Annotated in this window: 47 protein-coding genes and 1 pseudogene (2 of these 48 running past the window's edge); 19 read left to right on the forward strand and 29 right to left on the reverse strand. The window is 70.4% G+C overall.

What is annotated here, in order from left to right; translation table 11 throughout:
- The 3 genes from ACIGXP_RS26840 to ACIGXP_RS26850 form a co-directional block, all read left to right on the forward strand.
- Positions 1-373 carry the 3' end of a sucrase ferredoxin gene (locus tag ACIGXP_RS26840; RefSeq protein ID WP_399772381.1) on the forward strand. The gene continues 569 nt to the left of window position 1, outside the view, so the window shows 373 of its 942 coding nt (coding positions 570-942); its start codon lies off the left edge, out of view; it ends in the stop codon at positions 371-373.
- 85 nt (positions 374-458) lie between these two features.
- Entirely contained in the window at positions 459-2,138 is a 1,680-nt protein-coding gene (locus ACIGXP_RS26845; RefSeq protein ID WP_399772383.1) for an ATP-binding protein, read from the forward strand.
- On the forward strand, positions 2,135-2,815 hold the full coding sequence (locus tag ACIGXP_RS26850; RefSeq protein ID WP_363215051.1) for a response regulator: 681 nt from the start codon (positions 2,135-2,137) through the stop codon (positions 2,813-2,815). Before ACIGXP_RS26845 ends, ACIGXP_RS26850 begins: the two co-directional genes overlap by 4 nt.
- 10 nt (positions 2,816-2,825) lie before the next feature.
- Here ACIGXP_RS26850 and ACIGXP_RS26855 read toward each other — a convergent pair whose 3' ends face one another.
- The 3 genes from ACIGXP_RS26855 to ACIGXP_RS26865 all read right to left on the reverse strand — a co-directional run bounded on the left by ACIGXP_RS26855 (position 2,826) and on the right by ACIGXP_RS26865 (position 5,612).
- Entirely contained in the window at positions 2,826-3,875 is a 1,050-nt protein-coding gene (locus tag ACIGXP_RS26855) for an ABC transporter substrate-binding protein (protein ID WP_399772387.1), read from the reverse strand.
- 68 nt (positions 3,876-3,943) lie between these two features.
- Positions 3,944-4,807 carry an ABC transporter permease gene (locus ACIGXP_RS26860; protein ID WP_399772389.1) on the reverse strand — a complete coding sequence of 288 codons (864 nt, stop codon included), beginning with the start codon at positions 4,805-4,807 and terminating at the stop codon, positions 3,944-3,946.
- Positions 4,797-5,612, reverse strand: coding sequence for an ABC transporter ATP-binding protein (locus ACIGXP_RS26865; protein WP_363215048.1), 816 nt, complete (start codon positions 5,610-5,612; stop codon positions 4,797-4,799). Before ACIGXP_RS26865 ends, ACIGXP_RS26860 begins: the two co-directional genes overlap by 11 nt.
- A 157-nt stretch (positions 5,613-5,769) precedes the next feature.
- Here ACIGXP_RS26865 and ACIGXP_RS26870 point away from each other — a divergent pair, with 157 nt between their 5' ends.
- The 3 genes and pseudogenes from ACIGXP_RS26870 to ACIGXP_RS26880 form a co-directional block, all read left to right on the forward strand.
- A complete protein-coding gene (locus ACIGXP_RS26870; protein WP_363215047.1) occupies positions 5,770-6,462 on the forward strand; it encodes a response regulator in 693 nt (230 codons plus the stop codon).
- A 165-nt stretch (positions 6,463-6,627) separates the two neighbouring features.
- Entirely contained in the window at positions 6,628-7,026 is a 399-nt protein-coding gene (locus ACIGXP_RS26875) for a hypothetical protein (protein ID WP_399772393.1), read from the forward strand.
- A gap of 95 nt (positions 7,027-7,121) precedes the next feature.
- Positions 7,122-7,397: pseudogene (locus ACIGXP_RS26880) on the forward strand (IS5/IS1182 family transposase); the annotation flags it as partial.
- A 25-nt stretch (positions 7,398-7,422) separates the two neighbouring features.
- On the opposite strand, the gene ACIGXP_RS26885 reads toward ACIGXP_RS26880, so the two are convergent.
- The 6 genes from ACIGXP_RS26885 to ACIGXP_RS26910 all read right to left on the reverse strand — a co-directional run bounded on the left by ACIGXP_RS26885 (position 7,423) and on the right by ACIGXP_RS26910 (position 14,822).
- Positions 7,423-9,015: a cation acetate symporter gene (locus ACIGXP_RS26885; RefSeq protein WP_399772395.1), complete on the reverse strand. Its 1,593-nt coding sequence runs from the start codon at positions 9,013-9,015 to the stop codon at positions 7,423-7,425.
- Positions 9,012-9,497 carry a DUF485 domain-containing protein gene (locus ACIGXP_RS26890; protein ID WP_399772398.1) on the reverse strand — a complete coding sequence of 162 codons (486 nt, stop codon included), beginning with the start codon at positions 9,495-9,497 and terminating at the stop codon, positions 9,012-9,014. The genes ACIGXP_RS26885 and ACIGXP_RS26890 overlap by 4 nt, the downstream gene beginning before the upstream one ends.
- 70 nt (positions 9,498-9,567) lie before the next feature.
- Positions 9,568-10,257, reverse strand: coding sequence for a response regulator (locus tag ACIGXP_RS26895; RefSeq protein ID WP_399772401.1), 690 nt, complete (start codon positions 10,255-10,257; stop codon positions 9,568-9,570).
- Positions 10,254-11,405, reverse strand: coding sequence for a histidine kinase (locus ACIGXP_RS26900; RefSeq protein ID WP_363215042.1), 1,152 nt, complete (start codon positions 11,403-11,405; stop codon positions 10,254-10,256). The genes ACIGXP_RS26895 and ACIGXP_RS26900 overlap by 4 nt, the downstream gene beginning before the upstream one ends.
- Positions 11,402-11,923 carry a DUF1453 domain-containing protein gene (locus ACIGXP_RS26905; RefSeq protein ID WP_399772404.1) on the reverse strand — a complete coding sequence of 174 codons (522 nt, stop codon included), beginning with the start codon at positions 11,921-11,923 and terminating at the stop codon, positions 11,402-11,404. The genes ACIGXP_RS26900 and ACIGXP_RS26905 overlap by 4 nt, the downstream gene beginning before the upstream one ends.
- A 775-nt stretch (positions 11,924-12,698) precedes the next feature.
- Positions 12,699-14,822, reverse strand: a complete 2,124-nt coding sequence (locus ACIGXP_RS26910) for a DNA topoisomerase IV subunit B (RefSeq protein ID WP_363215040.1) — start codon at positions 14,820-14,822, stop codon at positions 12,699-12,701.
- Positions 14,823-15,260: 438 nt separating this feature from the next.
- Between ACIGXP_RS26910 and ACIGXP_RS26915 the strand changes: the two genes are divergently transcribed.
- Entirely contained in the window at positions 15,261-15,491 is a 231-nt protein-coding gene (locus ACIGXP_RS26915; RefSeq protein WP_363215039.1) for a hypothetical protein, read from the forward strand.
- Between the two features lie 99 nt (positions 15,492-15,590).
- On the opposite strand, the gene ACIGXP_RS26920 is transcribed toward ACIGXP_RS26915, so the two are convergent.
- From ACIGXP_RS26920 to ACIGXP_RS26965, 10 genes are all read right to left on the reverse strand, one after another.
- Positions 15,591-16,451: a serine protease gene (locus ACIGXP_RS26920; RefSeq protein ID WP_399772409.1), complete on the reverse strand. Its 861-nt coding sequence runs from the start codon at positions 16,449-16,451 to the stop codon at positions 15,591-15,593.
- Positions 16,452-16,573: 122 nt separating this feature from the next.
- Positions 16,574-18,115, reverse strand: coding sequence for an RNA polymerase sigma factor (locus ACIGXP_RS26925; protein ID WP_363216989.1), 1,542 nt, complete (start codon positions 18,113-18,115; stop codon positions 16,574-16,576).
- 437 nt (positions 18,116-18,552) lie between these two features.
- The gene (locus ACIGXP_RS26930; protein ID WP_363216990.1) at positions 18,553-19,440 is read right to left on the reverse strand and encodes a FadR/GntR family transcriptional regulator; all 888 of its coding nucleotides are present in this window, start codon (positions 19,438-19,440) and stop codon (positions 18,553-18,555) included.
- A 162-nt stretch (positions 19,441-19,602) separates the two neighbouring features.
- The gene (locus tag ACIGXP_RS26935) at positions 19,603-22,584 is read right to left on the reverse strand and encodes an ATP-binding cassette domain-containing protein (protein ID WP_399772413.1); all 2,982 of its coding nucleotides are present in this window, start codon (positions 22,582-22,584) and stop codon (positions 19,603-19,605) included.
- A gap of 163 nt (positions 22,585-22,747) precedes the next feature.
- Positions 22,748-23,506 carry an NUDIX hydrolase gene (locus ACIGXP_RS26940; protein ID WP_363216993.1) on the reverse strand — a complete coding sequence of 253 codons (759 nt, stop codon included), beginning with the start codon at positions 23,504-23,506 and terminating at the stop codon, positions 22,748-22,750.
- Between the two features lie 128 nt (positions 23,507-23,634).
- A complete protein-coding gene (locus ACIGXP_RS26945; RefSeq protein ID WP_399772417.1) occupies positions 23,635-25,812 on the reverse strand; it encodes a glycogen debranching N-terminal domain-containing protein in 2,178 nt (725 codons plus the stop codon).
- Positions 25,813-26,279: 467 nt separating this feature from the next.
- The gene (locus ACIGXP_RS26950; RefSeq protein WP_399772420.1) at positions 26,280-27,842 is read right to left on the reverse strand and encodes a DUF4192 domain-containing protein; all 1,563 of its coding nucleotides are present in this window, start codon (positions 27,840-27,842) and stop codon (positions 26,280-26,282) included.
- Between the two features lie 255 nt (positions 27,843-28,097).
- Positions 28,098-29,639 carry a hypothetical protein gene (locus ACIGXP_RS26955; RefSeq protein WP_399772423.1) on the reverse strand — a complete coding sequence of 514 codons (1,542 nt, stop codon included), beginning with the start codon at positions 29,637-29,639 and terminating at the stop codon, positions 28,098-28,100.
- Positions 29,640-29,795: 156 nt separating this feature from the next.
- The gene (locus ACIGXP_RS26960; protein WP_399772426.1) at positions 29,796-31,190 is read right to left on the reverse strand and encodes a SufS family cysteine desulfurase; all 1,395 of its coding nucleotides are present in this window, start codon (positions 31,188-31,190) and stop codon (positions 29,796-29,798) included.
- Positions 31,177-32,556 carry a family 2B encapsulin nanocompartment shell protein gene (locus ACIGXP_RS26965; RefSeq protein WP_363216998.1) on the reverse strand — a complete coding sequence of 460 codons (1,380 nt, stop codon included), beginning with the start codon at positions 32,554-32,556 and terminating at the stop codon, positions 31,177-31,179. The genes ACIGXP_RS26960 and ACIGXP_RS26965 overlap by 14 nt, the downstream gene beginning before the upstream one ends.
- Before the next feature lie 317 nt (positions 32,557-32,873).
- On the opposite strand from ACIGXP_RS26965, the gene ACIGXP_RS26970 reads away from it, so the two are divergent.
- The gene (locus ACIGXP_RS26970; RefSeq protein WP_363216999.1) at positions 32,874-33,347 is read left to right on the forward strand and encodes a GNAT family N-acetyltransferase; all 474 of its coding nucleotides are present in this window, start codon (positions 32,874-32,876) and stop codon (positions 33,345-33,347) included.
- A gap of 51 nt (positions 33,348-33,398) precedes the next feature.
- Here the strand turns inward: ACIGXP_RS26970 and ACIGXP_RS26975 are convergent, their stop codons facing one another.
- On the reverse strand, positions 33,399-35,558 hold the full coding sequence (locus ACIGXP_RS26975) for a RecQ family ATP-dependent DNA helicase (RefSeq protein WP_399772430.1): 2,160 nt from the start codon (positions 35,556-35,558) through the stop codon (positions 33,399-33,401).
- A gap of 326 nt (positions 35,559-35,884) precedes the next feature.
- On the opposite strand from ACIGXP_RS26975, the gene ACIGXP_RS26980 reads away from it, so the two are divergent.
- Positions 35,885-36,505, forward strand: a complete 621-nt coding sequence (locus tag ACIGXP_RS26980; RefSeq protein WP_399772433.1) for a hypothetical protein — start codon at positions 35,885-35,887, stop codon at positions 36,503-36,505.
- Between the two features lie 464 nt (positions 36,506-36,969).
- Here the strand turns inward: ACIGXP_RS26980 and ACIGXP_RS26985 are convergent, their stop codons facing one another.
- The 6 genes from ACIGXP_RS26985 to ACIGXP_RS27010 all read right to left on the reverse strand — a co-directional run bounded on the left by ACIGXP_RS26985 (position 36,970) and on the right by ACIGXP_RS27010 (position 41,315).
- Positions 36,970-37,602 carry a hypothetical protein gene (locus ACIGXP_RS26985; protein WP_363217003.1) on the reverse strand — a complete coding sequence of 211 codons (633 nt, stop codon included), beginning with the start codon at positions 37,600-37,602 and terminating at the stop codon, positions 36,970-36,972.
- A gap of 68 nt (positions 37,603-37,670) precedes the next feature.
- The gene (locus ACIGXP_RS26990) at positions 37,671-38,372 is read right to left on the reverse strand and encodes a ribonuclease HII (protein WP_363217004.1); all 702 of its coding nucleotides are present in this window, start codon (positions 38,370-38,372) and stop codon (positions 37,671-37,673) included.
- Between the two features lie 81 nt (positions 38,373-38,453).
- Positions 38,454-38,672, reverse strand: a complete 219-nt coding sequence (locus tag ACIGXP_RS26995) for a hypothetical protein (protein ID WP_399772437.1) — start codon at positions 38,670-38,672, stop codon at positions 38,454-38,456.
- 361 nt (positions 38,673-39,033) lie between these two features.
- On the reverse strand, positions 39,034-39,939 hold the full coding sequence (locus tag ACIGXP_RS27000) for an ADP-ribosylglycohydrolase family protein (RefSeq protein WP_363217006.1): 906 nt from the start codon (positions 39,937-39,939) through the stop codon (positions 39,034-39,036).
- Positions 39,940-39,951: 12 nt separating this feature from the next.
- A complete protein-coding gene (locus ACIGXP_RS27005) occupies positions 39,952-40,611 on the reverse strand; it encodes a histidine phosphatase family protein (RefSeq protein WP_363217007.1) in 660 nt (219 codons plus the stop codon).
- A gap of 98 nt (positions 40,612-40,709) precedes the next feature.
- Positions 40,710-41,315 (reverse strand): YdbC family protein, encoded by a 606-nt coding sequence (locus ACIGXP_RS27010; RefSeq protein ID WP_363217009.1) that lies wholly within the window; start codon positions 41,313-41,315, stop codon positions 40,710-40,712.
- A 154-nt stretch (positions 41,316-41,469) separates the two neighbouring features.
- Here ACIGXP_RS27010 and ACIGXP_RS27015 point away from each other — a divergent pair, with 154 nt between their 5' ends.
- Positions 41,470-42,000: a TerD family protein gene (locus tag ACIGXP_RS27015; protein WP_399772441.1), complete on the forward strand. Its 531-nt coding sequence runs from the start codon at positions 41,470-41,472 to the stop codon at positions 41,998-42,000.
- A gap of 59 nt (positions 42,001-42,059) precedes the next feature.
- On the opposite strand, the gene ACIGXP_RS27020 is transcribed toward ACIGXP_RS27015, so the two are convergent.
- Together ACIGXP_RS27020 and nrdR are read right to left on the reverse strand one after the other, a co-directional pair.
- On the reverse strand, positions 42,060-44,954 hold the full coding sequence (locus ACIGXP_RS27020; protein ID WP_399772444.1) for a vitamin B12-dependent ribonucleotide reductase: 2,895 nt from the start codon (positions 44,952-44,954) through the stop codon (positions 42,060-42,062).
- Between the two features lie 165 nt (positions 44,955-45,119).
- Entirely contained in the window at positions 45,120-45,671 is a 552-nt protein-coding gene (nrdR, locus tag ACIGXP_RS27025; RefSeq protein WP_363217013.1) for a transcriptional regulator NrdR, read from the reverse strand.
- A gap of 565 nt (positions 45,672-46,236) precedes the next feature.
- Between nrdR and lexA the strand changes: the two genes are divergently transcribed.
- On the forward strand, positions 46,237-47,016 hold the full coding sequence (gene lexA, locus ACIGXP_RS27030) for a transcriptional repressor LexA (protein WP_023546157.1): 780 nt from the start codon (positions 46,237-46,239) through the stop codon (positions 47,014-47,016).
- Between the two features lie 200 nt (positions 47,017-47,216).
- On the opposite strand, the gene ACIGXP_RS27035 is transcribed toward lexA, so the two are convergent.
- Entirely contained in the window at positions 47,217-49,208 is a 1,992-nt protein-coding gene (locus ACIGXP_RS27035; protein WP_399772448.1) for an ATP-dependent DNA helicase, read from the reverse strand.
- Positions 49,209-49,642: 434 nt separating this feature from the next.
- Here ACIGXP_RS27035 and ACIGXP_RS27040 point away from each other — a divergent pair, with 434 nt between their 5' ends.
- The 8 genes from ACIGXP_RS27040 to ACIGXP_RS27075 all read left to right on the forward strand — a co-directional run.
- The gene (locus ACIGXP_RS27040) at positions 49,643-50,542 is read left to right on the forward strand and encodes a LysR family transcriptional regulator (protein WP_363217016.1); all 900 of its coding nucleotides are present in this window, start codon (positions 49,643-49,645) and stop codon (positions 50,540-50,542) included.
- A 175-nt stretch (positions 50,543-50,717) separates the two neighbouring features.
- Positions 50,718-51,179: a cobalamin B12-binding domain-containing protein gene (locus ACIGXP_RS27045; protein WP_399772451.1), complete on the forward strand. Its 462-nt coding sequence runs from the start codon at positions 50,718-50,720 to the stop codon at positions 51,177-51,179.
- A gap of 113 nt (positions 51,180-51,292) precedes the next feature.
- Positions 51,293-52,519 (forward strand): methylaspartate mutase, encoded by a 1,227-nt coding sequence (locus ACIGXP_RS27050; RefSeq protein WP_399772453.1) that lies wholly within the window; start codon positions 51,293-51,295, stop codon positions 52,517-52,519.
- 40 nt (positions 52,520-52,559) lie between these two features.
- Positions 52,560-53,495 carry a transporter substrate-binding domain-containing protein gene (locus ACIGXP_RS27055; protein WP_399772455.1) on the forward strand — a complete coding sequence of 312 codons (936 nt, stop codon included), beginning with the start codon at positions 52,560-52,562 and terminating at the stop codon, positions 53,493-53,495.
- A 34-nt stretch (positions 53,496-53,529) separates the two neighbouring features.
- Positions 53,530-54,519: a DMT family transporter gene (locus tag ACIGXP_RS27060; protein ID WP_399772458.1), complete on the forward strand. Its 990-nt coding sequence runs from the start codon at positions 53,530-53,532 to the stop codon at positions 54,517-54,519.
- On the forward strand, positions 54,516-55,559 hold the full coding sequence (locus ACIGXP_RS27065; RefSeq protein WP_363217022.1) for an aspartate-semialdehyde dehydrogenase: 1,044 nt from the start codon (positions 54,516-54,518) through the stop codon (positions 55,557-55,559). The genes ACIGXP_RS27060 and ACIGXP_RS27065 overlap by 4 nt, the downstream gene beginning before the upstream one ends.
- Positions 55,556-56,689: an aspartate kinase gene (locus tag ACIGXP_RS27070; protein ID WP_363217023.1), complete on the forward strand. Its 1,134-nt coding sequence runs from the start codon at positions 55,556-55,558 to the stop codon at positions 56,687-56,689. Before ACIGXP_RS27065 ends, ACIGXP_RS27070 begins: the two co-directional genes overlap by 4 nt.
- 5 nt (positions 56,690-56,694) lie before the next feature.
- Positions 56,695-57,671: the 5' portion of a TauD/TfdA family dioxygenase gene (locus ACIGXP_RS27075; RefSeq protein WP_399772463.1), read on the forward strand. 64 nt of this gene lie beyond the right edge of the window; the window shows 977 of its 1,041 coding nt (coding positions 1-977); the start codon lies at positions 56,695-56,697; the stop codon falls past the right edge of the window.

Here is a 57,671-nt window from a genome sequence, read left to right on the forward strand (position 1 = left end):
CGCCTACGGCCGCGTCGAGGCGCACACCGTCAAGGAGGCGCTGCACGGCGTCCAGGAAGGGCGCGTCGTGGTCGAGGGCTGCCGGGGGTGCTCGGCCTGGGAACGGCCCGGTCAGGCGGCCGAGCTGGCCGTCCGGTCGGCCGCCGGCGAGTACCGGGCGGGGGTGCTGAGCATCGTACGGACCGACGGCAGGGCTCCGCGCTGGCAGGTCACCGTCGGACACGCCGACGGCCGACGCTGGCGGGTGACCGTGGCGCAGGGCGCGTCGCTGCCGCCCCGTCCGGAGAGCTGTGGCGCGGCGGTGCTGGGGACGCCCGCGCGGATGGACGTGGTCGACGTGCGCGAGCTGAGGCCGACGGCGCTGGCGAGCTGAGCGGCCACCTCGTTCAAGAACTGGTCAAGAGATCCCCACCACACCCCCTGGGGCGTGGTGAGTCCTTCCACGTACCGTCATGGGTATGAGCCCCACGCCCTCCGCACGCCGTCTGCGTCTCGGTATGCCACGGCGGGTCTTCTCGCAGGTGCTGCTGATGCAGGTGGCGATCGCCGCGGGGGTCGCGGTGCTCGCGACCGGACTGTTCCTGGCGCCGCTGAGCAGGCAGCTGGACCAGGAGGCGATGCGCAGGGCGCTGGCCATCGCCGAGACCACGGCCCAGGACCCGCAGATCGCCGAGGGCGTCCTGACGACCCCGCCGACCACCGACGGACCGGTGCAGAAGGAGGCCGAGCGGATCCGGCACGCCACCCACGCCGAATACATCGTCGTGATGGACCGACGGGGCGTCCGCTGGTCGCACACCACCCCCTCGGAGATCGGCGACCATGTCTCGACCTCCCCGGAAGAGGCGCTGGCCGGCCACAAGGTCATGCAGATCGACACCGGCACCCTGGGCCGCTCCGCGCGCGGCAAGGTGCCGCTGTACGACGTACACCACCGCATCATCGGCGCGGTCTCGGTCGGTATCGCCTACGACAGTGTGCGGGCACGGCTGATCAGCGCGATCCCGGGGCTGTTGGCCTACGCCGGCGGTGCCCTCGCCGTGGGTGCGCTGGCCGCCTGGCTGATCTCCCGCCGGGTCCAGCGGCAGACCCGGGACCTGGCCTTCTCCGACATCTCGGCGCTGCTCGCGGAGCGCGAGGCGATGCTGCACGGCATCCGTGAGGGCGTGGTCGCCCTCGACCGCGGCGGCCGTATCCGCCTGTTCAACGACGAGGCGCGGCGGCTGCTGGGCATCGGCGACGAGGCCGTCGGACAGACCCCCGACGCGGCGCTCGGTGCGGGCCGTACGACGGACGTGCTGGCCGGCCGGGTGACCGGCACCGACCTGCTGACCGTGCGCGGCCAGCGGGTGCTGGTCGCCAACCGCATGCCCACCGACGACGGCGGCGCCGTGGCCACCCTGCGCGACCGCACCGAGCTGGAGCGGCTGGGGCGCGAACTGGATTCCACGCGCGGACTGATCGACGCCCTGCGCGCCCAGGACCACGAGCACGCCAACCGCATGCACACCCTGCTCGGACTGCTGGAACTGGAGATGTACGATGACGCCGTGGAGTTCGTCGGCGAGGTGGTCGGCGACCACCGGGCCACGGCCGAGCAGGTCACCGAGAAGATCCAGGATCCCCTGCTGGCCGCGCTGCTGGTCGGCAAGGCGACCGTGGCGGCCGAGCGCGGTGTCGCGCTGTGGGTGTCCGAGCGCACCCGGCTGCCCGACCGGCTGATCGATCCGCGGGGCTTTGTCACAGTGGTCGGCAACCTGGTCGACAATGCCCTCGACGCGGTCGCCGGCACGCTCCACGCGCGCGTGGAGGTCGAGTTGCGCACCGAGGGCCGTACGGTGGTGCTCAGAGTGCGCGACACGGGCCCCGGGATCCCGGCCGAGCAGCGGGAGTTGGTCTTCGCTGACGGCTGGTCCACCAAGCAGCCGCCAGCGCACGGCAAGCGTGGCATCGGGCTCTCACTGGTGCGTCGGCTCGCCGAACGGCACGGCGGGAGCGCGACGGTGGACGCGGCGGACGGCGGCGGTGCGGAGTTCACCGTGGTCCTGCCGGAGACGCTGACCGATCCTGAGCTGGATCCCTCGGTACTCGACGAGTCCGCCGAGCCTGCCGCCCTCACCGAGGAGGGGGCGCGATGATCGAGGTCCTGGTCGTGGACGACGACACCCGCGTCGCCCGGGTCAATGCCGCGTACGTGGCGAAGGTGCCGGGATTCCACGTCGTCGGCGAGGCGCACAGCGCCGCCGAAGCGCTGCGCCAGGTGGAGACGCTGCCGCGGCTGGACCTGGTCCTCATGGACCACTACCTGCCCGACGACACCGGTCTGGCGGTCGTGCGGGAGATGCGCCGGCGCGGCCACGAGACCGACGTGATCATGGTGACGGCGGCGCGGGACGTGTCGACCGTCCAGGCCGCGATGCGGCAGGGGGCGCTGCAGTACCTGGTGAAGCCGTTCGCCTTCACCGGTCTGCGCACCAAACTGGAGGCGTACGCGCAGCTGCGGCGCACCCTGGACGGCGGCGGCGAGGCCGAACAGGCCCAGGTGGACCGCATCTTCGGCGCCCTGTCCGCGCCGTCGGAGCCCGCGCTGCCCAAGGGGCACTCCCCCACGACGGCCGAGCTGGTGCGCCAGGCGCTGATGAACGCCGAAGGGGCGCTGTCCGCCCAGGAGATCGCCGAGCGGACCGGGGTGAGCCGGCAGACGGCCCAGCGGTATCTGAAACTCCTGGAGCGCACCGGACGGGCGCGGCTGACCCTCAAATACGGCGACGCGGGCCGCCCGGAACACCGTTACGTGTGGGCGACCCGCGGCTGAGCGGACTCGTCTACTTGGCAGCGTTGACGAACTCGGTCGTGTAGGTCTTGCTCAAGTCGACCTTGGCGTTCTTGATGTTGGCGTTGAACGACTTGAGGACCTTCTCAACGGTCTCCGGGCCGCCCTGGGGCATCACGCCGTCGTCGGTGAACATCGGCAGGGTGCTCTTGATGGCCTGTGCATAGAGGGCCTTGTTGCCCTGGGAGTAGTCGGCGGGCATCTTCGCGGCGATCTCGTCGGCGCTGTGGGTGGACATCCACTTGAGCGTCTTGACGAATGCGTTGACCAACTTCTGGACGGTGTCCTTGTGCCCGTTCACCCAGTCCGTCTGCATGTACAGACTTGACGACGGGTACGGCCCGCCCAGTGCCTTCTGCGAGCCCTCGGGGGTGCGCATGTCGAGAAGGACCTTCCCGGCCTTCTTGTCCAGGATCGTGGCGACGGTCGGGTCGGTGGTCATACCGCCGTCGATCGCCCCGTTCTGCAGGGCCGCGATGAACGTGGGTCCTGCGCCCACGGCGACGGGCGAGAACTCGCTGACGTTCACGCCGTTCTTGACCGCCAGGTACTTGGTGAGGAAGTCGGTGGAGGAGCCGAGCCCGGTCACGCCCAGCTTGCGGCCCTTGAAGTCCTTGGGCGAGGTCAGGTCTCCGGCCGCCTTGTCCGAGACGACCTCGACCTCACCGGGCGCGTGCGAGAACTGGACGACCGACTCCACCGACTTGCCCTTGGTCTGCAGATCGAGGGTGTGGTCGTAGAAGCCGACCGCTCCCTGCACCTGGCCGGAGACGAGCGCGGTCTCGGCCTGGACACCGGCGGGCTCGCTGAGGAGTTGGACATTCAAACCTTCGGCCTGGAAGTAGCCGAGTCGCTGGGTGAGCATGGCGGGCAGGTAGATGACCTTGTCGAGGCCACCGACCATGATCTTGACCGTCTCACCCTTGCCGCCGCCTCCGGTGTCGGCGGTGGAGCTGGCCGCGTCGTTGGCGCAGGCGGTGAGCGAGGAGAGGGCGAGCAGGCCGGCGGCGGCCAGGGAGGCGTGTCTGGCGGTGTTGCGCATGCGGTTCACGTCCTTGTGAGAGGGCGGTGCGGGGAAGGCGTGGGGGGGCTGGTCCGGGGCGGGGCCGGTCAGTCGTCGGAACCGGCGGGCTTCCAGCGGAAGATGCGGCGCTCGGCGAAGGTGAGCAGTCCTTCGGCGGCGAGGGCGACGACCGCGAGGATGACCATCGCGGCGTACACACCGGCCGAGTTGAAGGTGTTCTGCGACTGGGAGACGAGCAGGCCGATGCCCTTCGTGGCGCCGATGTACTCGCCGACGATGGCGCCGATGAGCGCGAAGCCGAAGCTGACGTGGAGGCTCGTGAAGATCCAGGAGGTGGCCGACGGGATGACCACCTGGAGCGTGACCCGGCGGTCGCTGGCGCCCAGGATGCGGGCGTTGGCCACCAGGTTGCGGTCCACCTCCCGGGCGCCCTGGAAGGCGTTGAAGAACACCGGGAAGAAGACCAGCACGACGGCGGAGGCGACCTTGGAGGACGGTCCGAGCCCGAACCAGATCAGGAAGATCGGCGCCAGGACGATCCTGGGAATCGAGTTGAGAACCTTGATGTATGGACCAAGGACCTCGGCGAGCAATCTGATCCGCCCGAGCGCAATGCCGAGCAACACACCGGCAACCACACCGAAGACCCAGCCGAGGAGTGCCTCGTAGAGGGTGTACCAGATCTGTTCGCCGAGCGATCCGAGCGCGGTTCCGTGCATGACCCAGGTCCAGATCTGGTCCCAGATCTGCGACGGCATCGAGAAGTTGAACGAGTCGATGATCTTGGCCCGGGACAGCCCTTCCCACAGGCCCAGCACGGCCACCAGGAGCAGCACGCGCGCGGCGGAGACGAGGGCCTTGCGGCGGCGGGCGGCCTGGGCCCGCGACTGGGCGCGGTCCGGGACCTTGGCCGTGTCGACGACCGGCGTGCTGATGACCTCAGGCGACATGGGCGGCACCTCTTTCGCGGGTGATGCGGACCTCTTCGCCGAGGGACTCCCAGATCTCGCGGTAGATCTCGATGAACCGCGGCTCAAGGCGCACCGACTCGACCTTGCGCGGCCGGGGCAGGTCGATGTCGAAGACCTGCTTCACGGTCGCGGGGCCGGCGGTCATCACGACGACCTTGTCCGCGAGCGCGATGGACTCCTCAAGGTCATGGGTGACGAAGACGACGGAGGCTCCCGTGCCCTCCCACAGCTCCAGCAGTTCGTCCGACATCAGGGCCCGCGTCTGCACGTCCAGCGCCGAGAACGGCTCGTCCATCAGCAGGATCTCGGGGTCGTTGACGAAAGTGGCGGCGAGGGCGACGCGCTTGCGCTGGCCGCCGGAGAGCTGGTGCGGATAGCGGTCCTCGAAGGCGGCGAGTCCGACGCGGGCCAGCCACTCCTGGGCCTTCTCCTTGGCCTCGGCCTTCGGTACGCCCCGGAAGCGCGGGCCGGCCATGACGTTGGACAGGACCGTGCGCCAGGGGAACGTGGCGTCCTGCTGGAAGACGAAACCGACCTTGTCGCCGACGCCGTCGACCGGCTCGCCGGCCACCAGCACCTCGCCCTCAGTGGGCTCCTCCAGGCCGCTGACCAGCGTCAGCGTGGTGGACTTACCGCAGCCGGTCGGTCCTACGACGGCCACGAACTCGCCGCGCTCGACGGTGAGGTCCAGACCGCGCACGGCCGTGTGCAGTCCCCCTGACGGGGTTCTGAAGGTCTTGCTCGCGCCCCGCAGCTCAATGGCGGGGCTGGTGTGTGCGCTCATGGCCCGGGACGGTAGGTGTGGCCCCGGCCACAGCAGGAGTCTTGTGAGCACAAGCCCTTCTTTTGCTCGCAAGAGCCTGTTGTGCTCATTTTGCTCGCGCTACAACTGCGGAGCACGAAACACGGGCTTAACGCTCGCCGGCCTTAGGAGAGGCCTGATGATTGACGTCCTGGTCGTGGACGACGACTTCCGCGTCGCTGAGATAAACGCCAAGTACGTGGGAAAGGTTCCCGGCTTCCGGGTGGCCGCCCGCGCGCACAGCGCCGCCCAGGCCCTGGCCGCCGTCGAGCGCGGCGGCATCGACCTGGTCCTGCTCGATCACTATCTGCCGGACCGGACCGGTCTCGACCTGGTGCACCGCATGCGGGAGCAGGGCCACGGCACGGATGTCATCATGATCACCGCGGCCAGCGATGTGACGACCGTCCAGCAGGCGATGCGCCTGGGCGCCCTGCACTACCTGGTCAAACCCTTCACCTTCGCCGCCCTGCGCGCCCGCCTCGACTCCTATGCCGCCCTGCGCCGCACGGTGGACCGCGTCGGCGGCCGGGGCCTGACGGGCCAGGAGCAGGTGGACCGGATCTTCGGGGCGCTGCGCGCCGCTCCCGCACCGTCCGCGCCCGGCCTGCCGAGCGGCCATTCGGAGCCCACGACCGATCTGATCTGCGGTGTCCTGCACCGCGCGGGCCAGCCGCTGTCGGCCCACGAGGTGGCCGCCAGGACCGGCCTGAGCCGCTCCACGGCCCAGCGCTACCTCCGCCACCTGGAACAGGCCGGCCGCCTGCGGCTGTCCCTGAAGTACGGCGACACCGGCCGGCCCGAGCACCGGTACGCCTGGGTGGCGCCCTAGGAGTCGTCTTCAAGTCTCACCCCCACATCAGGAGCTGGGCGAGGGTGACGGCTGCTTGGCAGGGCTGGTCTTGCCGGTTCCGGAGACGTTCACTGGCCCAGCCCTCTCAAGGGCGGGCGGGACCAGAACGACTCGTACTTCGACGCCGGACAGCTCACGCCGTTCGTGTTCGACCTCCGCATCGACAAGCCGGCCGACCTCGCACCCGGTTCCATCAAGGTGACGCCGTCGACCCCGGACAGCAACGCCAAGGACAACACCGCGGCGAGCACGGTGACCGCCGAAGACTCCCAGGGCGACGGCTCCGGCTCCTCCTCGGGGGGCGGCTCCTCCTCCGGGGGCGGCTCCTCCTCCGGGGGCGGCTCCGGCGGCGGTTCGGCCTCCGGCGGCACCTCCGGCTCCGCCTCGGCCGGATCCGGCACCGCGGCTTCGGGCAGCACCGGGCAAGGCTCGATGGCCGACACGGGCACCGGCGCGCTGCCCTGGTACGCGGCTGCGGCGGCCTTGGTCGCCCTGATCACAGGCGGCACCCTGTTCGTCGTCGCGCGGTGCCGCAGAAACTGAGACGAGTGGGAGTGGCCGCTGCTGCCCGAGTCGTTGCGAGGCAGCACCCGGTTCCGCCGGTGGGCCCTGTACGGCAGATTCGAGCGGATGCTCCAGGCCGACCAGGCCCGAGGCGGCCTGACCAGCAGGATTCACCTGGCGGGCGACTCCCTGGGGCGTCCGCTCGCCTTTACGAAGCGATCCGGGCCTGGCTCGGGCGGCGGGGCGTCGGCCACACCCTCCCGGAACGGTCCGACCAGATCCGCCACCGGCTCCGGCGCGGCCGTCGCGGCGGGCGCCCGCCGGCCTTCGACAGGCGTCTCTGTGAGCGGCGCAACGTAGTCGAACGCTGCTTCAACCGCTTGAAACAGTGGCGAGGGATCGCCACCCGCCACGCCGGACGGACCGCGTGCCCGGCTAGGCGGCACCGGCGCCGGTCAGCGACCGTACCTCCGTCTCGGCGTACTTGGCCTCGTCCGCGACCTCGATCGAGGTGACCGTGCCCAGCCAGCCGGCGAGGAAGCCGAGCGGGATGGAGACGATGCCCGGGTTCTGCAACGGGAAGTACTGGAAGTCGACGTCCGGGAAGAGGGAGCCCGGGCTGCCGGACACCACCGGGGAGAGCAGCACGAGTCCCAGCGCCGGGATCAGCCCGCCGTACACGGCCCACACCGCACCGCGGGTGGTGAAACCTCGCCAGAACAGCGAATACAGCAGTACCGGAAGGTTCGCCGACGCGGCGACGGCGAACGCGAGACCGACGAGGAAGGCGACGTTGAGATCACGGGCCAGCAGACCGAGCGCGATCGCCACGACGCCGGTGCCGACCGCCGCCCACCGTGCCACCGTCACCTCGCTGCGCGCCGTGGGGCGAGACCGCCGCAGCGACGCGTACAGGTCGTGCGCCACCGACACCGATGAGGCAAGCGTGATGCCGGCGACCACGGCGAGGATCGTGGCGAACGCGACGGCGGCGACAACCGCGAAGAGAACCGTTCCGCCGGTGGAACCCGCGCCGCCGCCCAGCTCCAGTGCGAGCAGGGGCACCGCCGTGTTCCCTGCCGCGTTCGAACCGCGTACCGCATCCGGCCCCACGACCGCGGCCGCTCCGAAGCCGAGCACGATCGTCATCAGATAGAAGCCGCCGATCAGCCCGATGGACCACACCGCGGAGCGGCGGGCGGCCCGCGCGGTGGGCACGGTGTAGAAGCGCGACAGGATGTGCGGCAGTCCCGCCGTGCCCAGCACCAGGGCCAGTCCCAGGCTGATGAAGTCCAGGCGGGCGGTCCAGGTGCCCCCGTACTTGAGGCCCGGCGCCAGGAACGCCCTTCCATGACCGCTGCGCTCGGCGGCCGTGAGCAGCAACCGGTCGACGTCACCGTGGAAGCGCAGCAGGAGAAGCACGGTCAGCGCGACCGTGCCGCCCAGCAGCAGGACCGCCTTCACGATCTGGATCCAGGTGGTGGCCCGCATCCCTCCCAACGACACATAGATCACCATCAGCGCGCCGACCCCGACGACCGCCCATGCCCCGGCAGCTCCGCTCGTCCGCCCCAGCAGCAACGCCACCAGACTGCCCGCGCCGACCATTTGCGCCACCAGGTAGAGAACGGACACCGTGACCGAGGAAGTTCCCGCCGCGATCCGCACCGGCCGCTCTCGCATCCGCGCGGCCACCACGTCGGCCAGCGTGAACCGCCCGCAGTTGCGGACCAGTTCGGCCACGAAGAACAGCACCACCAGCCAGGCCACGAGAAAGCCCACCACATACAGCATCCCGTCGTACCCGTACAGCGCGATCAGCCCGGTGACCCCGAGGAAGGAGGCGGCCGACATGTAGTCACCCGCGATGGCAAAACCATTCTCCATGGGAGAGAACAACCGCCCTCCCGCATAGAACTCCTCCGCCGAACCGTGCCGGCGACGGCTCACCCACGTCGTGATCCCGAGCGTGACGGCCACGAAGCCGCTGAACAGCAGCAGCGCCAGCACCTGGTGCCGATCGGTCACGAGGCGCCTCCCCGTGCCCCGCGGGTCAGTTCCTGGGTGTCCCAGCGCAGCTCCAGCGCCGCCCGGTCCCGGCGCAGCCGCGCATGCCGTGCGTAGGCCCAGGTGAGCAGGAACGTGGTGAGGAACTGTCCCAGCCCGGCCAGCATGCCCACGTTCACCGCCCCGGCCACGGGCCGGGCCATGAGCCCCGGAGCGGCCGTGGCGGTGACCAGATAGCTCACATACCAGACGAGGAACACGGCGACTCCCGGCACGACGAACCGCCGGTACCTGGTGCGCACCTCCTGGAAGGCCGCACTGCGCTGCACCTCGGCGTACACGTCCCGGGCACGGACGGCCGTTCCGCTCCGCTCCCCGCGAGCGGACGGTACGGCGGGCACCGGCACACCGGCGCCGTCCAGCTCGTCCCAACCGGAGGCCAACGCGTCGCACCAGGGGTCCTCGTCCCCGGCTCCCCGAGGACGATCATTGCTTGACTGCATGCCCAAGGATGGACAGACCCGGAAGATCCCCGACTCTTCTTCTCTCGGCTCTTCACCCCATCAGGTGACTTCACTGCGTGGGCGGCCGCACCAGCCCCTTGCTGTAGGCGTAACGCACCGCCTGTGCCCTGTCCTTGAGTCCCGTTTTGGAGAAGAGATTGTTGATGTGTGTCTTCACGGTCGCGGTCGACACATGCAGCTTGCGGGCGATCTCCTGGTTGCTGAGTCCTTCGGCGATCAGCAGCAGGACCTCGGTCTCCCGCGCGGTCAGCCCGTCGGGCGGCGTATCGGCGGTCACCGGCGGGCTGGGCTCGGGCTGTGAAAGCCGCTCCAGCAACCGGCGTTGGACGCTCGGCGACAGACCCGCGTCCCCCGACAGCACGCTCTCCACGGCACGCACGATCTCGTCACCGCCCGCGTCCTTGGTCAGATAGCCCCGGGCGCCGGCGCGCAGCGCGGGGAACAACGACTCGTCGTCCGCGAATGTGGTGAGCACCACGACCTGGGTCCCGGGGTGCTGCGCCCGGATCCGCCGGGTGGCCTCCACGCCGTCGCAGCGGGGCATCCTGAGGTCCATCAGGACGACGTCCGGGGCCAGTTCCGCCACCAGGCGCACCGCCTCCTCGCCGTCTCCCGCGGCACCCACGACCTCCACACCGGGCAGCAGTCCGAGCAGCATCACGATGCCCTCCCGGACCACGGTCTGGTCGTCGGCGACCACCACCCGTGCGGGCTTCTTCTCCCCCTCCGTCTCCGTCATACAGGTACCTTCAGCGTCACCACGAACCCCTCCTCGCCCGGCCCCGCGTCCAGAGAGCCGCCCAGCAGCTCGGCACGCTCCCGCATGCCCAGCAGACCGTATCCGCCCCCCGACCCCGTCAGTTCACCCGGCCGCCCGCCCGAGTCCCGTACCGCGAGCGTCACTTCGTGTTCGCTGTAGTCGAGCCGCAGCTGCACCTTGGCACCGTGGGCGTGCTTGCGGACGTTCGTCAGTGCTTCCTGGGCCACTCTGCGCACGGCCTGGGAGGCCTCGGCCGACAGGGGCCTGCGCTCACCCGTCACGGTGACCTCGGCGCCGTCGGCTCCGCTGACGAGTTCGCCCAGGAAGTCCTCCAGCGGGGTCAGTTCGCCCCGCAGCGCGGACAGGGCCTGCCGGGTCTCGGCGAGTCCGTCGCGAGCCATGCCCCGCGCGGCCACCACCCGCTCCAGGATCCGCTCGCGGTCCGCGCCGTTCTCGATCAGCAGCCGGGCCGCCTCCAGGTGCACCAGCTGCGCCGAGAGGCTGTGGGCCAGCACGTCGTGGATCTCTCGTGCGATCCGCGCTCGCTCGGCCAGCGCTGCGGACTCGGCTTCGGCCGACCGGGCGGCACGCTCCTGGGCAAGGAGCCGCTGCGCGTTGCCGCGGGCCTCCGCGTCCAGCCGCAGGACGTATCCGGCGAGGGCCATGCCGGCCACGGTGGCGGCCGTGGTCAGCCATGCGTCGTTGTTGAACGCGGAGTACGAGGCCAGCGCGACCGACGCCACGGGTACTGCTGCTCCCAGCGGGAGCCGCTCCAGGGCGCTGATTCCGCAGCCGCACCAGAGCACCAGGGCCGGCGCTGTGAACCCCGTTGCCTCGGCGACGACGGCGATCCCCAGGAGGATGCCGATGAAGGCGAGGGAGGGAACCAGCCGGTGCTGGTAGGTGGTCCGGAAGAAGGCCCAGGAGACGAGAGCGGCGAGGAGAACTCCCGCCGCTGCCGCGAGTCCGCTCCAGACGCCGACATGCCTCTGGCTGAAGGCGCTCCACAGCAGCAGCACGAGCACGAGCAGTCTCACGGCCCAGGCGATCATGCGCCGGGTGCGGGAGGTACCCTCGCGGCCGAGCGCCTCTCGCGACGGCCAGCGGGTCAAGGCGTACTCCGTCACACGCGCTCCTTCCAGGCCGACCGCATGCCGTCACCGTACGCCGGGGCCGGACGGTCCGCGGGGCCGAGGGGCTGCGCCCGCCAGACCAGGATGCCGTCGCGGACCAGCAGCGTGGCGCCGAGGGTGAGCATCAGAGCGGAGCTGTTCTGGTGCAGGCCGAGCGCGAGGCCGAGGGCGTAGAGACCGATCCGCAGGGCGATGCCCACGCCCCATACGGCGAGGCTTGCCTTGGTGCTCTTGGTCCATACGACGCCGTCCGGAGCCCGCCAGACGCGGGTCGTCCACGCCCAGCCGGCGCCGGTGGCCACACCTATGAGCAGCTCCACCGCGAGCAGTACGGCGGATACCGCGCGGTGGTGGGCGTCCAGGATGCCGGGCTCGCGCAGCGCGACGACGGCGAGGATGACCGGGACGAGCCACCAGCGCCGGTCGGTGCTGATCGCGCGGGCACGGAACTGCCGCGCGATCACCGTGGCGGCGACGGCCCCTATCACCAGCGCGTTGACGAGCCCGGACATCAGAGCCTCCGTGAGCGAGAAGGTGGTGCCGGGAGCGGGCGCTGCCGACACCTACGAAGCTACGGAAAAGCGCAGGTCGGGAGATCGGCGCCGGGGTGGATCAGGGGTGGAAACCTGGAGCGGTCGCTCTCCACCCACGGGTGTAGAGACCGGTCAGGGCGGAAGCGGGGTCGGAAGAAGGCGTGGTCGGCCATGGCGAGGTACCGGGCCGACCGGCGCCGCCAGCATGGTCTCCCCGCCGACCGGCGCAGCGTCGCCGGCTCACGCCCGACCGGCGCCGACTGCGCGGAGACCCCTGGCCAACCAGTGCCGGCGACGCGATCTCGCTGCCGGCCGGAGCCGACAACACGCACTCCCGGCCGCCCGGTGCCGACGACTTGGACTGCCGCCCGACCGGCACCGACAACCTGCCCTGACCGGCGCCGACCACACGGACTCCCGCCCGACCTGCGCGGGCGACGTGAGCTGCCGTCCGACCGGTGCAGGCGCGTCGGCCTGGGTACGGAAGGGATGAGCCGGTGGACGACGAAAGACGCCGGCCACGACCGACCGCACCTCCACTCCGCCGGCACTCGGCCGGCCCTCGACCAAGCGACCGGCGAAGAACGACCAGTCGTCGCCACTCCGCCGGCCCACAAGCCCCGTCGACCCCGCTCAGCCGCCTCCGCTCGCGCCGACCCCCGGACAAGGCCCTCTCGGCCAGCGCGAGGACAGAGCCCCCGTTCGGCCGAAGCCAGTCGGCCCCAGCCCACTCGGCCGAAGCCCAGTGCAGCGGCTACGCGTCGATGCGCGACCGGTCCAGCGTCGCCGCCGAGCTGGAGATGAACTCCTTGCGTGGTGCGACGTCGTTGCCCATCAGCAGGTCGAACACCTGTTCGGCAGCCTCCAGGTCGGAGAGGTTGATACGCCGCAGGGTGCGGTGACGGGGATCCATCGTGGTCTCGGCCAGCTGGTCGGCGTCCATCTCACCCAGACCCTTGTAGCGCTGGATGGAGTCCTTGTACCGGATGCCCTTGCTCTGGAACTCCATGAGCTTGTCGCGCAGCTCGCGGTCCGAGTACGTGTAGACGTACTTGTCCTGGCCCTTCTTCGGCTGGACGATCTCGATGCGGTGCAGCGGCGGCACCGCGGCGAAGACCCGGCCGGCCTCGACCATGGGACGCATGTAGCGCTGGAAGAGTGTGAGCAGCAGGCACCGGATGTGGGAGCCGTCCACATCGGCGTCGGTCATCATGATGATCTTGCCGTAGCGGGCCTGGTCGATGTCGAAGGTGCGGCCCGAGCCCGCTCCTATGACCTGGATGATCGCGCCGCACTCGGCGTTCTTCAGCATGTCGGTCACGGACGACCGCTGCACGTTGAGGATCTTGCCGCGGATCGGCAGCAGGGCCTGGAACTCGGAGTTCCGCGCCAGCTTGGCCGTACCGAGCGCGGAGTCGCCCTCGACGATGAACAGCTCGCTGCGGTCGACGTCGTCGCTGCGGCAGTCGGCGAGCTTCGCCGGCAGGGACGAGGACTCCAGGGCGGTCTTGCGCCGCTGGGCGTCCTTGTGCTGGCGAGCCGCGACGCGCGTACGGGCGGCGGCCACCACCTTCTCCATGACGACCCGGGCCTGCGCGGCGGCGTCCCGCTTGGTGGCGGTCAGGAACGCCTTCAGCTCCTTGGTGACCACGTTGTTCACGATGCGCCGGGCCGCCGAGGTGCCGAGGACCTCCTTGGTCTGCCCCTCGAACTGCGGCTCGGCCAGGCGCACGGTGACGACGGCGGTGAGGCCCTCCAGGGCGTCGTCCTTGACGATGTTGTCCTCGGCCACCCGCAGCAGCTTCTTGGCCCGCAGCACGTCGTTCATCGTCTGGGTGAGGGCCTGCTCGAAGCCGGCGACATGGGTGCCGCCCTTGGGCGTGGCGATGATGTTGACGAAGGACCGGACCGTGGTGTCGTAGCCCGTGCCCCAGCGCAGGGCGACGTCGACGCCCAGCTCACGCGTGACCTCGGTCGGGGTCATCTGACCGTGCTCGTCCAGGACCGGGACGGTCTCCTTGAAGGTCCCCTGGCCCGAGAAGCGCAGGACGTCGCAGACCGGCTTGTCGCCCGCCAGATACTCGCAGAACTCGCTGATGCCGCCGTCGAAGCGGAAGGACTCCTCGCCCTTGCTGCCGCCCTCGCCGAGGCCGTACTCGTCGCGGACGACGATGGTCAGGCCCGGCACCAGGAAGGCCGTCTGACGGGCGCGCTGGTGCAGGTTCTCCAGGGAGAGCTTGGCGTCCTTGAGGAAGATCTGCCGGTCGGCCCAGTACCGCACCCGCGTGCCGGTCCGGGTCTTGGGGATCTTCTTGGCCTTGCGCAGGCCGCTCTTGGCCTCGAACTTCGCCTCGGCGCCGTCGGCCGCGAAGGCGCCCGGCACGCCGCGCCGGAAGCTGATGGCGTGCGTGTGGCCGCCGCGGTCCACCTCGACGTCGAGACGGGCGGACAGGGCGTTGACCACGGAGGCGCCGACGCCGTGCAGACCGCCGGAGGCGGCGTACGAGCCGCCGCCGAACTTGCCGCCCGCGTGCAGCTTGGTCATGACGACCTCGACGCCGGACAGGCCGGTCTTGGGCTCCACGTCCACGGGAATGCCGCGGCCGTTGTCCCGCACCTCGACGGAGCCGTCGTCGTGGAGGACCACCTCGATGTGGTCGCAGTAGCCACCGAGGGCCTCGTCCACGGAGTTGTCGATGATCTCCCACAGGCAGTGCATCAGACCGCGGCTGTCGGTCGAGCCGATGTACATGCCCGGGCGCTTGCGCACGGCCTCGAGGCCCTCGAGGACGAGCAGGTGCCGCGCGGTGTAGTTGGAACCGTCCCGGTCTGCTCCTGCCAGCAGCGCTGTGGACGGCACGGACGTATCGGCGGTCACGCGGTTCGCTCCTCGCTGAATTTCAGTGGGCCCCCTACTGGGTAAGGGGGCGGCTTCGGTCGCCGCTCAGAGGGTACCGAGGCCTGGTAGAGCCGGTGTAACGCCACCCTCGTCGAGAACTCAGACTAGTCCAGACTCGTATACACGTTCGATCCCTCGATGGAGTGAAGTACACATCACGTTCCCTTGGAGGCATGAACCATTTAGGCTCCGGGCACGTCCTCATGAACAACCGGCAACCCGGCCGGGAGGACCAAGACACACCACAGCGCGAAACCGTAAGCACTCAAGAGACGCACTACGGCACATTCGCCGCCAACCGGCAGCAACCAGCCGCCCTGGAAGTTTTTTCAAGGAAAAGCCACGAGCGGGAACGTTTTCGGGCTGGTTGGATGTTGACCCTGGTACGACAGCTCGTCGAGCTAGAGAAGAGGCGACGTGACTACTGTTCTGACCCCCGCGAGCCCGCTGACGGCCGCCGATCGCTGCGACCGCTGCGGCGCCCAGGCATACCTGCGCGTCGTCCTGCTGAGCGGCGGAGAACTGCTCTTCTGCGCCCACCACGGTCGCAAGTTCGAGCCGGAACTCAAGAAGATCGCCGCTGAGATACAGGACGAGACGGAGCGACTGACGTCCGTTCCGAACACCCCCACCGACGAAGAGCGCTGAATCTCGCACACCCGACGAGCCAGCCCGGCACAGGCCGGTGAACGGGCGGTCGCTCCTCCAGAGGAGCGACCGCCCGCGCTCATGCCCCGTACGGACGCCTCAGGGGCGCCCGTGGGGCTGTTTCTGGTTCCTTGAGACCGCCTGAAGGCTTCGCACGACGTCGGATATGCGGGTGTAGACGCCGGGTTTACCCGGCCTGCCGCAGCCGCTCCCCCAGGACACGAGCCCGATCAGCCGCCCCGCGGCCACCAGCGGGCCACCGCTGTCGCCCTGGCAGGCGTCCGGCCCGCCGGCGGGTTCTCCGGCGCAGAGCATGCTGTCGGCACGGTAGGTGCCGTCAGGGCCGCCCGGATAGGCGCGGGCGCAGAGATCGTCGGACAGCACACGCACGCGTGCGGCGTGCAGCGTGTGCGGGTAGGCGCCCGCGCCGGTGATGTCCCCCCATCCGGAGACCAGTGCCTGGGTGCCCGGTGTGTAGACCGGGTCACCCGCACTCGCCATGGCGACGACGGCGCTCTGGGGCAGTTCCTTGGCGAGAGTGAGTACGGCGAAGTCACCGGCGTGGGTCTCGTCGTCGTATCCCGGGTTGATCCGGACGTCACGTACGGCGATCTCCTGACCCCCGCCCGACAGCAGATCGGTGCGGCCCGCGATGACCCTCAGGTCGTGTACACGGTTCGGCGGGGCCCCGAGGACGTCGTCGCCCATGCAGTGGGCGGCGGTGAGCACCGTGGTGCGGGCGACCGCCACGCCACCGCAGAACTGGCCTGCCCGGGTACCGCCGAATCGGTCACGACTGGACAGTGCGACCGTCCAGGGAGCCTGCGAGACGTCTATCGAAAAGCCCCCTACGACAACGCTGTCGGCGGCCACGGGTGTGGCGTGGACCAGGGGTATCACGGTCATGGTGGCCGCCAGGGCAAGCGGCCGGATCAGTGACCGGGCAACGGAACGGCGCATGCAGGCTCCTCACTCCGGGTTCGTGCTGGGACACCCAGAGTGATCCACGACGCGGCTGTGCGCAGCACGAAGGCCCGGCTCCCACGGGGGAAGCCGGGCCTTCGCCGTCGTACGACTGCGACCTAGTCGAGGTAGTCGCGCAGCACCTGCGAACGCGACGGGTGGCGCAGCTTCGACATGGTCTTGGACTCGATCTGGCGGATGCGCTCACGCGTCACGCCGTACACCTTGCCGATCTCGTCGAGGGTCTTCGGCTGACCGTCGGTGAGACCGAACCGCATGGAGACGACGCCGGCCTCGCGCTCGGACAGGGTGTCCAGAACGGAGTGCAGCTGCTCCTGCAGGAGCGTGAAGCTGACGGCGTCGGCAGGGACGACGGCCTCGGAGTCCTCGATCAGGTCACCGAACTCGCTGTCGCCGTCCTCACCCAGCGGGGTGTGCAGCGAGATGGGCTCACGGCCGTACTTCTGGACCTCGATGACCTTCTCCGGGGTCATGTCGAGTTCCTTGGCCAGCTCCTCCGGGGTGGGCTCGCGGCCCAGGTCCTGGAGCATCTGGCGCTGCACGCGCGCGAGCTTGTTGATGACCTCGACCATGTGCACCGGGATACGGATGGTGCGGGCCTGGTCGGCCATGGCGCGGGTGATGGCCTGACGGATCCACCACGTGGCATAGGTGGAGAACTTGTAGCCCTTGGTGTAGTCGAACTTCTCGACCGCGCGGATCAGACCGAGGTTGCCCTCCTGGATGAGGTCCAGGAAGAGCATGCCGCGGCCGGTGTAGCGCTTGGCCAGGGAGACCACCAGACGGAGGTTGGCCTCCAGGAGGTGGTTCTTGGCGCGGCGACCGTCCTCGGCGATGATCTCCAGCTCGCGCTTGAGCTTCGGCGCCAGCTTGTCGGCGTTGGCCAGCTTGTCCTCGGCGAACAGACCCGCCTCGATGCGCTTGGCCAGCTCGACCTCCTGCTCGGCGTTGAGCAGGGGGACCTTGCCGATCTGCTTCAGGTAGTCCTTGACCGGGTCGGCGGTGGCGCCGGCCGCGGCGACCTGCTGCGCGGGCGCGTCGTCCTCGTCCTCGTCGGACAGGACGAAGCCCGCGTTCTCGGCACCCTCGGGCTCGTCGGCGACCTTGGTGTCCTCAAGAACCTCGTCCTCGAGAAGCTCGGCGTCGTCCTTCTTGGCCGTGGTCTTCTTTGCGGCCGTCTTCTTCGCGACGGTCTTCTTCGCGACCGCCTTCTTGGCGGTCGTCTTCTTGGCCGCGACCTTCTTGGCAGGCGCGGTTTCCTCGGCGGAATCGGCTGCGATCGGAGCGGTGGGCGCCGCGGGGGCGGCCGTGGTGGCGGTGGCCTTCCTGGTCGTCACCGTCTTCGCCGCGACCGTCTTGGTGGCGGTGCGCTTCGCCGGACTCTTCGCTGCGACGCTCTTGCGGGTGCGCTTGGGCTCTGCGGCACTGACCATCAGCGTCACACCCTCTTCCTCAAGAATCTGGTTGAGGCTGCGCAGTACGTTCTTCCACTGAGTGGCCGGAATCTGGTCAGCTTCGAAGGCCCGACGCACATCGTCGCCGGCGATCTGCCCCTCAGCCTTTCCCCGCTCAATGAGCGCCATGACAGAGACGGACTCGGCGATCTCCGGCGGGAGCGTACGGGATGTGCTGGCCGACACGAACAACCTCTCGGAACGTTGGAAAACGGCTTCCGGCACCGTCCACTGCGGACAGGAGCCGACCACCGGCCTGGGGATGGGCCGACGGCGCGGGCGGGGGCCGGGAAGATGCACAGCGCCTCTCATGGCGTCCGTATTCCCTCCGCGGCTGTCACCTCTTAGGTCATCGCGCTGTTTCCAGGAGCGTTACGCCCAATCTGCGTGGCCCGAGTCACACCCCGTAAGTGATCAAAAGCAGTCAGACATGGACATATGAGATCAGTTGCGGCGTCATACCCGGCCGCCTGCATCACCTCGGGGACCCGTTGCACCGCTGGACCCCGCCGGACCGCAAGGGTCCGGCAGGGTCCGGCGACGGCCGGCATCCGAGTCCGGCGCCGCCACGAGCACCACGAGGACGCCACGCACCGGCGACCGCACCGCCTTGGCCGCAGAGGTCAGTGCTCGCGCGGCGCGGGTACCACGCGCTCGACCTCGGGGTGGACCGTGAGCAGTTGACGCATGGCCGCCTCGGCCGCCGCGCCGTCGCCGGTGCCGAGCGCGTCGACGATCCGCGCGTGCTGCGCGAGGGACGCCTCGTTCGGCCGGTCACACGAGGTGACCGGGCCGCCCGAGACCTGCAGCGCGGCCGAAACGATGCCGGAGAGGTGCTCCAGCATGCGGTTGCCGGCGATCTGGATGAGCAGGGAGTGGAACTCGCCGTCGGCACGCGAGTACGTCAGCGCGTCGCCCTGCGCCATGGCGTGGCTCATGATCTCGACCATGTCGCAGAGGCGCTGCTGCACCTCCTCGCGCCCGTGCCCGGCGGCGAGCCGGGCGGCGAGTGGCTCGATCGTCCAGCGCAGCTCGCTCAGCTCGCGGCGCTGGTCGTCGCGCTGGGGGCCGAAGGCCCGCCACTCGATGATGTCCGGATCGAGCAGGTTCCAGTCGCTGACGGGACGCACGCGCGTGCCGACGTTCGGGCGGGCGCTGACCAGGCCCTTGGCTTCGAGGACGCGGAGGGACTCACGGACGACGGTGCGGGAGACCTCGAAGCGCTGGCCGATCTCCTCGGGCACCAGCGGACGGTCGGCGCCGAGGTCGCCGGAGACGATCATCTGGCCCAGCTGCTGAACGAGTTGGCCGTGCAGTCCACGTCCGCGGCTGCCCGCGGCACGCCGGCCGACGCGGCCCAGGTCGGGGTCCGCGCCTTCCCAGGAGGGTGCCGCGACGCGATCACCCACCTGGGACTCCGCGTAGGGGTAGCGGTCGAGATCGCCCGGGCCGGCCAGACCGGAGTCGGTGGAGCGGGCGGCGGTCATCATGGTGTGCGCAAGGGTACTCACGGATCCTTTGTCGGCGCCGCCTCCAACTCCCTTGAGGTCTTTGGTGAAAAGCACACGAAAGGGTGATCGCTCACCCCGTCGCAATTGACGCCTTATCGGAAAGAAATGGGCTTTCCGCGGGGAGTTGTGCACACGGCGGGATCGGAAGTGCGCTCATGCTCGTCACCGGAACCTGGTGCGCAGCGACGTGAACAGATACGCGCACAGCAGTGCCGACAGCGACAACGCCAGTGCGCTTCCCACAGGTTGGGCGAGCACACGCACCAGCCCGAGCAGGTAACGCTCGCCGCCGAAGGGCCACTGCAGCAGGTGGACCTCCCGCATCCGCACCGGGAACCCGGCCGTCGTGTGCAGGGCCGGCCCCCGCATCACCTCGTGCACGAGGGGGACGACGACAACGGGCACGGCGAGTACGGCCGCCAGGCCGCCCGTGGTGGACCGGAACACACCGGCGGCCAGCACACCGGCCCAGGCGCAGCCGACGACCAGACCGAACCAACTGGCGGTCAGCGAAAGCCAGTCGGCGGGAACTTGCGTCAGCTCCCGTCCGTAGACGATGTAGAGCGCTTCGGCGTCGCAGCCGACGGTGAGGAAGGCCAGCATCGTCGCGGTGGCTCCGGAGACGAGCAGTTTCGCGGTGAGCAGCCCCAGCCGGCGGGGCACGGTGCCGCGGTCCGCCGCGAGGGCGGGGTGGCGGAACTCGTCCCCGAATGCCAGCGCACCGAGCAGCCCCGCCGCGAGGGCCGCGGGGGGCAGCGGAAGTTCCCGCGGCCACGCGCCGAACAGCCGCGCCTGCGGGGTGTGCCCGAGCCTGGCCAGCAGTACGGCGGTGAGCGCGGACACCACCAGTGCGACACCACAGGTGAGGAAGCCGACGCCGATGCCGGTGGCGCGCCGGATCTCGTAGCGCAGGGGGCGGAGGGGGCTGGGGGCGGGGCGGACGGAGATGGGGGGCGGGAGCGGGGGCAGGGCGTCGAGGGTGCCGTCGGGTCGGGCGGTGCGCGCGGAGTGCGGTTGACCGTTGCCGGGATTCCTGGCGCCGGGGAGGAGGGTGCGGAGGGCAGTGATACCGCGGAACGGGACGCTCGTGCCGCCGGTCCGCGGTGCCTGGCCCGCCGAGATCGCATCGCGCCGGGTGCTCACCGTGGTCGCGGCTTCGGCGGTCCGGCTGCCGGGGGCTCCAGCGAGCGCCTCGACGGGGAAACGAACGGTTCCGTCTTCGCCGGGCGTGCCCTCGCCGATGGACCCCTCGCCGCCATCGGACGCGTTCCCGCCGCCGGACGCGTTGTGTCCGAGGGGCACGTCCACGCCGTCTGACCCGTCCACGCCGTCCGGCTCGACGCCGCCGGGCGCCGGCCCGCCGGCTTTCGTGACGGTGTCGTCAGGCGACGCGCCCTCGGTCGCCACCGGAGCCGTGGTCCCTGCCGGCTCAGCACCCGTCCGGGAGTCGGATGCCTCTCCGAGCGGCGCCACCTCCCCGCTGAGGGCCTGCGCCGTGTCGCCCGACAGGGGTTCTTCGTCCGAGGAGGCCGGGGGTTCTTCATACGAGGAGACGTCGGCTGCCTCCCCGAACGACGGCACCTCGACCCCGAGAGCCCGCTCCCCCTGCCCCGACGGGGGTTCTTCCTCCACCGACCGTTCTTCGCCGACGGAGCCGCCGGGTACTGCCCGCCGCGGCGTCGAGGTGTCTGCTGGGGCGTCCTCGCGGCTCTCCACCGAGAAGCCGAACGGCATGGTGCCCCGTTCTCTCGCCGAGGCACCCGGCGCTGTGCCGCCCGGTGCTGCCGACGAGGGGCCGAACAGCACAGCGGACTGCTCCGGCGCGGAGGAGCCGAGCGTCGACACACCCGACTCCGCCGACGACGAGCCGGGCGCCGGGGAGTGTGACGCCGACACCGCCACACCGAGCCCTGAGACGCCCGACTCCGCCTTCGGCAAGTCGCACACGGCCGTCTCGGGCTCCAGCATCGGCAACCCACGCACGACCGGCTCCGGTACCACCGGCGAAGGGCCCGGCATGGCGGCCCGGTCCCGCTCCACCGCCGGATCCTTCTCCGCCTCCACGCCCGTCTCCCCCGGCGGGACGGCACCCAGTCCCGCGCCGGCACCCGCTGCACCTGACTCCCCTGCCGGAAAGCCGCTCACAGTCGCCTCGGGCTCCGCCGGTGATGAGTCCGACCTGGCGGCCTGGTCCCCATCCGCCGCCGGATCCTGCGCCGCCGCGCCCGCCTCCCCCGACACGGGGATGCCGGGTCCGGCACCCGCACCCGGGCCCATGTCACCCACTTCGTCGGCGAGTTGGTGGATGAGGATGCCGTGGCGGAACGCCGCCTCGCCGACGTCGGCGGTCGAGGAGCCGTACACCGAGAGACGGTTGCCGCCCTCGTGTACGACTTCGACGGAGCGGCGGCCGGTACGGGCCTCCTTGGTGAGGAGAGCCGCGAGTCGCGCTGCGTGCGGGCTGCGGACGGCCACACGCGGACGCAGCCGGGTACGGCTGAACTCCCGCGCGTCCTGGTCGGCCACGAGTCTGCCGCCATCGAGGGTGACGACCCGGTCGGCCGTGCGCGCGGCTTCCTTGGGATCGGCGGAGGTGAAGAGCACGGTGCCGCCCTGCTCGGCGTGGGCTCGCAGCATGCCGTGCACCCACTGCGCCTCACGGGCGGAGAGCCCGTCGGTGGGTTCGTCCAGGACGAGCGTGTGCGGGTCGGGCAGCAGGGCGCAGGCCAGGCCGAGTCTGCGGTCCATACCGCGCGAGAGCGTGCCGAGGCGCTCCTCGCGGAGGCTGACGAGGCCGACCGTTTCGAGGACCTCGTCGGCCCGTCGGGCGGGAACTCCCGAGGCCGCGCACAACATGCGCAGATGGCCACGTACCGAGCGGGCCGGATGTCCCGGTACGTCACCGAGGAGCACGCCGACTTCCCGTGCCGGATGGGCGATCCGGTGCAGGGGCCGCCCTCTGAAGTAGGTGATGCCGCGCCCCTGTTGAAGCTCGAGCATCAGTCTGAGCGCCGTCGTCTTGCCCGCGCCGACGCCGCCGAGGAGCACGGTGACATCCCCCGCACGCGCTTCGAAGGAGACGTCGTCGACGGCGGGCGGGTGCGCCTTGCGGGGATTGCTGGTCAGTCCGAAGGCATGGATCACCTGCAGCAAGATAGCGCGCCATGTCCGGTTTTTCCGGTATAACCCGATCTGCTATCGCGTGCAATGCGGACCGAACCCGTTTGCGTCCGCCGTTCGACGGAGCCCGGCTCGGCATGTGCACTCGTCCCGCGGACGGTCCGGGCGGGCCGGTGGCCTGTACGCCTCAGACCTCGGGGCGCAGCATCGGCGGGTTGAGCAGGGTGGCGCCACCGGCCCGGAAGAGCTGCGCCGGCCGGCCACCCTGGCGCGTGGTCGTTCCTCCGGTGGGTACGAGGAAGCCAGGGGTTCCGGTGACCTTGCGATGGAAGTTGCGCGGATCGAGCGCCACCCCCCACACCGCCTCGTACACTCTGCGCAGCTCGCCGACGGTGAACTCGCTCGGGCAGAACGCGGTGGCCAGCGACGAGTACTCGATCTTGGACCGGGCCCGTTCCACCCCGTCGGCGAGGATCTGGGCGTGGTCGAAGGCGAGTGGCGCCACGGGCTCGCCGTCGCGGCCGTAACCGCCCTGCTGGAGCAGTTCCTCGACCGGTGCCCAGCGCGCGTTGCTGGCGTCGCCGCCCGCCCGCGGGGCGGGCAGGTCGGGCGCGAGTGCGAGGTGCGCGACACTCACCACACGCATACGCGGGTCCCGCTTGGGGTCGCCATAGGTGGCGAGCTGTTCGAGGTGGGCCCCGTTGTCCTGGGCCGGAGCCTCCGGATCGTGTGCGGACAGCCCGGTCTCCTCGGCGAGCTCACGCGCCGCCGCCTGGGTGAGATCCTCGTCGGCCCGTACGAAACCGCCGGGCAGCGCCCAGCGCCCTTGGAACGGTGGCTCGCCCCTGCGGATCGCCAGCGCGCACAGGGCATGGCGGCGCACGGTCAGCACGACCAGGTCCACGGTGACGGCGAAGGGCGGAAAGGCTGACGGGTCGTAGGGCATGCGGCGATCATAGTCGTCTGCCTGACGATAAACACTCCCTCCGCCGGGCGCATCGACGGGTTCCGCTTCGTTCCGGTACGGGGCGCACTGCCGGCACCCGTTCTTCGTTCCGGCGGCGTCGTACGAGGTCACACTCCCAGTTGCAGGCCGTCCGCCGCCTCCTCGACCATGGCGAGCCCCAGCCGGCCGACCCGCACGGCGAACGGCGCACCGGCGACCCGCAGCCCGGTCAGGACGAGTTCGCCGAGCGGCGCGCTCCGCACCGGGCACAGGGTGACCGTGCGGGCGGGGGTGTCGGGGCGGATACCCGCGAGCGAGGTGAGCATCATGATCACAGACGCTGCCGCGGTGGCCGCCGGCCGGCAGGCCGCGGGGTGCGCAAGGGGCGCGCTCCCGGTGGTGCGCTGCTCACCGGCGAACATCTCCGGCAGCCGGTGGCCGAAGTGTTCCCCCGCGTCCAGCAGTCCTCTCAGCAGGCCGCCCGCTTCCTTCTCGTAGCCGGCGGCGGCCAGCCCGGCGATGGCGAGGGCGGTGTCGTGCACCCGGACGGCTCCGGTCCGGTGGCCGAACGGGTTGTGTCCCGCCTCCTTGGCGCCGAGACCGCGCAGCCCCCAGCCCGCGTCCATGGCGGGGGTGCCGAGCAGCCGCGCGAGGTGTTCGGTCTGTACGGGGTCGAGCAGGCCCGGGGCGAGTCGGCCGGAGCCGAGCAGGCCGGTGTCGAGGAGGTGAACGGTGGTGGAGCCGAGGTGCGGCATGGGGCGGCCGTCCGGTGCCAGGGCTGCGACCGGACGTCCGCCGCCGCGGTCCGCGACCCAGAATTCGGCTCGGAAGGCCGCCTGCAAGGCCCGGGCCCACTGGCGCAACTCGACGGCGCCGGGCCGGCCGTACGCGTCCAGAAGATCGGCGCCGAGCAGGGCCGCCCGATACGCGTGTGCCTGCGTCTCGCAGCGCGCCGGGCCGCCGGGCTGGGGGTCGTGAAGGTAGGGGCCGTCGCCGGCGGTGGCCCGCAGCCAGGCGAGACAGCGTTCTGCCGCGGGCAGCAGCTCCCTCGTCTCCTGCTCGGGCAGCCCCCAGCGGCGGGCCTCGGCGAGCAGGACGGGGAAGAGCAGCGTGGCCTCCGTGCCCGTGCATCCCGGCGGAAGAAGCGGGCCGGCGTCGCGTCGTGGTCCGGGGATCATGCCGGGCCGTGGGCTCCGGTCCGGGAGCTGGGTGCGGGCCAGGGTGCGCAGCGTGCCGGCGGCGAGCCGGGTGCCGAGCGGCAGCGCCATGCGGGCCGCCGCCAGGGCCTCGGCGGGGGCCAGCCCGCAGCGCCAGGGCGCCCCCGCCGCGAGGTGCGTGTCGGCGGGGTGGGCGGGGTCGCGCAGAAGCAGGCCCTGGAGGTCGGCCACCGCCGCGCGCAGCAGCGGAGCCACTCGGTGATCGTCGCCTGTCGCCCCGGCGGGAGCGAATGGGGCCGTGGCATGGCCCGCCGTCCGCAGCGGACCCCCACCGTCGAGCCGTACCCGGAGCTCCACTGCTGCCGTGCCGCCCGGCGGCACGTCCAGTTCCCAGCGCAGCAGCCCGGCTGACGCGAGCGCGTCGGAGGGCGGCGGGTCGGCGGTGACGGAGGCGGCGGCACCGGCGGTGGCCCAGCGCAGGCCCGAGTCGTGGACGGTGGCCGGGAGTTCGGGCCCTGTCCTGCCGGAGGCGATGGTGCCGAGCTCGGCGAGGTCCGTACCGAGGGCGATTTCGAGGGGCAGCTTCAGCGGTCGTGCGGCGGCGTTGCGCAGCGTGATCCGTTCGGTTCCGTCGGCACGTCGGGTCCGCTCGACCACGACATCCGGATCGGGACCCGCAGAGGGGGAAGCGCGTAGTGTTCCCACGAATCGGGCACTGTCGGCACCGGTCATCCTGGCCTGCACGGCCAGCGGTTCGCGGCCGGCCACGCGGACCTGACACCGCGAGAGCAGACGCCTGCCGCCTCGGTAGAACCCGTCCAGCCCCTGGCCGGCCAGCTGCCCGTCGCCCGAGACGGCGAGGCCGGGCAGAGCGACGCAGATCAAGGCGGCATGGGCCGGCGGCAGCTCGGGCGCGGTTCGGTTGCCCCTCGGTGTGCGCACCGGCGGGGCTGCGGTGGGCCGGCTGCCGCGGCCGGGGGCCGGTGGCCTTGCGTGACCTGTCGCGGCCTTCGGCCCGGGGCTCTGGGCTGAGGCCGGGGCACCGACCGTGCGCCGCGCCGTGGCGGCACCGTCCGCCGGGAACCAGTCGCGACTGTCCCAGGGCGGACGTTCGTCGACGATGGAGGGCGGAGTCGGCTGCTGGTGCATGGGATGGCTTCCTCTGCGCTCGGTGCGCCTGTGCCGTGCTGGGCGACCGGGGGGACGCCCCGGAGAACAAGGGTCGTACGGCGGCAGGGCCCGTCCAGGCGTTCCGCCACTCAGGTGAACGGGGGGAATGTCGTCCGGGTCACGGCCGGTCTCGGGGAAGCCGGCTTTACGGCGGCGTGGGAGGGCGGTGGTGCCGTTCAGGACGGTGGTGAACCGCTGCCGCCAACACACGCGCGACGGACCGTCGCATGCGGCCCGAGCGGTCGAGCGTGCCCGGTGGGCCCGGCCGGCCCAGCGGACCGCCAGCGTGCCGGCGTCACGGCAGCCGCACCGGCTCACACCCGAGCGGTTCCGCGGGGACCTCCCGGGGCGTGCGCCGCATCCCGCGGATGTCGGTGACGGGCTGTGTGTCTTGCTCACGCAGACCTGCTGGACCGGGGGTCCGCCCGCGCGCCCCCGCACGACGCTCACCCTTCCTCCTGGAACTTGTGGCGGTCACTTCCCGACGGTGCAGCGCCGGCCGTGGTGGAGCCCGGCTCCGCCGCCCGCGTGCGCGTGCCGCTGTGGCCCCGGCTGCCGGGGCGCGCGGACGCCGCTGCCGAGGGGCGCGGGCGGGAGCCGGGCGGCCTCCGGCGGCCGCCCGTGGAGCCGGCCGCGCGAAGGGCGTCATTTCCGTCGGCGGATCGCACACGGCGCCGTCGGCGTGTGCCCGTTCCGCGGATCTCCTCGGGGCCCTCGCCGTCCGCACCGGCGCTCGCGCCGGGGGTCGCGCCGGGGGTCGCGTCCTCGGTTGCCGGGAGCGCGACCCGAGCGGCTTTCCCCTCCGGACACGGCTCTGCGGCGCTCTCCGCCTGCGCACGCCCCGCGCGCAGGCAGCGGCGGATGGATTCCGGGTCGATGCCGTCGTTGCAGGCCTGGTGAAGCAGCCGGGCGAACAGATAGTCGGGATCCGCGCCCAGTGCCATGGCCAGCGCCTCGCGGGCCTCCAACTCGTCACCCGTGGACCAGGCCACCCAGCCGGCCAGGGTCAGCGGGGCCGCGGCGTGCTCGCCGTAGGGGCCGACGCAACGGCGGGCCAGGGCGCGCCAGAGGCGCAGAGCGGGAGCCGCCTCGTCGTCCTCCATCCAAACGGCCGCCCGGTCGCGGGTCGTGCGGTCCTGGAGTCCGAGGATCAGCGTCGCCGCCTCGTCGTGTGTCAGGAGGCCGTCGTCACGCAGGTCCGCCGGGTGGGTGCCGGACACCGGTGCGGCGGCGGCGAAACGGCGGATGAGCTGCTCGGCGAGGCCCAGGGTCTCCTCCGCCACTTCGGCGCGGGAACCCTCGTCGAGAATGCGGGGCACCAGGCTCATCCCGGCCGCGTCGAGGGCGATCTCCTGCTCCAGGGCCGCGGTCGTCTCCCAGGGCTGCAGCCTGGCGCGCAACTCCCGGAGGGTGCCGCGCACTTGTACGCCGGCGTAGGTGGCCGCGGCGGCCAGCACGGATGTGCCGGGAAGACCCATCGGCGAGCCGTCCTCGGGGCAGCAGCCCTCGATCGGGCAGCAGTAGGACCAGAAACGGCCGTCGGAGATGCACAGTGCCTCGATGACCGGCACGTGGAGGTCCCCGCACTGGGTGCGCAGGAGGTGGGCCAGCCGCTGCAGCCGGCGTTTGACGTCGCGGCCGGACTCGCCCGGGGCGGGTTCCTGGCAGACGTAGGCCACCATCTGCTCCGGCCGGGCGCCTCGTCGTTCGCTGCCGGTCACCAGTCCCTGGGCCAGCTGGCGTGCGGCCGCCTCCCAGTCCTCCTCGTTGGCGGGGATGCCGAGCCGGGCCCGGCCGCCGAACCTGCCCTGGCCTTCGCGGTCGTGCAGGGCCACCAGCACCATGCTGTCCTCCGGGCGGTAGCCGAGGAGGTAGGGCAGGGCGTCGGCCAGTTCGGCGGGGGTGCGCAGCGTGACCTGGGTGTCATGCGCGGACAGGTCGGTGAACGGCTCCCGTCCCGAGATGTCGCTGTTTTCGAACGGTCCGGTGGATTCGCTGTGATTCGTCATGCGCCGACGATCTCGCGGATTGCGAGGTTCCGGTTGCCCCTGTGGATAAGTGGGGCCAGGGACACGACAAGGCCGTCGCGGTTGTCCACACCCCGCGCCCGTAGCCCGCCCGCTTGCCGGTCCCGTCCTGTTGCATGGAACGCATGGAACGCATGGAACACACGATCCGTAAGGCCTGCGGGCCAGGACACCTGCTGTGCGCCTCCGCCCTGTCCCGGAGGCACAGGGCGGAGAGAGCCCGTGGGACGAACGGGCTCAGTCAGGCAGGTGCCGCCCGACGTGTCCTACGACAAGGACACGTTCGTCCTCGTCGATGTACCAGTAGATACGCAGGCACTGATCGCGACTCGTCGCTTCGTCGACCTTCAGATGTGCCTCGAGAAGAACTGTCCCGTCCTTGTACTTCACCTCGTAGTGGCGCCGGGTCTTTCGGGCGTGCGCAGCCGGATTGAGCGCGGAGTAGCCGTAGCCGAGTCCGCCGAAATATTCTCCGAACGGCTTCCCGAGCGTGTTGGTGCTCCAGCGGCGGCCTGCCTCGGCCACGTCCAGAAGCGCGCGGTAGAGCTTTTCCGGGTCCTTGTACGACGCGAACTCCCTGACGCTCTTGTCCGCGCGAGGAAGCAGAACCAGATCGTCACCGATCTTTGCTTTCGCGCGTTCATATGCTGCATAGACAGACAGGGACGAAACATCATCCTCCTCTGTCCCGGCGGGCGAACCAGGCTCGGCGGACGAAGATTTCGAGTGCCGCGCAACCAACGCGTACTGCTCCCGCATGCCTTCCAGCCGGGCTTTGGCCTCGGCCTCGGCCCTTCGGGCCTCGTCCCGCTCGGTCTTGTACCGCAGCAGATCGGCCTCGATGCCTCTGAGGTACGGCTCCGCCCACGCCGGCAGTTCACCAGTTTCTGTCATGGCTTTACGCCGCGCGATCCGCACCCACTCGATGACCGGATTCTCCGGTACGGTCGCCGCACCCACCGAGCCGAGCCAGCGCCTGAGCTCGCCGACCAGGCTCTCCCCGCCCGACAGCAACCGGCTGGGAGTCCACAGCTTGTGCTCGTACGGATTGGCCTCGATGCTGAACTGCGGCCAGTAAAGACGCACGGCGCCCTGCCACACGGAGCGGGACGGTCCGAGCTGTTCGGTGAGTGCCTGGGACGCCAGGTGAGTCGAGATCACGACGACATGTGCGAGACCGGCCAGTTCCCTGGCGAGTTCCTTCAGGTCGACGAGTGGGCGCCCGGTGGTGGGGTAATTGGTCACGGCGACCACGGGCAGGGCGCGTTGCTGGTTCGTCAGAAAGGAAACCAGTGAGGAGACGTCACCGGCGCGAATCACCCGGTACTCAGGAGACACACGCTGCCCCGCGTCACTGACCTGGAATTCACGCAGCAGTGTCCGGACGATCGCCGGCGCGCTGAACTGGTAGACGGGCCTGCTGAGCTGGAAGTCCCGGCCACCTTGCTGGACCCCGATGCGCACCGTGGCACAGACCTCGTCCTCCTGGGTCGCAAGCGCAATGTCGAGGGTGAACTGTATGGAAGCGTCGTCGGCTCCTGGGCGCTCCCAGACGTACCGCAGGCCCGCAGGATCCTCGTCCTCCTCAAGCGGAAAGCGGGACGTCCTTACTGTGTGACCACTGGGCGTTTCCACTTCCTGCTGCCGAAGTTGCTCCGGCGACAGCCCACTTGGGCGCGCGATCCATTCCCGGACAAGAATGCCGGCGCGTTCCAGGGTATTCGCAATGGATCCCTTCTCGCCGTTCAGCACCAACTGGCAGGCATACAGCTCGCGCATGAATCCCCCCTCAGGACACACGGATGGGCCTGAGGTCCATCATCCCCGTCATCGCCCCCTGGATACCCGGGAAACTGCGGGCCTGCCCGTACGCCCTTGGCCGGGGTCGTACGGGCAGGCCCGTCAGTCCTGTCCGGGATCACCGGGGGTCCGGCCTCAGGCGGCCTGCAGCCCCAGCAGCGACGTCACCAGCCGGTCCACCTCCTCCCTCGTGTTGTACAGCGCCAGCGACGCACGAGCCGCCGCATCGAGGCCGTAGTGGGCCAGGGCCGGCTGGGCGCAGTGGTGGCCGGCCCGGACGGCGATGCCCTCGCCGTCCAGCCAGTCGGCGATCTCTGTCGGAGTGTGACCGGGCAGGGTGAAGGTCAGTACGCCGATCCGTTCGGCCAACGGGCCGAGCAGATCGAGGCCGGGGACCTGGGCCAGGGCCTGCTGCGCATAGGCCATCAGCTGCGTCTCGTAGTCCGCCACCGCCTTGCGGTCGAAGGCCGTCAGCCAGTTGAGGGCGGACATCAGGCCGGCCACGCCGGAGATGTGGCCGGTGCCGGCCTCGAAGCGGTGAGGGACCGGGGCGTACGTCGTACGGTCGAAACTCACCGACTCGATCATGTTGCCGCCCGACTGCCACGGCGCCATGGTCTGGAGTATCTCCGGCTTGGCGTACAGGGCGCCGATGCCCGTGGGGCCGTAGATCTTGTGGCCGGAGAAGGTGTAGAAGTCGGCGTCCAGGTCCTGCACGTCGACGGGAAAGTGTGCCACCGCCTGTGCCCCGTCGACCAGCACCTTCGCCTGGTAGCGGTGGGCCAGCGCCGTCATCTCCCGCACCGGTGGCACGGTGCCGAGGACGTTCGAGGCGTGGCTGATGACCACGAGCCTGGTCCGTACGGAGAGCAGATCGGCGTACGCGTCCTGGTCGATGCTGCCGTCCGGCCGCAGGGGCACGGGTACGACGCGCGCCCGTGTCTGCTTGGCGATCAACTGCCAGGGCACGATGTTCGCGTGGTGCTCCAGCACCGGCACCAGGATGTCGTCCCCGGGGCCGAGGCCGGCGCGCCCCCAGCTCTGTGCGACCAGGTTGATCGCCTCGGTCGTTCCCCGGGTGAAGACGATGCTCTCGGGGGCGGGCGCGCCCAGGAACTGCGCGACCGCGGCCCGGCCCGCCTCGTACATCTCCGTGGCCTCGCGCGCCATGGTGTGCGCGCCCCGGTGGATGTTCGAGTTGGCGGAAGCGTAGAACGCCGCCAGCGTCTCGATCACCTGACGGGGCTTCTGCGTGGTGGCGCCGTTGTCCAGCCAGATCAGCGGGCGACCGTTGACCGTCCGGTGCAGGATCGGCACGTCACGGCGGGCCGCTTCGGGCGAGAAGCCCTGGGAGGCGCCGGACGGCCGGGGAGTCATGGCTTGACCCGTGAGCCCCGGAACCCCGTTCGGGTCCGGAGCGGTCAGGCCCGGGGCGGTCGCAGCGGTCGGGCCCGGGGCAGTCACAGCGGTCAGGCCCGGTGCTGTCAGGCCGGTCAGGCCGGTGGATCCGGTGACGTCAGGAGTAGTCATGGTACTTGGACACCTCGACGTTCTGGAGCACCGCGAGCGCGTCCTCCACCAGCACCGCCGCGTTGAAGTACGCCGTCATCAGGTACGACGTGATGCCCTTCTGGTCCACGCCCATGTTCTTCATCGCCAGGCCCGGCTCGACCTCGTCCGCCACCTTCGACGGCCGCAGGCCCACCACACCCTGCTCCGCCTCGCCCAGCCTCATCAGCAGGATCTCGGTCGTACCCACACCGGCGCCCCCGGAGAACCGCACCTTGTCCGACGGCAACAGCGGCACTCCGCGCCAGGTCAGCAGCGGGCTGCCGAAGCGGTTCTCGATCACCGGGGGCACGCCCCGGCGCGTACATTCGCGGCCGAACGCCGCGATCGCCTTCGGGTGGGCGAGGAAGTACGCGGGCTGCTTCCACACCCGCGTCAGAAGCTCGTCCAGGTCGTCGGGGGTCGGCGCGCCGGTGCGCGTCTGTACGCGCTGCCCAGGGGCGACGTTGTTGAAGAGCCCGAACTCCGGGTGGTACAGCATCGAGGCTTCCTGCCGCTCGCGCAGGGCGTGAACGGTGAGGTTGGCCTGGGCCCGCGTCTGGTCGATCGGCCCGTTGTAGAGGTCGGAGACGCGTGTGTGGACACGCAGCACGGTCTGCGCGAGCGTCATGTGGTACTCGCGGGGCGTGTCCTCGTAGTCGACGTACGTCCCCGGCAGGTCCGGCTCGCCGTCGTGTCCCGCGGTGAGGTCGACGGGGACCTCGGCACCGGCCATGACGTCGGCGCCGGCGACGTACGCGTCCACCGCACCGCGTAAGGTCTCGTCCCGCTCGCTGAGCCGGGCCAGTTCCGAGCGCTGCAGACAGAGGGCGACGCCGGCGGTCAGCGCCTGTACCCGGTACGGCATGGCTTCGGCGCGGGTCCACAGGGCGAGGTCGAAGAACTGGCCGTCGCCGATGACGTCGAGGAGCGCGTCCGCGCCGTACTGCCCGGTCGCCCGCTTCTCCGCGCGCCCGTGCACGATCACCCACAACCGGTCGGCCGGGGCACCCTCCTGGGCCAGCACCTCGCCCGGTTCGAAGGACACCTGCGTGAACGCGCCGGCCAGTTCCTCCAGCAGCGTGTCGTCCGCCTCGCGCAGGTACGGCACTTCGCGGAGGTCACCCGCGATGACGCGCGGCGTGTCGCCGTCGGTCGTGCTGATGCGGTCGTCGCCCAGGACGTACGTACGGCGCCGGTTGACCCGGTAGACGCCGGACTCGACGTCCACCCAGGGCAGCGCACGCAGCAGATAGCGCGGTGTGATGCCGCGCATCTGCGGTGTCGTCTTGGTCGTGTTGGCGAGTTGCCGTGCGGCATCCGGGCCGAGGCTCAACCGCTCGCTCATGAGAACTCCTCGCAGGTAGGGCGTTGGACGAGGAGCGATCGTCTTCCCGTCGGCAGATTCATCACAAGAGGGCATTTATATGCTGATGGCAGGAATTGCCCTCCGGACACCGCTTCGGGAGTCGCACCCACACCCGAGCAGCCTTCGTCTTCGCAGGTCGCGGCGTGCGAGGGTGACGGGGAATTTCTATCGATCCACGGGGCAGCCGCGCCTCCGAATCGTCCATAGAGGGCCGAATTTCACCTCATATGAATCCTTTGTGAATCCCAAAGGGACGATTATTTACGCCGCTTGACCCAAGCTGCTCGACGCCTGCCATGATCGTCATCATGGGCATACAGATCGTGGCGGCCACGACGGCTGACTTCCACCAGGTCCTGGCCGATCACCCTCGCTACTGGGGCGAACGCGATCTCCGGTCTCTGCACCTTCTGGCACTGGTGCAGGAGTTCGGTTCGACCTGCCTGGTCGCCCGGGCCGAGGACGGGATCCACGGATACATCTTCGGGTTCGTCACTCCGAACGGCACCGGATACGTGCATCTCATCGCCACGCGGGACGACGCCCGGGGCACCGGGCTCGGGAGTCGTCTGTACTCCGCTTTCGCCGAGGCCGCGGAGCGTCAGGGGGCACGGCAGCTGAAGGCGATCACGTCCATCGAGAACACCGGCTCGATCGCCTTCCACCGCGGTCTCGGCTTCGACGCCGAGGTCGTCGACGACTACAACGGCCCCGGCCGGGCCATGGTCGTCTTCCACCGGGTCCTGCCGCTCGACGTCCTGCGGTCCTGACCGGCCGGCCCTCACCCGCAGTCGCCCCTGCCTTCGAGAGGAGATCCGAGCTCAGCCTGCTGCGGCAAGGACCAACGGAAGGACCTGTCCACTGCCCGCCTGTCGCAGCAGGCGGGCAGCGACGGCAAGGGTCCAGCCCGAGTCGGTGTAGTCGTCCACGAGGAGAACCGGGCCGGGAGAGCGCACCAAGGCGCCGGCCAGGTCGTCGGAGACGGTGAAGGCACGGGACAGCACCCGGAGACGTTGGGCGGAGTTGCTGCGCCGTGCCGCCTGCGCGCCGCCCTCCCCCGTGTACGTCAGGGTGCCCAGGAACGGCAGGCGGCCGACGGTCGCGATCCCCTGGGCAAGGGAACCCACCAGCTGCGGACGGGCCAGCGACGGTACGGCGACGACTCCGACCGGCCGGGGGGAGGCGTCCGGGGCGTTCGGTGCCCAGCCGCCCGGGGAGCGCGCCCAGTCGGCGAGGACCGCCACCGCGGCCCGCAGGACGTCATCGGGGACCGGAGCGTCGGGCGCGTTCTCGGCCAGCAACGGGCGCAGCCGGTTGCCCCAGCCGATGTCCGACAGCCGCCCCAGGGCACGCCCCGTCGAGCACTGCTCCCTGGCAGGGATACGGCCCTTGAGGTCGATGCCGAGCGCGGGCATCCCCGTCGGCCACATCCGGCGCGGCTCCACCTCCACCCCCGGCCGGTCCAGCTCCTTCACGGCCCCTGTCAACGCCTCGGCCGACACGGAGGCATCGACCCAGGCGCCGGCGCAGTTGTCGCACCGCCCGCACGGGGCCGCGCCCTCGTCATCGAGCTGCCGGCGCAGGAACTCCATCCGGCACTGGGACGTGGTCACGTAATCGCGCATGGCCTGCTGCTCGGCCGACCGCTGCCGGGCCACCCAGGCGTACCGCTCGGCGTCGTAGACCCACGGCTCGCCGGTGGAGACCCAGCCGCCCTTCACCCGCTTGACCGCGCCGTCCACGTCAAGCACCTTCAGCATGGTCTCCAGCCGGGTACGCCGCAGATCGACCGCCGCCTCCAGGGCCGGCACGGACAGTGGCCGCCCCGCGTCCGCCAGAGCCGACAGGGTCTGGCGGACCTGCGCCTCGGGCGGAAAGGCGGTATCGGCGAAGTAGCGCCAGATCGCCTCGTCCTCCTTGCCCGGCAACAGCAGCACATCGGCGTGCTCGACACCGCGGCCCGCACGCCCCACCTGCTGGTAGTAGGCGATCGGCGAGGACGGCGAACCGAGGTGCACCACGAAGCCCAGATCGGGCTTGTCGAAGCCCATCCCCAGCGCCGAGGTCGCCACCAGCGCCTTCACCCGATTCGCCAGCAAATCGGCCTCGGCCTGCAACCGGTCGGCGTTCTCCGTCTTGCCGGTGTAGGAGGCCACATTGAAGCCTCGCTGCCGCAGGAAAGCGGTGGCCTCCTCGGCCGCAGCCACCGTCAGGGCGTAGACGATCCCCGAGCCCGGCAGGTCGTCCAGATGCTCCGCCAGCCAGGCCAGCCGGTGCGCGGCATCCGGCAGCCGGACGACTCCCAGTCGCAGGCTTTCCCTCTCCAGCGAACCCCGGAGCACCAGCGCCTCACCGGCACCGGTACCCAGCTGCTCGGCCACGTCCGCGGTGACCCGCGCATTCGCGGTGGCGGTGGTGGCCAGCACCGGCACACCCGGCGGGAGGCCGGCGAGCATGGCCCGCAGCCTGCGGTAGTCGGGCCGGAAGTCGTGCCCCCAGTCCGAGATGCAATGCGCCTCGTCCACCACCAGCAGACCGGTCGTGCCCGCCAGCTTGGGCAACATCTGATCGCGGAAATCCACCGAATTGAGGCGCTCCGGACTGACCAGCAAGACATCGATCTCGCCGTGCGAGATCTCCTCGTGGATGGTCTCCCACTCCTCCGGGTTGGCCGAGTTGATCGTCCGCGCCCGGATACCGGCCCGCTCCGCCGCCTCGACCTGGTTGCGCATCAACGCCAGCAACGGAGAAACGATCACCGTCGGACCCGACCCGCGGCGACGCAGCAACGCCGTGGCCACGAAGTACACCGCCGATTTGCCCCAACCGGTGCGCTGCACCACCAGAGCACGCCGTCGCTCCTCGACCAGGGCCGCCACCGCCTGCCACTGATCCTCCCGCAACCGCGCCGAACCCCCGGGATCACCGACCAGCTCGGCAAGAATGGCGTCGGCTTCGGCGCGCAGCTCCAGATCGTCCATGTCTCCATGCAACCCGATCCCACTGACAATCAGCGAACTCACCCAGCGCGACGACCGGCTCACCAGCAGTCCACCGACCGCTCTGCAGGCACGCCCCCGCACCTCAGGCGTCATGGGTCCAACCTTTGGGTAGGGATATAAGCCACGCACCGTCGGATAACAGTCGGTGACCCCAATTGATCGTTGCCGCATCCAAGTTCGGCAGGAAGAATTGAGGTCCGCTCCCCGCACGGCTCGTCCGTGATCCGGTTGGGCTCTGCTGCGGTGCGCGGTCCCCCGTCATCCGACCTCGCCCGCAGTGTGGGCGCGTAGCCGAAGGGAGGAACGTGACCTTCGGATTCGCCTCGTCCTCGGCGGCCTCGTTGTCGACGCCCGCGTCCGCCGCCTCCGCCAGTCGCCTGCTTGAGCCGGCCGAATGGGCCGCCGCCGGAATCCCTCTGCTGCGCAACCCCCGTGAGGTCGTCAGCGGGCTGCATGCCCGCCATGGGCCGAGGCCCGCCACGGCGATCGTGGCAGTGCTCGATCCGGACGAACGGCTGTGCGCCAGCGCGTCGTTCACGCGTCGTCCGTCCCCGGCCGACGGCTGGATGTTCCGCAACGCGCTGCTCGCACAGCTGCGCCGGGTCATTCCGCACGACCTGCGGCGCCGCACCCCGGTGCGCACGGCGATACTCGTCTACTGCCGTGAGGGCGACGCGCGTTGGACGGAGGAGGACGGCGCCTGGATGTGGGGCCTGCGTGACGCCTGCACGCTGCACGGGCTGCGGTGCGGGGCGTACATCACGCTGACCCACGATGGCTGGCACGTGCTCGGCGAGGGGCGCAGCGGGCGCCGTCCCAACGCCGAGTCCGCACCGGAGCCCCTCGCCCTGTCCGAGGCCCCGCCGCTCGCGCCGCGTACCGGCGGACCGGTCTCGGACGTCCTGCGCCGCGCGGCGGCTCGCTGAGGGACGCGGCAGCGGGTCAGTGGCTTACGCCGGACCGTCTTCCGCGTCCCGGGCCGGGTCGCGCGGACAGCCGGCCGACCGCCCGCCGCGCGGGCTTCGGGGACGCCGTACGACGAGGGCCGTGCCGCGCCGGGAGACGCTGGCCCCTGCCGGGACCCGGCCGACACCTTGGGCGCGCCCGGCGGTCGTACGAGACCTGCGAGATCCGCTTCCCGGATCCCCCCGGCGCGGCTGCGCGGGCGACCCTCATGGGCCGGTCCCGCCAGGCACAGGAACGTCATCCGAGACGGGCCCTCTGCCTGGCGGCCACGGCTGCGCAACCCGATGCTTCGGTGCCTCACCAGGAAGCCGCCCCAGGAGGGGAACGGCCGACGGCCGTCCGGGCATACCGATGGCAACGCCGTGCGGATGCCGCCGGAGCGGCTCCTTCGCCGCCCCGGGTGCACCGAGGTGCGGGACGTGGCTCAGACGCCGGCGCCCAGCACCGAGTTGATCTGCTGCGGGTCGCCGCAGACGATCAGCAGGGCGCCGGCCCGGGCGTGGGCCAGCGGAAGGGCCGCGGCAGCAGCGGAGGCGGGGCCTCCGTTGACGGCCACGACGACCACGGGGCGGGACGCGGCACGGGAGGCGGTGGCGGCGTCCGCATAGAAGACGTCGTCACCGGCATCGTGCTGCGCCCAGTAGGAAGCTTCACCGAAGGACAACTCGTGCTCCGCCCACGGGTGCTGGGACCCGGTGGTGAGCACGAGTACGTCACCGGGGGCACGACCCGAGTCCAGCAGCAGGTCCACCGCCTCCTCGGCGGCGTCGAGCGCACCCTCGGCCGAGGCCGGGATCAGCTGGATCTGCGGGGTGGCCGGCGTAGCGGCGGGAGCGGCCGGACCCGACGGGCCCGGCTTGGCCGGAGCCCCGTCGCGCGGCGTGCGCTGCACCGGCGGCGTCGGCCGCGGAGGGCCGGGGCGACCGGGGCGGGACGGAGCCGCGGGGCGGGGGCCGGGTACGGGGCGGGGGGTCGGCGCGGTACGGCCGCTGGCCGGAGTGGCGCGGGGACCCTGGGCACTCTCGTGAATCTGAGGCTCCTCGGGAATGAGAGGCATGAGCTGATATTTATCAAACTTTGGTGCGGTGCGGGTGACCGGGTGGCACATCAGTGCGAGCAGAACCGTCAGAAATCGAAGCCGAGCTGACCCTCGATTTCCGGAACGCTTCCGTCCGCCCAGCTGCGGACCTTCTTGAGGTGCCGCCACTGGGGCAACGCATCAAGATACGCCCACGACAAGCGGTGGTGCGGGGTGGGCCCCCACTCCTGCAGTGCGGCCTTGTGCACGGGCGACGGATACCCGGCGTTGTCCGCAAAACCGAAGTCTGCATGGTCGATACCCAGTTCGGCCATCATTTTGTCGCGCTGGACCTTGGCTATCACCGACGCCGCGGCGACGGCCACACACGAGCGATCGCCCTTGATCACCGTGCGCACCTTCCAGGGGGCGCCGAGGTAGTCGTGCTTCCCGTCGAGGATCACGGCGTCGGGACACACCGGCAGGGCGTCCAGGGCGCGGACCGCGGCGAGTCGCAGGGCGGCCGTCATCCCCAGGTCGTCGATCTCCTCGGGGGAAGCATGCCCCAGCGCATAGGCAGTCACCCACGCCTGCAGGATGCCGGCCAGTTCCGTGCGTCGCTTGATCGTCAGCAGCTTGGAGTCGGTCAGCCCCTCCGGTGGCCGGCGGAGCCCGGTGATCGCGGCGCAGACGGTGACAGGTCCGGCCCAGGCGCCGCGTCCCACCTCGTCGACACCGGCAATGACCTTCGCTCCGGTCGTGGCGCGCAGGGAGCGCTCGACGGTGTGAGTAGGCGGTTCGTACGGCATGGCGCCCTTAGCGTACGCCGCCGGGATCGTCCCCCGACACCCCGGTCGCCCGACCTCCGCGCAGGTCACCGACGTGCGGGCTCAGCCCCCGTGGGGGCGGAGCAGCGGGAGCATCAGCCGGTCGGTCATCTCTTCAAGAGCCTGGTCGCTCCATTCGCCGGCGCACATCTTCGAGCGGTACATCGTCGCGGCTGCGACGGCATCGAAGACATAGCTGTCAGCCACATCCGACCACACCTCCTCCCCCTCCATCCCACGGATGACGACTTCACTGAGGAGCTGGACAGTCGGCTCCACCACACCTCCGACGATCACCTCGTGGAAGCACTCCGCCCGGATTCGATCGCACTCGTGAATTACTGCCGCGCCTGCCGGCACAGGGCGAGAGGGTCCTCGCGCACACTGCCGCGGGCGGGGTCCGCCGGGAGGGACATCCTCAAGTTCAGCACCACGGACCTCACTTGGGTGCTCCTGCTGTCCGCCGCCCGCAGCCGGAAAGCCGCGGAGTACGACGGGTATGAGAGGAACGGACGATGGTAACGGAGAGTTCCCGGCGGACACGGAGAGTTTTCGCGCACTGCCTGACCGGGTCCACCGCACACGGGAAGCCGTCAAGCGGGCTGCATCCGCGGGAAATGCCGAGTCCGAGGCGCCGGGCCCGTCAGGGCCCTGTCGGCACCCAGTCCGGCAGTGCCTCGACCCGCTCCGTCCATGCGGCGGGCGGAGCCCCGGCCTTGCCCGAGGCGAGCACGCCGCCCACGATCGCGCAGGTCGTGTCCACGTCGCCGCCCACCCCGGCCGTCGTCCAGAAGGCCGCCTCGAAGTCACCGAGGCTCCGCGCGGCGGACCAGAGGGCGAAGGGCACGGTGTCGTGGGCGGTCGTACGCCGTCCGCATCCCAGCACGGCCGCGACGGTGCCCGCGTCGCCGTAGTCGAGCATGTCCCGGGCACGCCGGAGTCCCTGGCCGACGGCGCTCTTCGGCACCAGGGCGATGACACCGTCGAGGAGTGACTCGGGGCTGGGCGGGCCGTCCGGCGAACCGGCGAGAGCCGCCGCCGCGGCCACGGCCATGGCGCCGACGACGGCCTCACGGTGCTGGTGGGTGGGGTAGGCCGAGATCTCAGCCTGGTGGGTCGCCTGCTCCGGATCGTCCGCGTACCAGGCACCGAGGGGCGCGATCCGCATCGCCGCTCCGTTGCCCCACGACCCCTGTCCGTTGAACAGGCCGGCGGCCAGCTCCCGCCAGTCCCCGCCCTCCCGGACCAGTCTGAGCAGACGATTGACGGCGGGGCCGTAGCCCCGGTCGAAGTCGTGGTGGTCGGCGAAGGAGCGGGCCAGCGCGTCCTGGTCGATGCGCCGGTGGGCAGCGAGTACGGCGACGACGGAGCAGGCCATCTCGGTGTCGTCGGTCCACTGCCAGGGCCCCGCGGGCAGCTCGCGTCGCTTCAGCAGGGGGTAGTGCGCGGGAACGAAGAACTGGGAGCCCAGGGCGTCCCCGACGGCCAGTCCGCGCAGGCTCGCCAGGGCGCGCTCCAGGCGTCCGGAGGAAGAGGAGTCAGCGGTCATCGCTCTGCCACTCTATCCGTTCACCCAGTAGGGAACCGGCTCACGCCAGCGTTCGAAAGGCCGGTCGAGCGTGTACTTGCCGTCGTCCCCCAGAACGAGCATCCGCATCTCGGCGTTCCCCGGATTCGCCAGCGACTCGAATTCCGCGACGGTCCAGTGGAACCAGCGCATACAGAACAGGCGCATCGCGAGACCATGCGTCACCAGGAGAACGTTCGGCGGGTGGTCCGGCGCCTCGAAGCTGCGGAACAGGCTCTCCAGGAAGCCGCCGACCCGGTCGTACACGTCGGCGCCGGACTCGCCCTGGGGGAACCGGAAGAAGAAGTGGCCGTACGCGTCGCGGTAGGCCTTCTGCAGGCGCACGTCGTCGCGGTCCTGCCAGTTCCCCCAGTCCTGTTCACGCAGCCTGGGCTCCTCCCGGACGCGTATGAGGTCGGGGTCGAGGTGGAAGGCGCGGAGCGTGTCGTGCGTCCGGCGGTAGGGGGAGACGTACACGCTCACGCGTTCCCTGCCGAAGAGTTCCCGGAGCTTCTTGCCGGTCTCCTCGGCCTGCCGCCGGCCGCGCTCGGTCAGCGCGAGGGCGTGGTCGGGTTCGCGTTCGTACACGGAGTCGTCAATGTTGCCCGTTGACTCGCCGTGCCGGACAAGGACGATGCGCCGTGGTCGTACCATGCCAAAACCCTAGATCGAACGAGGGGAGGTCGAGCACTCGTACGGCCCCATACAGCGTAGATCACACGAGTTTGCTCTTCGAACGCACGTCTGGGGCCTCAGACCGTCCAGGACGGCTCCAGGTCCACGATGTCACCGGAGAGCGCCGCCACGTCGGCCTCGGTCTGGGCGCGCAGCGCGAGGCGCTCCACGCGCTCGGTGCGGTACTTGCCGTGCTCGGCCGCGGACCGCCACATCGACAGGACCAGGAACTCCTGCTCGGGTGCCTCGGCGAACATCCCGCGGATCATCCCGGGCGATCCGGCCATCGCGGGGTTCCAGACCTTCTCCTGCATGAGTGTGAAGTGCTCGACGCGCTCCTCGTGGACCCGGCACAGGGCCACGCGGATCAGATCGGTGTCGGTGAACCGCGGCTCGAACCCCGTCTTCACATCGAAGCGGTACTCGAAGAGTTTGACATGGGCGTCCTTGAACGTGCCGGACTGGGCGGCCGCCAGGCGGTCGTGGGAGCGGGCCATGAAGGAGTCGTAGAAGGCGCGGCTCTCCCAGAAGGCGAAGATGTGCGCCACCCCCGGCCGCTGCCGGCTCCAGCCCCCACCCTGCCCCCGAAAACCCGGCTCCCCCGGAAGCCCCGCCCATTTCCGCTGCCCCCGCTCGAAACCGCGGCGGTCCACCACGGTGCAGCGAATCCACTTGACCAGCACCGCGCCATCGTAAGGCCCCACGGCGTGGCGCCGGTCACGCTCCGGCGGAGATCACCCGCGCATGTGCCCCCGCGCGCGTGGCACGATGAACAAGAAGCCCCGACTGCAGACGAGTTGGGGACTGAGGCCACCACCCGGGGGAAGGGGAAGCCTGTTGACCGGCTTCAGCAAGGGAATCAGCAAGGTGGAGGTCGGGCTCCAGTGGGACCCCAGTCCTGCGGGCCGGCCGCCCACCGATCTCGACCTCGTCGCCGCGCCGTTCCTGGCGGACGACCCGTACGGGGCCCCGGCCTATCTCGTGCACTTCGACAGCCGCTCACCGGACGGCACCATCTTCCTCAACCGGGACAGCACGGACGGCAGGGGCTTCGGCTGGGACGAGGTCATGACGCTGGAACTGGACCGGCTCGACGACCGGTACGCGCGCGTGGTGGTCGGTGTCGTCATCCAGCAGCGCTTTGAGCACAAGACATTCGCCGACGTGCTGAATCCGGCCATGCGCATCCGGGTGGACCGCTACACCGTGCTCGCCGAGGACGACTTCGGCTCGGTCCCCCGGGCGACGGCGGCCACGATCGCCGAATTCGTCCGTGACGGCTCCGGGGAGTGGACCTTCCGTCGCGGCGTGCACGGCTTCGAGGAGGACCCCGCGACCTTCACCCGGGCCATGGGCAGGGCCCACTAGCGGTAAGGGGCGCCGGCCATTGCCGACGCCCCTTACTTCACTTCAGAAACTGCGCGTCATCAGCTGCAGCCGCTGGTCGAGCCGCAGCCCTCGCAGATGTAGCAGGAACCGGCCCGCTGCATCTTCGTACCGCAGGAGAAGCACAGCGGGGCGTCGGCCTGGATGCCCAGCTGCATCTCCACCAGCTCGGCGCTGGTGTGGGCCTGCTTCGGGGCGGACTTGGCCGTCTCGACCTCGGCCTTCGGCGTGGCGACCGCCTTCAGTTCCTGGGCGCGCGGCGCGGACTGGGCCAGGCCCTCGACGTCGACCTCGTCGTCGGCCGGCTCGTAGGAACCGGTCTCCAGGTGCCGCTGACGCTCCTCGGCGGAGTGGATGCCGAGCGCGGAGCGGGTCTCGAAGGGCAGGAAGTCCAGCGCCAGGCGACGGAAGATGTAGTCGACGATCGACTGCGCCATCCGCACGTCCGGGTCGTCGGTCATGCCGGCCGGCTCGAAGCGCATGTTGGTGAACTTCGAGACGTACGTCTCCAGCGGCACGCCGTACTGGAGGCCGACCGAGACGGCGATGGAGAAGGCATCCATCATGCCCGCGAGCGTGGAGCCCTGCTTGGACATCTTCAGGAAGACCTCGCCGAGACCGTCGTCCGGGTAGGAGTTGGCGGTCATGTAGCCCTCGGCACCGCCGACCGTGAAGGACGTGGTGATCCCCGGGCGGCCCTTGGGCAGACGCTTGCGGACCGGGCGGTACTCGATGACCTTCTCGACCGTCTCGCGGATGGCCGCCTCGGCCTTCTCCGTGACCTCGGTCTTCTCCTTCTCCTTGGTCTTGGCGGAGAGCGGCTGGCCGACCTTGCAGTTGTCGCGGTAGATCGCGAGCGCCTTGACGCCCAGCTTCCAGGCCTCGAAGTAGATCTCCTCGACCTCCTCGACGGTCGCCGTCTCCGGCATGTTGACCGTCTTGGAAATGGCGCCGGAGATCCACGGCTGGATCGCGGCCATCATGCGGACGTGGCCCATCGGGGAGATGGCGCGCTCGCCCATGGCGCAGTCGAAGACCTCGTAGTGCTCGGGCTTGAGGCCGGGGGCGTCGATCACATTGCCGTGCTCGGCGATGTGGGCGACGATCGCCTCGATCTGCTCCTCCTGGTAGCCCAGGCGGCGCAGGGCCTGCGGGACGGTGCCGTTGACGATCTGCATCGAGCCGCCGCCGACCAGCTTCTTGAACTTCACCAGGGCGAGGTCGGGCTCGACGCCGGTGGTGTCGCAGGACATCGCCAGACCGATGGTGCCGGTCGGGGCGAGGACGGACGCCTGGGAGTTACGGAAACCGTTCTTCTCACCGAGACGGACGACGTCCTGCCAGGCCTCCGTGGCGGCGGCCCACACCGGGGTGTCCAGGTCGTCCATGCGGACGGCCGTGCCGTTGGCGTCCGCGTGCTGCTTCATGACGCGGTTGTGGGCATCGGCGTTGCGGGCGTAGCCGTCGTAGGTGCCGACGACCGCGGCCAGCTCGGCGGAGCGGCGGTAGGCCGTACCGGTCATCAGGGAGGTGATGGCGCCGGCGAGGGCGCGGCCGCCGTCGGAGTCGTAGGCGTGGCCGGTGGCCATCAGCAGGGCGCCGAGGTTGGCGTAGCCGATGCCGAGCTGGCGGAAGGCGCGGGTGTTCTCGCCGATCTTCTGGGTCGGGAAGTCCGCGAAGCAGATCGAGATGTCCATCGCGGTGATGACCAGCTCGACGACCTTCTGGAAGCGCTCGGTCTCGAAGGACTGGTTGCCCTTGCCGTCGTCCTTCAGGAACTTCATCAGGTTCAGCGAGGCCAGGTTGCAGGACGTGTTGTCCAGGTGCATGTACTCGCTGCACGGGTTCGACGCGGTGATCCGGCCGGACTCGGGGCAGGTGTGCCAGTTGTTGATGGTGTCGTCGTACTGGATGCCCGGGTCGGCGCAGGCCCAGGCGGCCTCGGCGATCTTGCGGAAGAGCGCCTTGGCGTCGACCTCCTCGATGACCTCACCGGTCATCCTGGCGCGCAGGCCGAACCGGCCGCCCGCCTCGACCGCCTTCATGAACTCGTCGTTCACACGGACCGAGTTGTTGGCGTTCTGGTACTGGACGGAGGTGATGTCGTCGCCGCCCAGGTCCATGTCGAAGCCCGCGTCGCGCAGGACGCGGATCTTCTCCTCTTCCTTGACCTTGGTCTCGATGAAGTCCTCGATGTCGGGGTGGTCGACGTCGAGCACGACCATCTTGGCGGCGCGGCGGGTGGCACCACCGGACTTGATGGTGCCGGCGGAGGCGTCGGCGCCGCGCATGAAGGAGACCGGGCCGGAGGCGTTGCCGCCGGAGGACAGCAGCTCCTTGGAGGAGCGGATGCGGGAGAGGTTCAGGCCGGCGCCGGAGCCGCCCTTGAAGATCATGCCCTCTTCCTTGTACCAGTCGAGGATCGACTCCATGGAGTCGTCGACGGACAGGATGAAGCAGGCGGAGACCTGCTGGGGCTGCGACGTGCCCACGTTGAACCAGACGGGGCTGTTGAAGCTGAAGATCTGGTGCAGGAGGGCGTACGCCAGCTCGTGCTCGAAGATCTCCGCGTCGGCGGGGGAGGCGAAGTACTTGTGGTCCTCACCGGCCTTCCGGTACGTCTTCACGATGCGGTCGATCAGCTGCTTGAGGCTGGTCTCGCGCTGCGGGGTGCCGACGGCACCACGGAAGTACTTGCTGGTGACGATGTTGACCGCGTTCACCGACCAGAAGTCGGGGAACTCGACGCCACGCTGCTCGAAGTTGACCGAGCCGTCGCGCCAGTTGGTCATGACGACGTCACGGCGCTCCCACGACACCTCGTCGTACGGGTGTACGCCGGGGGTGGTGTGGATGCGCTCGACACGCAGCCCCTTGGTGGCCTTGGCGCCCTTGGCTCGGGAACCTCGTGCCGGACCGCTCGCCGTCTCTGTCATGCCGCCTCCCTGTACGGGCAAAAACGCCCTGAAGTGCCCCGTTTGTTCCCGTGGCACGGTGTTCTGTCTTGTGTTGCGGGCACCCTCAGCCGCCACCCGCAACAGGTCTTCGGTCGCCGCCTTCCGGCCGGAACCCGGGGCTCCGCCCGGTGTCCGGCCCTCCGGTCAGTCGGCGGCGTGGGCGGGCACGGGAACCCGAGTGGTCCCGCCGGGCCCGCGATCGTCTTCCTGGCTCCCCGCTGCCGCGTCATCCTCGTCCGCGGCGGGGCCTCCCGTCGCCTCCCTCAGCTCCGCGATGGCGGCCTCGAAGTCCTCGAGCGAGTCGAACGCCCGGTAGACGGAGGCGAATCGCAGATAGGCGACGAGGTCGAGTTCCTGCAACGGGCCGAGTATGGCCAGCCCCACGTCGTGGGTGGTCAGCTCGGCGCTTCCGGTGGCCCGCACCGCCTCCTCGACCCGCTGGCCGAGCTGGGCGAGTGCGTCCTCGGTGACAGGCCGTCCCTGGCATGCCTTGCGCACGCCGTTGATGACCTTGGCACGACTGAAGGGCTCCGTGACCCCCGACCGCTTGATCACCATGAGCGAGCACGTCTCCACGGTCGTGAAACGACGGGAGCAGTCGGGGCACTGACGGCGCCTGCGGATCGACGTGCCGTCGTCGGTCGTACGACTGTCGACCACGCGGCTGTCGGGGTGCCTGCAGAAGGGGCAGTGCATGATCTCCAACCCTCCTCACAGCAGACTCAACAACCTCACCGGGTCTCATGGGCCCCGCGAAGCAGCCCTAAGCATAGGGGATCGCGGAGCCACTTCAGACCCGGGGGACCACAATTTGTGGGCTGCCGTAGCCATCCAACCACTACATGTGGGGATTGACTCATACGCCGAGGCAGGCTCGCGTGTCGCCGCAGAGGACAGCGGACATGCGCGCACACAGGTGACGACAGGGACACGCGGACGCGGAGCCGTATCACTGTGGCGCTTACGGGGATACCGTGGGCGCCGCGCGGAGGACGCGTGGCACTCCGGCACACCAGGGACCCGAAGCCCGGACGGCCGGGTTCCGGATGGCAGACTGGGGTGGCGGCTCACGAGGTCGGCAATCCCGGCGGTGAAGAGTACAACAATGGGCGCTTTTGCCCGCCAGGCAGCGCGTCAGCAATACACCCAGACACGCGATCGCGTCAGGTGAATCGCACTTTTTCACTCGAACGTGTGTTTGGCGCAACCTTTCGAAAGCAACTACCGTTGTGCAGCAGGGAGACCATCGAGAGGGGCCGACGTGACCACCACCGCAGACAGTGCCACCATCACCGCCCAGGACCGCTCCCAGGGCCGAGTCGAGCCGGTACACGTGATGAACGAAGCCACGAATCCCGAGGGGCACAAGCGCTCCCTGCCGGGCCGACCTCCGGGAATCCGGGCGGACAGCTCCGGACTCACCGATCGGCAGCGCCGCGTGATCGAAGTCATCCGTGACTCCGTCCAGCGGCGCGGATACCCGCCGTCGATGCGGGAGATCGGCCAGGCCGTCGGCCTCTCCAGCACCTCGTCGGTCGCACATCAGCTCATGGCGCTGGAGCGCAAGGGCTTCCTGCGCCGTGACCCGCACCGGCCCCGCGCCTACGAGGTGCGCGGCTCCGACCAGGCCGTGAGCGTCCAGCCCACGGACACCGCCGGCAAGCCCGCCGCGTCCTACGTCCCCCTGGTCGGCCGTATCGCCGCCGGTGGCCCCATCCTCGCGGAGGAGTCCGTCGAGGACGTCTTCCCTCTCCCCCGCCAGCTCGTCGGCGACGGTGAACTGTTCGTCCTCAAGGTCGTCGGCGACTCCATGATCGAGGCCGCGATCTGCGACGGTGACTGGGTCACCGTGCGCCGTCAGCCGGTCGCCGAGAACGGCGACATCGTGGCGGCCATGCTCGACGGCGAAGCCACCGTCAAGCGCTTCAAGCGCGAGGACGGCCACGTCTGGCTCCTCCCGCACAACGCGGCCTACGAGCCCATCCCGGGCGACGACGCGACCATCCTCGGCAAGGTCGTCGCGGTGCTGCGGCGCGTGTGACGCCCGCGGCGGGCGGGCCGCACGGCCGCTCGCTCCCTGACCGGGCCCCGGAACCCCTGCGCCGGTTCCGGGGCCCCGCTGCATCCAGAGGTCCTCAGCGCCCAGCACCGGGGTGCTACCCGCGTCGGCCTTCCGGGGTGCTCCTGGGCGCTTCCCCGTGGCGGGGTGGCCTGACCGGCACCGGTCACGCCACCCCGCGATCACTTCGCCTCCGCGTACTCCGCTTCCGCCGCCTTGGCCGCCGCATCGATCGCGGCGAGCGACTTGCGCACCTGGTTACGGTCCGTCGTGTACCAGAAGTCCGGCAGTGACGCCTTGAGATAGCCGCCGTACCGTGCGGTGGCCAGTCGCTGGTCCAGTACGGCGACCACACCCCGGTCCCCCGACGCGCGGACGAGCCGCCCGGCGCCCTGGGCCATCAGCAGGGCCGCGTGCGTGGCGGCCACCGCCATGAAACCGTTGCCGCCCGCGTCCTCCACCGCCTTCTGCCGGGCACTCATCAGGGGATCGTCGGGACGCGGGAACGGAATCTTGTCCATGACGACGAGCTGGCAGCTGGGCCCGGGGACATCGACGCCCTGCCACAGGGACAGCGTGCCGAACAGGCACGTCTTCGGGTCGGCCGCGAAGTTCTTGATCAGTTCACCGAGGGTCTCCTCGCCCTGGAGCAGGATCGGGAACTCGGGGATCCGGGAGCGCAGCTCCTCCGCCGCGAGCTGTGCGGCCCGCATGGACGAGAACAGCCCGAGCGTGCGTCCGCCGGCCGCCTGGATGAGCTCGGTCAGCTCGTCGAGCATGTCGGTGCGCTCGCCGTCACGCGCGGGGCGTGCGAGGTGCTTGGCGACGTACAGGATGCCCTGTCTGCGGTAGTCGAACGGCGAACCGACATCCACCCCCTTCCACTGCGGCAGATCCTCGCCCTCCACGCCCTCCGGGCCGAGTCCCAGCGAGGCACCGACCCCGTTGAAGTCGCCGCCCAGCTTGAGGGTCGCGGAGGTGAGGACGACGGCGCGGTCGGCGAAGAGCTTCTCCCTGAGCAGGCCCGAGACGGACATGGGAGCGATCCGCAGGGACGCGCCGAAGCGGTCGTGCCGCTCGTACCAGACGACGTCCCACTCCGAGCCGTTCAGGACCCGCTCGGCCACGTCGTGGACCGTCTCCACCGAGGCGAGCGCCTGCTTGCGCACCGCGTCCTCGTCCTGCACCGACTTGTCGCGGGTCGAGCCGAGCGCGGTGATGACCGTGCGGGCGGCGTCCCGCAGCGCCATGAGGGCGTAGCCGAGGTCTTCCGGGATCTCCTCCAGGCGGCCCGGCAGGGCCAGCTCCATCAGCCGCTCGAAGCCCTCCGCGGCGGTCTGCAGCTGGTCGGCGGCCTTCTCGTCGACGAGCTTGGCGGCGCGGCGCACCGCCCGGTTGACCTGGCCGGGCGTGAGTTCACCGGTCGCGACGCCGGTGACCCTGGAGACGAGTTCGTGGGCCTCGTCCACGATCAGCACCTCGTGCTGCGGCAGCACCGGCGCGCCCTCGATGGCGTCGATGGCGAGCAGTGCGTGGTTCGTGACCACGACGTCGGCGAGCTTGGCACGCTCGCGGGCCATCTCGGCGAAGCACTCGGCGCCGTACGCGCACTTCGACGCGCCCAGGCACTCCCGCGACGACACCGACACCTGCGCCCAGGCGCGGTCCGACACACCCGGGGTGAGATCGTCCCGGTCGCCGGTCTCGGTCTCGTCCGACCAGTCGCGCAGCCGCAGGAGGTCCTGGCCGAGCTTGCTGGTGGGCGCGGCGGCCTCGAACTGGTCGAAGAGGCCGTCCTCCTCGTCCTGCGGCACGCCCTCGTGCAGACGGTGCAGGCAGAGGTAGTTCGACCGGCCCTTGAGCATCGCGAACTCCGGGCGGCGGCGCAGCAGCGGGTGCAGGGCGTCGACCGTGCGGGGCAGGTCGCGCTCCACGAGCTGGCGCTGCAGCGCCAGGGTGGCCGTGGCGACGACCACCCGTTCCCCGTGCGCGAGCGCCGGCACGAGATAGCCGAGCGACTTTCCGGTGCCGGTGCCGGCCTGGACCAGCAGGTGGGATCCGTCGTCGATCGCCTCGGCGACCGATTCGGCCATGGTCACCTGGCCGGGGCGCTCCGTCCCGCCGACAGCGGTGACGGCGGCGTGCAGGAGCTCGGAGAGTGGGGGCTTCGTCATAGCGTGACCAACCCTACGGCCCGGCACTGACAAACGTGGGGCGGAAGCGAACAGCGGGGGCCGGGCTCCCGGGCGGCCGCCCGGAGACGACATCCTCACGGGTGACACCGCTCGCACCACCCGGCCCGCACCGACCTGCGCCCGGCCCCGGCGCACACCGCCCGGCCCGCAACCGACCTCCGCCCGGCCCCAGCCGCACCACCCAGCCCGCAACCGACCTCCCCCTAACCCCGCACACACCACCCAGCCCCCCAACCACCGCCCGGGGCGGCCCGCGCTCGACGACGTCCTCGCGGCTCCCGTCCCCCGGCACATCTCTGCCGTGGGCACTGTGTGCCAGCGGGATCTGCTTCCGCCGCCCGGGCAGGGTCGGCAGGCTCGATGTCTCGACCACCGTGGATCGATTTCCGTCCGCATCCCTCCGGGAGAGACCAATGGACATCCGGCAACTCCGGACCTTTCACCGTGTGGCCACGCTGGGGAGCTTCACCCGGGCCGCGGCCGAACTCAACTACGCGCAGTCCAGCGTGACCGCGCAGATCAAGGCCCTCGAAGTGTCCCTCGGCAGCGAGCTGTTCGAGCGGGTCGCGGGCAAGGTCAAGCTCACTCCGGCGGGTACGCGGCTGCTGCCGTACGCGGCCCAGATGCTGTCCCTCGCGGACGAGGCGCGCGGTGCGGCATCGCCGGACGCGCGCCCGGAGGGGGTGCTGACGATCGGCACGATGGAGAGCATCACCTCCTACCGCATGCCGCCCGTCCTTGAGTACTTCCACCACCGCTACCCGCGGCTGCAGATCGCGCTGCGGCCCAGCCTGTGCGCCGAGACCCTGCATTCGCTGCGGCAGGGGGTGTTCGACGCGGGCTTCCTGATGGAGGCCGAGACCCAGCACTCGGGTGTGCACAGCGAGGTCCTCGGCGCCGAGCCGCTCGTCATCGTGGCCGCTCCGGGCCACCGGCTCGCCGACGAGACCAAGGTGGAGACGGACGAGCTGCGCCAGGAGTCGGTGCTCGCGCCGGAGGCGGGGTGCGCCTACCGGGAGCTGCTGGAGGCGGAGCTGAACGACGGCTCCGGTGAGCCGGTGCCGTTCCTGGAGTTCGGCAACATCGAGGCGATCAAGCGGGGTGTGGGCGCGGGGCTCGGGATCAGCCTGCTGCCGCGGATGACGGTCGCCGACGAACTGGCCGCCGGATCGCTGGTGCCACTGGCCTGGGAGCCGCCGTTCGCGCTGTACACCCAGCTCGCCTGGCGCAAGGGCTCGCAGCTGTCGCGCGAGCGCCAGGTGTTCGTGGAGCAGGTCATCGAATTCCTCAGCCGGGAATACCAGGAGCCGTGATGGGCGGGAGTGTCCGAAAAGCAGGGGCGGTATGCGGTCCGGGCCGTACCTCGGTCTCATCGATCGATCGACTCGATAAACCCCATCTGTAATACCGAACCGGTTTTCTGGACTCTGCCACAGCCCGGTACGGAGACTCGGAGAGTCACAGTTTCAGCGGCAAGGAGAACCTCTTATGTCTCAAGTCATGCTCCCGGCGAAGAACTTTGTCGTGTCGAGCGTGTCTTCCGACGCCCATATGTGGAACCTGGTCTTTCTGCAGTTGCTGCTCGAGGAACAGGGCGCGGACGTCGTCAATCTGGGTGCCTGCGTGCCGGATGAGCTCATCATCGAGGAGTGCCGGCGGTCCCGGCCGGACGCCCTGGTCATCAGTACGGTGAACGGCCACGGCCATCTGGACGGACTGCGCCTGATCCGCCGCATACGCAGCGAGCCGGATCTGGCGGAGCTGCGGGTCGTCATCGGCGGCAAGCTGGGAGTGCGCGGCGCCGAGAACATTGTGTTCGCCGAGGAGCTCGCGCTCAGCGGATTCGATGCGGTATTCGAGGCGGACGGCGGAATCGACGGGTTCCAGGAATTCCTGGCGAGCCTGGACAGCGCGGAGCGGACCGAACTCACTTCCGGGGCTGCCGCGTGAACACACCGGCGCGAACGAACGAAATGCCCGTGGCCGGGACGGGGCCGCTGGGCCGGTTCTCCCGCCATATTCGGGAAGCGCATGCGCAGGGGCGTCTCGTCGTCCAGCCGCGGATGGGTTTCGCGGATATCGCCACGATGCGCGAAGGGCTGCTCGGGGTACGGGCCGCCGACGCCACCTCGGTCGGCACGATCACCCTGGACAGCTACACCCGGGTCAATGACCACGAATCGGCGCGGGCGGCCCTGCGCACCGGCGCGGAGCTGAACGGCTTTCCGCTGGTGGCGCACGGACCCGGGACCACCCGGCAGTTGCTGGACGCGGTGTCGGGGGACGACTTCCCGGTCCAGGTCAGGCACGGCTCCGCGCTGCCGTACCCGCTGTTCCAGGCGATGGTGGCGGCCGGCGTGGACGCGACCGAGGGCGGTCCCGTCTCGTACTGCCTGCCCTACAGCCGAGCGCCGATCAGCGAGGCGGTGAAGGCCTGGGCCCAGTGCTGTGAGCTGATCGCCGCGCAGCCGGTGCCGATGCATCTGGAGAGCTTCGGCGGCTGCATGCTCGGGCAGTTGTGCCCGCCGAGTCTGCTGGTCGCGCTGAGCGTGCTGGAGGCGCTGTTCTTCCGCGAGCACGGACTGAGCGACATCTCCCTGAGCTATGCGCAGCAGACCCACCCGGGGCAGGATCTGGAGGCGATCGCGGCCCTGCGCCGGCTCGCGGGCGAGCGCCTGCCGCAGGCCGACTGGCACGTGGTGCTCTACACGTTCATGGGGGTGTTCCCGCGTACACCCGTGGGTTCGTACCGGATCCTGGAGGAGAGCGTCCGCCTCGCGGTGCGCAGCGGCAGCGAGCGGCTGATCGTGAAGACCCCGGCGGAGGCGCACCGGATTCCCACGATCGCCGAGAACGTGGACGCCCTGGAGTTCGCCGACGCCATCGCACGGGACGAGGCGGGCCGGGTACCGGACGTCGAGGCCACGGACACGGGCATCTACGAAGAGGCCAGGCTGCTGATCGACAGCACCCTGGAGCTGGCGCCGACCGTCGGTGAGTCGCTGGTCCGGGCCTTCTCGCGGGGTCATCTGGACGTGCCGTACTGCCTGCACCAGGACAACGCCAACAGGTCGCGGGCGTATGTGGACGGGGGCGGCATGCTGCGCTGGGCGGAGCCCGGACGGATGCCCCTGCGGGTGGCGCACGGCGGCGCCCGCCGGCCGGTCAGCGCGAAGGGGCTGCTGACGATGCTCGGCTTCAACGAGCGCCGCTTCGACCGCGAGCAACTGACCCACGGGCATCTCAGGGGACTGCAGTACACCCCCCAGCGGCCCCGGAGCCTGTCGTGACGCCGGGCGTACCCCGGTTCACCCCTTCTAGGAGCGTGTCATGAGCACACCCACATTGGACGCCGTGCGCGAGCGCGGTGTTCTCCGGGCCGCGGTCAGCCGCGGCATCCGCGGACTCTCGCTGCGCGGCGACGACGGCCGGTGGAGCGGCCTGGACACCGATGTCGCGCGGGCCGTGGCCGCTGCCGCCCTGGGCAGCGCGGACGCCGTCGAGTGGGCCCCCACCGATCCGGCGCAGCGGCTCGGCCGGCTGGCGTCCGGCGAGGTCGACCTGACCGTCTGCAATGTCAGCTGGACCCTGGGCCGGGAGGCCTCCCTGCCCGTGCTGTTCGCGGGAGTCACCTGCTACGACGGCGAGGGCTTCCTGGTACGTGCGGACAGCGGGATCACCCGTCCCGAGGAGCTGGCCGGGCGCCGCGTGGCCGTACAGGCGGGCACCACGAGCGCGGCCAACCTGGCTTCCTGGTACGGCAGTCGGGGACTGGCGGTCGAACCGGTGGCGTACACCACGCCGGGTGAGACCCTCGCCGGGTACGCCGCCGGCGCGTGCGCGGCCTACGTACTCGACCGGGTGGCGCTCGCCGGGGAGCGGGCCGCGCTCGACGACCCCGCGGCCCACCGCATCCTCGGCACGGCCATCTCGCGGGAGCCGATGGCGGCGGCCGTACGCGACGACGACCCGGCCTGGTTCCGGCTGTGCCGGTGGGTGCTGCAGCTCCTCGTGTCCGCCGAGCACCAGGTCGACGAGGTGGGCGAGCGGGAGAAGGCGCTGGCCCAGGCCGCGGAGACGGCGGGCGTGCACGGGCCGGCCGTCGGCCTCGACCGGGACTGGGCCGCCCGGGTCCTGGACGCGGTCGGCACCTACGCGGACGTCTACGAGCGCAATCTCGGGCCGGCCACCGGCCTCGCCGTGCCGCGCGGACTCAACGAGCTGTGGACCAGGGGCGGCCTGCACTACGCCGTGCCCCTGCACTGACCAACCGCCCCTACCCCTCAGAAAGGCACTTCACATGAGTACCGACACTCGGGCACCGAACCAGGAGACGAAGGGAGCGATCGAGCTGACGCTCGCCATGGTGCTCTCGGGCACCCTGGGCGTCTTCGTGATCGAATCCGGCGCGTCGCCCTTCAACGTGGTGTTCTTCCGCTGCCTGTTCGGCACCGTCGCGCTGGGTCTGTACTGCCTGGTGCGCGGCTTCTTCAAGAACCACGGCTTCACGGCCAAGAAGCTGGGCCTGGCGGCGCTCGGCGGCGCGTTCATCGTGTTCAACTGGGCTTTCCTCTTCAAGTCGTACGAGGGCACGTCGATCTCCGTGGCGACGGTCGTCTACCACACGCAGCCCTTCTACGTGATGCTCCTCGGCTCGCTGATCTTCCGTGACAAGATCACGGCCAGCAAGGTCGGCTGGCTCGGAGTGGCCTTCGCCGGACTGATCCTGGTCGCCGGGGTGTCGGCGTCCGACCTGACGGGCAGCGGGGACAGCGCCTATCTGGCGGGTCTCGGCTACGCGCTGCTCGCCGCCGTCTTCTACGGCGTCTCGACCCTGATCACCAAGCGGGTCACCGGTGTGAAGCCGCATCTGGTCGCCCTGGTGCAGCTCGTGCTCGGCATCTTCCTGCTGCTGCCCTTCACCACGCTGAGCGAGACGAAGGACCTCGGCGCCGGCTGGGGCTGGCTCGTCGGTCTGGGCGTCATCCACACGTGCGTGATGTACGTCCTCATGTACTCCTCGTACCAGAAGCTGCCCACCCCGAAGATCGCCGTCCTGGCGTTCGTCTACCCGGCCGTGGCGATGCTCATGGACTGGGCCGTGTACGGGCACAGCGTCAGCCTGCTGCAGGCCCTCGGCATCCCGATGATCGTCGCCGCCAGCCTCGGCATCAACCTCGGCTGGTCCTTCAAGGGCCGCGCGGTCAAGGCAGCGGCCGCCACCCCTGCCGCCGGCGCCGCACGGACCGCCAAGCCCAAGGTTCAGATCAACTCTGGAGGCACCCGATGACCCTCGTCACCGACCCCGCCGCACCGCGGATCGCCATCGTCGGCGCCACCGGCGCCGTCGGCAACACGCTCATCGACCTGATCGAGCAGCGCGGTCTGCGCTACCGCGACATCCAGCTGGTCGCCTCGGCCCGTTCGGCAGGCACCGAGCTGAGCGTCGACGGCGTGTCCCATCCCGTGCAGGCCGTGGACGAGTTCGACTTCTCCACCGTCGACCTGGCGTTCTTCTCCGCGGGCACCGAGGCGAGCCAGCAGTGGGTGCCGAAGGCCACCGCCGCCGGCGCCGTCGTCATCGACAACACCATCGCCTACCGCATGGACCCGGACACCCCGCTGGTCGTACCGCAGGTCAACGCGCACGAGCTGGACCGGCGCCCGAAGTCCGGGGTGATCGCGAACCCCAACTGCTCGACCATCCCGCTGGTACGGCTCCTGAAGGGGGTCGAGGAGCGGTGGGGTGTGCGGCAGGCCGTGGTCAGCACCTACCAGGCCGCGTCGGGTCTGGGGCACCCGGGCGTCGAGGAACTGCGGGAGGCGAGCCGGGCCGCCCTGGAGCACCCCGAGGAGCCGTACCCCGCCAAGGAGTTCACTCCTTCACTGGCCTTCAACGTCATTCCGAAGATCGACCGTTTCCTGGACACCGGCTTCACGCTGGAGGAGCAGAAGATGCTCCAGGAGTCCCGCAAGATCCTCGGCATACCCCATCTGGACGTCACCACCACCTGTGTGCGGGTGCCGGTGGTCAACGGCCACTCGGAGACCGTGTGGATCGAGGCGCAGGGCGTGGTCGACCGCGCCGAACTCGTCGAGGTGCTGGCGGCGCTGCCCGAGGTGACGGTGCACGACCGTGAGTCGCCGCGCGAGTTCCCCACGCCCACGACCATCGACGACCCCAACCGGGTGCACGTCGGCCGCGTCCGCGTGAACCCGAACAACCCGCGCGCCTTCTGGCTCTGGCTGGTCGCCGACAACCTCACCATCGGCGCCGCGCTCAACGCCATCCAGATCGCCGAAGAACTGATCGCCCGGGGGACCCTGTGACAGCCGCACCACCGACGCAGCAGCCGCCCGCGGTCCTGAAGTTCGGCGGCTCCAGCTTCCGCACCCTGGCCGCGTACCAGCAGCTGGCCGAGGCGCTGGCCCGGCGGATCGACGAAGAGGGCAGCCGCCTGGTCGTCGTGGTGAGCGGCCAGCCCGGTGAGACGGAGCAGTTCCGCGAGCGGCTCAGCCAGGTCAACCCGCACCCGGAGGACGAGACCGTCGCCGGTCTGCTGACCCTCGCCGACACGGTGGGCGCACAGCTGCTCGCCACGGCGCTGCACCGGGCGGGCCGCAGCGCCACGGTGCTCGCCGGCCACCAGCTGGGGCTGACCACGGACTCGTCGTTCATGTGGGCCCGGTTGGAGCACACCGACCCGGAGCCGCTGCGTACGGCGGTCCGCGACCACGAGGTCGTGGTGGTGCCGGGAGGCCAGGCCGCCGACAAGGAGGGCCGGCCGACCTGGCTGGGCAAGAACAGCTCGGACCTGTCGGCGGTGGCGGTCGCGGCGGCGGTCGGCGCGCACAGCTGCGAGATCCACTCGGACGTCGACGGCATCTACAGCTCCGACCCGCACCTGATCACGGGCGCCCGGCTGCTGGGCGAAGTGTCGTACAACACGGCGGCGTTGATGTCGCTGTACGGCGCGAAGGTGCTGCACCGAAGGGCTGTCCGGCTCGCCCAGCGGAACCGGATCGAGATCGTGTGCCGCTACAACCGGCCGCCGTTCCCGCGCGGTTCGGTGATCGGCACCGCGGGTTCCTCGGTGGCCGCGGTCGTACTGAACCAGCGTTCGGCGGCCCTGCGGTACGCGACGGAGGAGCTGGCCGACCAGGCGTACACCGTCTTCCACGGCGCCAACATCGATGTCGTCCGTCTGACGTCGGGCCCGCTGGTCGCCGTCACCGGCGGATTCGTCGACCTGCCGGAGTTCCAGCGGCGCAACGGGCTGACCCCCGGTGAGTACGCGGGCATTCCGGTGACCGCGGTGCGCGGCAGCCAGGTGGCCACCCGGCTCGCCGCCGACGAGGAGGACGCGCTGCACCTCACGCAGCGCCTGCACGACTACGTGAACCGTCCCGGCGCGGACCTTGCCCCGGACGCGCCGCTGCTCGAAATGCAAGGAGTGTGACAGCCATGACCGCGACCACCGTCCACACCGTGCCGGCCACCGAACCCGTCACCACCGAGACCTTCCGCGAGATCGTCCTGCCCGACGAGGTGCGGGACGCGCTCGGGGAACAGCTGGAGCGGTTGCCGGATCCGAACATCGACATCGACCGCTCGATGACCCGGCTGCTGCAGATCTTCGCGACGCTGCCGACGGCGCTGTTGCAGCAGATCCTGGACTTCGGCCGGCACATCGACACTCCCGGCGTCAGCCTGATCAGCAATCTGCCGGTGGACGCCGAGCTGCCCGACACGCCGTCGGACGGCGGGCCGAGCCGGGAGAAGACGTCGTTCGTGGCGGAGGGCGTGCTGCTGGGCCTCAGCGGGCTGCTCGGTGAGCCCATGGGCGTGCTCACGGAGAAGGCCGGCCAGTTGGTGCACGACGTCATTCCGGTCGAAGGGGGAGCGCGGACCCAGACCAACCAGGGGTCCGAGATCTTCCTCAACTTCCACAGCGACATCATGCATGACGTGATCGGCCGGTACGACGTGGCCAACCCCGACTTCCTCGTGCTCAGTTGCCTGCGTGCCGACCACGAGGGCGTGGCCGGCACCTTCTACGCCGATGCCCGTGACATCTCGGCCGCGCTGGCGCCGGAGGTGCTCGACACCCTGCGAAGCCCGCTGTTCCGGTTGAACGCGCCGGGCAGTTACGTGCGTGACGTCGCCGGCGGGCAGGACGTGCTGTCCGAGCCGGTACCGATGATCAGCGGCCATCACGACTTCCCGGAGATCGCGATCTCCGCCAATGGTGTGCACCCGCTCACCAGCGGGGCGCGGGAGGCGCTGGAGACGCTGCAGCAGGTCTGCCGCCAGGTCGCGCACGGCGTGCAGCTGCGCCCGGGCCAGGCGCTGCTGATCAACAACCGGAAGGGGGTGCACGCCCGGTCCACGTTCACGGCCCGGTACGACGGCCGGGACCGCTGGCTGCAGCGGACCTATGT

This window comes from Streptomyces sp. NPDC053069, assembly GCF_044546895.1.
Classification (GTDB): Bacteria; Actinomycetota; Actinomycetes; order Streptomycetales; family Streptomycetaceae; genus Streptomyces.

Coding starts and splice junctions, on each gene's coding strand:
- ACIGXP_RS26845 (WP_399772383.1), top strand. CDS start 459: ATGAGCCCCACGCCCTCCGCACGCCGTCTGCGTCTCGGTATGCCACGG.
- ACIGXP_RS26850 (WP_363215051.1), top strand. CDS start 2,135: ATGATCGAGGTCCTGGTCGTGGACGACGACACCCGCGTCGCCCGGGTC.
- ACIGXP_RS26855 (WP_399772387.1), bottom strand. CDS start 3,875: ATGCGCAACACCGCCAGACACGCCTCCCTGGCCGCCGCCGGCCTGCTC.
- ACIGXP_RS26860 (WP_399772389.1), bottom strand. CDS start 4,807: ATGTCGCCTGAGGTCATCAGCACGCCGGTCGTCGACACGGCCAAGGTC.
- ACIGXP_RS26865 (WP_363215048.1), bottom strand. CDS start 5,612: ATGAGCGCACACACCAGCCCCGCCATTGAGCTGCGGGGCGCGAGCAAG.
- ACIGXP_RS26870 (WP_363215047.1), top strand. CDS start 5,770: ATGATTGACGTCCTGGTCGTGGACGACGACTTCCGCGTCGCTGAGATA.
- ACIGXP_RS26890 (WP_399772398.1), bottom strand. CDS start 9,497: ATGCAGTCAAGCAATGATCGTCCTCGGGGAGCCGGGGACGAGGACCCC.
- ACIGXP_RS26895 (WP_399772401.1), bottom strand. CDS start 10,257: ATGACGGAGACGGAGGGGGAGAAGAAGCCCGCACGGGTGGTGGTCGCC.
- ACIGXP_RS26905 (WP_399772404.1), bottom strand. CDS start 11,923: ATGTCCGGGCTCGTCAACGCGCTGGTGATAGGGGCCGTCGCCGCCACG.
- ACIGXP_RS26920 (WP_399772409.1), bottom strand. CDS start 16,451: ATGCGCCGTTCCGTTGCCCGGTCACTGATCCGGCCGCTTGCCCTGGCG.
- ACIGXP_RS26940 (WP_363216993.1), bottom strand. CDS start 23,506: ATGCCCTACGACCCGTCAGCCTTTCCGCCCTTCGCCGTCACCGTGGAC.
- ACIGXP_RS26945 (WP_399772417.1), bottom strand. CDS start 25,812: ATGCACCAGCAGCCGACTCCGCCCTCCATCGTCGACGAACGTCCGCCC.
- ACIGXP_RS26950 (WP_399772420.1), bottom strand. CDS start 27,842: ATGACGAATCACAGCGAATCCACCGGACCGTTCGAAAACAGCGACATC.
- ACIGXP_RS26955 (WP_399772423.1), bottom strand. CDS start 29,639: ATGCGCGAGCTGTATGCCTGCCAGTTGGTGCTGAACGGCGAGAAGGGA.
- ACIGXP_RS26960 (WP_399772426.1), bottom strand. CDS start 31,190: ATGACTACTCCTGACGTCACCGGATCCACCGGCCTGACCGGCCTGACA.
- ACIGXP_RS26965 (WP_363216998.1), bottom strand. CDS start 32,556: ATGAGCGAGCGGTTGAGCCTCGGCCCGGATGCCGCACGGCAACTCGCC.
- ACIGXP_RS26970 (WP_363216999.1), top strand. CDS start 32,874: ATGATCGTCATCATGGGCATACAGATCGTGGCGGCCACGACGGCTGAC.
- ACIGXP_RS26975 (WP_399772430.1), bottom strand. CDS start 35,558: ATGGACGATCTGGAGCTGCGCGCCGAAGCCGACGCCATTCTTGCCGAG.
- ACIGXP_RS26985 (WP_363217003.1), bottom strand. CDS start 37,602: ATGCCTCTCATTCCCGAGGAGCCTCAGATTCACGAGAGTGCCCAGGGT.
- ACIGXP_RS26990 (WP_363217004.1), bottom strand. CDS start 38,372: ATGCCGTACGAACCGCCTACTCACACCGTCGAGCGCTCCCTGCGCGCC.
- ACIGXP_RS27000 (WP_363217006.1), bottom strand. CDS start 39,939: ATGACCGCTGACTCCTCTTCCTCCGGACGCCTGGAGCGCGCCCTGGCG.
- ACIGXP_RS27005 (WP_363217007.1), bottom strand. CDS start 40,611: ATGGTACGACCACGGCGCATCGTCCTTGTCCGGCACGGCGAGTCAACG.
- ACIGXP_RS27020 (WP_399772444.1), bottom strand. CDS start 44,954: ATGACAGAGACGGCGAGCGGTCCGGCACGAGGTTCCCGAGCCAAGGGC.
- nrdR (WP_363217013.1), bottom strand. CDS start 45,671: ATGCACTGCCCCTTCTGCAGGCACCCCGACAGCCGCGTGGTCGACAGT.
- ACIGXP_RS27035 (WP_399772448.1), bottom strand. CDS start 49,208: ATGACGAAGCCCCCACTCTCCGAGCTCCTGCACGCCGCCGTCACCGCT.
- ACIGXP_RS27040 (WP_363217016.1), top strand. CDS start 49,643: ATGGACATCCGGCAACTCCGGACCTTTCACCGTGTGGCCACGCTGGGG.
- ACIGXP_RS27045 (WP_399772451.1), top strand. CDS start 50,718: ATGTCTCAAGTCATGCTCCCGGCGAAGAACTTTGTCGTGTCGAGCGTG.
- ACIGXP_RS27050 (WP_399772453.1), top strand. CDS start 51,293: ATGGGTTTCGCGGATATCGCCACGATGCGCGAAGGGCTGCTCGGGGTA.
- ACIGXP_RS27055 (WP_399772455.1), top strand. CDS start 52,560: ATGAGCACACCCACATTGGACGCCGTGCGCGAGCGCGGTGTTCTCCGG.
- ACIGXP_RS27060 (WP_399772458.1), top strand. CDS start 53,530: ATGAGTACCGACACTCGGGCACCGAACCAGGAGACGAAGGGAGCGATC.
- ACIGXP_RS27065 (WP_363217022.1), top strand. CDS start 54,516: ATGACCCTCGTCACCGACCCCGCCGCACCGCGGATCGCCATCGTCGGC.